This window comes from Myxacorys sp., from assembly GCF_059501405.1.
The window spans coordinates 1-57,671 of the sequence record NZ_JCACCM010000097.1; the positions used below are offsets into that span (position 1 = coordinate 1).

Consider the following 57,671-nt stretch of genomic DNA (forward strand, 5'->3'; position numbering starts at 1 on the left):
ATCCCTCATCCGGCATTCTGTCTAATTTCTAGCTTCGCTGTCACCCCTTGAGGTCAAATGCATAACGAAGTACAGCCCGTGCAGCTTCTTTGGCATAGCCGCGTCCCCAAAGTTGAGGGCTTGTACCAACAATGAGACTCGGCGGTAGCTCTGATGAATGCAGTAAACCGACAAATCCTGCGACGCGGTTCCTGCCGAGTTGTGAGTTGCGCCGATCGCGCTCAAAAAACAGCCAGAGTCCATAACCATGATGGGTAAAGCTGAGGGCGCTGGCTTCGATAAACGATCGCGCTTCCTCGTAGGAGATTTGACGATCGTCGAAAAGAAACCGCCTTACCTCAGCGTCCGTCTACAGCAGGTATACAGAATCAAGATCACTAAGCTGACAGGGGCATAGGTTTAGACGGATTGTATGCAGCAACGGCATTTTTTGATGCCTCGCTTTAGATGACTTAACGACACGTCTAACTTAGCACCGACCGGAGCAATCTTCTGTCAGCCTAGAAGGTACCACCTTAGAACCAAAGCAACTGGCTAGGGATTGAAGAGCAGAGCCGTGCTAATTGTTGCAAATGGCGATCGCATGTCAGGATCGACATGTCCACACGCCGATGAAGGTTGGAGACAACAATGCAGAAACTCACGCAGGAACAGTTAACCCAGATTGTTGCAGAGGCCCAGCGCATCTCCAATAAGCGGCAAGATGAACTGGACGCAGACGAAGTTCGACAAATTCTTCAAGAGTTGAACTTGCCACTAGAGTTGTTAGAGGAATCTCTGATGCAGGTACGGCGACAGCAATCATTGCAAGTAGAGCAGCGTCGAAATCGTTGGATAGTTGGAGGTGTTGTCGCTACCATCATTGTGGCGATCACGTCAATCCTCTATTTCTTGAATCACCAGCAACAGACCCTAAATCGAGTGTCTGTTGAGCGCGATCGCATTACCCTGCAAGTGGATGGTAGCGATGTGCAGACCGTTTCTCGCCAATCGAATCCTGATCTCTACTACCGTGTTGTGTTAAAAGACGCTCCGATCGGGCAGAAGCTATCGCTCTCTTGCGAGTGGATTGATCCCAATCAGCAGATCGTGAAACAAAACCGCTACGAAACGCAAGAGATTCGCACTGCCCTTTGGAATACTTACTGTCACTATCCAATCGGCACAACAGCAATTCCTGGAACCTGGACGGTGCGGATGCGACTTAACGATCGTCCGATTAGTGATGCCTCGTTTATGGTTCAGTAAGCAGAGACAGAATTAATGGCATCCTCGTTATGCAAATTCATCTATCTCTACAAAGAGCGCTTGGGGCACCCCTCGTAGTCTTTTGCTGTTAATCGTTTGAATTACGCAACCGAATGAGTTGACGGCGCATTTGAGGCGAAGCTTCGAGTTCAGAAATTTCTTCTGCGTTCACCCGTACCTGCATTGGCTCCATATATTCATCGCTGCCGCACGAAAAGGCATCAATGAGCATCTCTAAAAGCTGTTCACGATCCTGAAGGACTCCCTTCTCCTCAATAAGCCGAAACTTAAGATGGACCTCACACTCATAGACACTAACTTCGGCGGCTTTAGGCTGATACTCTAAGGAATCGTACTTCATCGACTTCAGCGGTTCCTTTACGCGGCAGGTGGATAGGCAGACTAGGTTCTATTAATAGAAATTCGCTAAAAAACTGCTCTTGACTAGTCATGTTCAAGGCTGATCAATCGGTAAATACCCCCCTATTGCTCGAAACTAACATTTTCTAGAAGTTGGCTAGATCAGCTATATTGCTGAATCAACTTCCGGAAGGCTAAGGTACTGAGCTTAGGATTAAAACCAGTATGAGATGGTTTTTAGTAATTACTTTATGACCGACTCAATGATAGTTATAGGTGAGCCGCTTTTGAATTAGTACCGTAATTACACTAGATTTAAATGGCTTAATAATGATGGAATCAAAGTAAGGAAATGGTGAAGTAGACAGGCAATTTGTTAGCTACAGCATATCCGTAGACTGAAATTCCTTGAAGTTTAGATGCACCTTAAACATTTCCCTAAGTCACTGAGATTTATCAACTAGAGGATGTCAAGAATTAGCTCGAAAAGTACCCGAAAAAATTCTTGTGTTTAATAGCACTCAATAAAAACGCATACTGATCCTGCGCTAAGCTTTGTAGCGAGATTGAATTTACTAAGTAAGTTATCCCAGCTTCAATTCGCTTTTCGAGAACAGTTAATATACAGTTCACACAGCGCTGTAGTGAAATCGATCTGCATCATGCGATAAGGTAGAAGAGCAGGATTTCAGCGGCTAGAAAGAGATATTTGAAACTCAGTAAGCGACTGCGCCATTAGTAATCTATTTAACATTTCAACTTAGAGTATATGATCGCATCAATGTGCTTTTTCTAGAGTGAAGTAACTGTGAAGATAAGATATAGCCAGCGATCGCACTGCAAGATTCCATTAGAGCAAGAAGACAACTGCCTCCATTTTCAAAAACTTACGCAGCCCTCATTCAGGACACTTAACAAGATAGCCCTAGTTCATCAATCCGTACTTGGTTAGTTGTCTTAGTCTCCGTACAGTACAACTACGGAAACGAAAGGTAAACTCCGCAAATCTTCTGATTCAACCTAAGCAGCCTACTCTTCAATACTTTGCAAAGTGAATGCTTTAGAGTTCGGTATAGCGTTAATGGACGGTAAGACAAAGGGGTTTAAAGCCGTTTCATACATAAAACACCTTTGCGTTAATAGCCTCCTATTTAGCTCCGTGAAAGAGCTGTTTCACAACTTAAATCCGTCGGTCAATTGCTGTTGCAGTCGAAAGACAGGCAATGTGAAGTGAAAACAGCTCCCTTGATTTGGCGTAGAATCTACCCAAATTTGCCCATAGTGTGATCGCACTATCCGTTGACACAGGGAAAGACCAATTCCATATCCGTCTTGCGCTTGGTCGCGCTGAAGCCGGAAATGATCTTCAAAAATGCGCTCTCGATTGTCTTCAGGAATGCCAGGTCCAGAGTCGCAAATGCTGACTTGCACCTTCTGGGTCGTGCGATGCAAAATGGAAACGTGAATTGCGCCATGAGTTGGCGTGTATTTGATCGCGTTGTCCAAAATGTTGACGAAGACTTGCCGAACGCGTTCGGGGTCGGCGTAAACGAACGGCAGATCATTCGGAATATCAGTATTCACTTTCAGATGCTTAGCTTGCGATCGATCGTGCAAGCTGTCTAACGCTTCCCGGCACATCGCGCCTAAATCAAGCTTCTGAGGCTGGATGTGTAGTTCTGCGCTAGAGCCTTTCGCCGCTTGCAGAATGTCCGTGATCATCCGATCGATTGTGCGAAGCTGCGATCGCGCATGGCTTAACAACTGGAGGATTAGGGCAGGCGTGAATCGTGAGGACTGGCGATCACCAGATTTGTGACCGATTTCGAGAGTTTCTACGGCGATCGAGGCAGCGGTGAGAGGATTGCGAAGATCGTGCGCCAACATCGCGATAATCTGGTCTTTAAACTGAAGCTGCAATTTCAACTCTTCACGCTCTTGATTCAGCCGGAAAACCTCATCTGATAGCTTTAACAACTCTGCCGATTGAATCACCGATTGAACGCCAGTCGTTTTAGACGCATCAGCTTTAGCTGATTTTGCTAGCGCATCTTCCTCCAACAAAAATTCTTCTGCCGCTCGTTGCCACCGCGACCACCACCGCTCTAGCTGAGCGACCAGATCGCTACCCGTCAAAACTTGTCGAGGCTCAGGATGAATTTTAATCAGAGCAGGGGTTGCCACTAATCGGAAATGCTCTGCCAAATACGGCTGCTCGCCAACATCGACAATCTGAAGCTCAAACCGATTGTCGGACTCTCGCTCCTTGAAAAACGACCGAATCTGCCGGATTTGTTCTTTAGAATTGGGACGCTGATCGACAAACAGGAGAATCTGTAAGGGCACTTCAGTATTTGTAAACTTATCAGAAGGTGCCAGCATCTTTCAGGAGTACGCTTAACTGATAGGGCAAATTAGCTCTGGGACAATTTGCTGTAGGACCAGGAAGAATTGAGATTCGATAATGTTCTGCCTCTAGGCTCAATGCAGAAGAAAGGTTAGACTCCTCGCGAGTAGGATAGGGTGCCGCCCTAAAAAACCTTTAAAGACTACAGAGACTTTGTAGCTCCTATGCAACCGTTTGCCCAAGCTGAAACAATTCACCTCGATTCAGTTCCTAACTTATAGAGTAGCGTATCCCTTACAACCTTCTAAAGAATTTCTAAAGTTTTCGTTTTGGCACACTCTGCTAAAGCAACTCGCTTGATTCTCTTGAATAAGGTATGACGGTATACTTCGCACCGCATGGCTCCTTCAAATTGCTGTACCGTATTCAACTAAGACTGGGGATAGTCCGGAGTCGAGGGAGCCTCCGTGTTTCCGTAAAGATAAGACAGTGATGAGGTGACGCTGTGGGTCAGGGCAAATGAAAGTGTTGGTCTTAACCTGGGAATTTCCACCCCGCATTGTGGGCGGGATTGCCCGTCATGTTGCGGAACTCTATCCAGAATTGGTCAGGTTGGGGCATGAGGTTCACCTGATGACAGTCGAGTTTGGGCAAGCTCCCCGCTACGAAATTGTGGATGGGATAAAGGTTCACCGATTACCCGTGGCACCAGCACGCGACTTCTTCCATTGGGTCGGCAACATGAATGAGAGCTTAGGCTCCCACGGCGGCAAACTCATTTTAGAAGAAGGGCCGTTTGATGTCATTCATGCTCACGATTGGCTGGTCGGAAGTAGCGCGATCGCGCTGAAATACCATTTCAAAGTTCCGCTGATCGCCACGATTCATGCCACTGAATACGGGCGGCACAATGGCATTCACACAGACACACAGCGCTACGTGCATCAGTGTGAGAAGCACCTCACTCACGAGGCGTGGCGGGTGATTGTTTGCACCGATTATATGCGCCGGGAAGTGGAGCGAACGCTCAACACGCCCTGGAACAAAATCGATGTGGTGTACAACGGCATTCGACGTGAAAAAAAACACATTAACCCAGCATTTGATTACAAAGCCTTTCGCCGACTGTTTGCGGCAGATGATGAAAAAATCGTTTATTACGTTGGTCGAATGAGCCATGAGAAAGGCGTTTCCACCCTGATTCAAGCGGCTCCTAAGATCCTTCAAGAATTGAATTATCACGTCAAGTTTGTGTTCATCGGGGGCGGACAGACCGCACATCTTCAACAGCAGGTGAGGGAGCGGGGGCTGTGGGAGAAGTGCTACTTCACTGGATTCATGCCCGATGAAGAATTAGATCGCTTTCAGACGATCGCGGATTGTGCTGTTTTTCCAAGCTTGTATGAACCCTTTGGAATTGTTGCATTAGAGAGTTTTGCGGCACGAGTTCCGGTTGTTGTCTCGAATACAGGTGGGTTCCCAGAAGTAGTGCGTCACGAACAAACGGGAATTGTGACGTGGGTGAATGACCCTGATTCGCTAGCGCGAGGCATTTTGGAGGTGCTGAAGCAGCCAGAGTATGCTCAATCCTTGGTTAACAATGCTTACAAAGACTTGGAACGCCGTTTTGACTGGTTTAAACTGGCTCAGCAAACGGAAGCGGTGTTTGGGCGAGTGTTGCATGAGCGATCGCAGGTCGATTGGTAATTCAATTTAGCCAGTTAATAATTTAGCCACTTAATACAGAAGACTCTAAATATGGTGGATTACGCTGAGCGAGTTGTGTGGCTGAAGCAAAACACAGCCTTGGGAACGCTACCGGATTCCGTGCTGGCTGCGATCGCAGCCGAGATTGAAGAAGAAGCCGTTGGAGAAAATCGCCGCCTGACGCTGGAGGACACCGTTCCGACAGCCCTCTATATTCTTTATAGTGGGCATATTGAGAGTTACCGCACGAGTAAAAACAGTGAAGCAAGGGCAACAGGGCTGCTTCCGGGAGCGGTGATGTATTTGAAAGAGCTACTGCTCGATGAATTGGCGGTAGAAACCACGATCACGCTGAATGACTGTGTGTTGTGGACGATTGAGCGATCGCGGTTTCTCGAACTGGCTCAGCAGTATACCGAAATTGGACAAACGGTTTCACGACAGCTTGCCACCAAATTAGAGCAAGTTTCGTCCGCTTTGGAGTATGAACGAGAACGGCAGACCGCCCTGCGTCCCTATCTTGTCCCGAAGGTGAGACGAGGAATTGTCGGGTCAAGCCGCTATGCAATGCGGCTGCGACAGGAAATGAAAAAAGCTTCTAAAGATCGCGGTTCAGTGCTGATCTTTGGCGAACCTGGGCTTGAAAAAGACAATGTGGCGGCGTTGATTCATTTTGGGTCGAGCGATCGCAAAGAACCCCTGATTAAGGTGAACTGCAACACCTTGCAAGCGAACGGGGCGGAATTGTTTGGTCGAGCAGGCGGGAAACCCGGACTTTTGGAGTGGCTTGGTCGTGGCACACTCCTGCTGAATAATTTGGAAGACGCTTCACCGGAGCTGGAAGCGAAACTGGTGCAAATGCTATCCACGGGAGAATTTACTCCGGTCAGTAGAGAGGGAGAACCGGCAGCATCGACGCGTCCGTTTGAAGCTCGGATCATGATGATTTCGGAACGAGTTTTGCCTCAGTTGGAGCGGTGCAAAAAAATTGATCACAGTATCAAAGTGCCGCCGTTGCGAGTGCGAAAAGCAGATGTCGCGGCGATGGTGGAATACTATCTCAGCTTGTTTTCGCGATCGCGGAGCATTCCAAAACCGAATGTGACGCCAGAAGCCCTGCGCCGCCTGCAAGGATATGATTTTCCAGGGAACTCCACGGAATTACAGAATCTGATTGAGCGGGCGTTGGTGCAGTCTGAAGGCGCGAGCGAACTCACAGAAGAAGTTTTTTGGTCGGCAAGTGCGAAAAGCCGCAGGTTCCGGGTCAATCTGCTCAACGCCTATCCAAAGCTACGGCAGTTTCTGCGGAGTCCGTGGTGGACAGATCGGATCAACTACGGGTTCGTATTGGGGAGTTTTGCGATCGTGGTGGCCGTGTTGATGCTGGGGCCGCAGAGCCGCGATCGCAACATTGCCCTGAATCTGTTTTGGGCGTGGTGGTGGATGCTGATTCTGATTGGCTTTCCCTTTGTGGGACGGCTTTGGTGTTCGATTTGCCCCTTCATGATCTACGGAGAATTAGCGCAAAAAGTTTCATTGTGGCTGTTTCCAAGGCAACTTTTACCGTGGCCCCGACAATCGGCTGAGAAATGGGGCGGTTGGTTTCTCTTTGGCATGTTTGCGCTGATTTTGCTCTGGGAAGAACTGTGGAATTTAGAGAACACGGCTTATTTATCGGGCTGTTTGCTCTTATTAATCACGGCTGGAGCCGTTACCTTTTCGTTGTTATTTGAGCGGCGATTCTGGTGTCGATATCTCTGTCCCATCGGCGGCATGAATGGAATGTTTGCCAAGCTATCCATGATTGAATTGCGGGCTCATCAAGGCATTTGTTCGGCAAGCTGTACGACCTATCAATGCTATAAAGGCGGACCTCAAAAAGGAGAAGGCATGGACACAGGCGGATGTCCAATCTATTCTCATCCGGCTCAGCTTCAAGATAATCGAGATTGCGTCTTGTGCATGACGTGCCTCAAGGCTTGTCCGCATCGATCCGTCGAACTCAACCTGCGTCCGCCCGGAATCGAACTTTGGACAACGCACAAACCGACCTATGCAGAACTTTGTTTGCTCTTTTTGCTATGGGGTGCGGTGTTTCTCCACCGCTTGCCAGAAATTGAGCAGCAGTTTGGACTGGATCTTCATTTAAATCACTTTGGAATTCATGCAGGCGTATCGGTATTGGCGTTGCTGCTTCCGGGCACGATCGCACTCCTCGCCAACGCCCTGCTGCAAGTCTTCAATCCCAAGTCCCGTCCCTTTTTAGAACTCGCTTACGGATATCTGCCGTTTGTATTAGGCTGTAGCCTCGCTCATTACCTGCGTCTCGGACTAACTGAAGCCGGGCAAGTACTGCCAGTGACAGTAGCAACGTTTAATTCAGAGGCGTCTTTAGCGACGCTGCCGGTTGCGATCGCCCATCCCGCTGTGATCACCTTTCTGCAAGCCGCAACGATCGTCGGCTCATTCTGGCTCAGTGTCTTCCTGACGCAGAAAATTGCCCGTCAAGCGATCGCACTGCTCCTACCTCAACATTTAGCAATGCTCGCGATCGGATCGCTCTTCTGGAAAATTACGATTGGCTGGTAAATCATCCTGAGCAGTTAAAAACGTGGTGTATTGGGAATGAGCATTAATATGTACGGCTCATTCTGTAGCGGTGGGTCTCTCTTTAGGTAGGTTTGCATTTCTATCAAATTCGGCAGAATAATCCAAAAGGAAAATTATTCAACGTAGAATCTACTGAAAACTAGCAAAACTGGTCAAAAAAGAATTATTCAATGTAGAATCTGACGCATCAATTACGCTGCACCCTTTAACACCGTCATGGGAAAACGAAACGACAATTCACGGGCTTTGGTTTCTAAGGCTACGCCCCGATTTTTAAATCGAGCGATCGTCACCACCCGCTTCACCTGTCGCCTTCTCCTATATCTAACCCAACGCCATCCCATCTTGTTTTGGACGGGTTCCTGGCTGGTGCTGATGCTAATTTCTGGGATTTCGCTAAAAGGGATTCTGCAAATCGATGTTTCGCCGCTTCAAACAGAGCAAGCGCAATCCGAAGTTGTAGTGCAAGCCCCAGCGCCAGTGCAATACTCAGCTCAAGAGTCTGCTTCATCATTTGGTTTGTTGGCGGCTGTCGTGGTATGTTGTGGCGGAGCCTCAATGCTATTGGCGCGTCAGCTTCGCCCCGTCAAAGCGACACCACGGTTCCAGGGGAAGCTTGCTTCGCGATCGCTAGTTAAGCGGAATGCCGCACCCATGCCCACTGCCCTGCACCCTCGTCCTCCAGCTCCTTCACCCCTAAGAACTGCTCCACAGAGTGCCAGAAGACCTGCGCCAAACGCTCCTAGAAGCAGTGCACAGCCTAGACCTGTTAGACCCGTTGCTGCTCGAAGCGCTGCTGTAGCTGAACCAAGACAGCCTAGAGTAAAGGTGGTGCCTCAGTACGAAGATCATCCTCTAGATTGGACTGAGCCAGGTTTAGCTGAAATGATGGACATTCGGAAGCGCGATTCGATCTCATCGTTTCTTTAAGGTTCTTTTGAAGGTTATTTTGCCGCTAGCAACGCTCTCCACTCTGCGATCGCGCTTTCCGTCCACAGCCAATTTTTAGCTAAAGCATTTGGCTCAAACTCAGTTGGCGTCTGCCTTAGAATTCGGTTACGCAGAATGATGGCTTGACGCTTTAAACTGGCTTGCCGTTTGGGCGGTTGCTGGTTTGCAGTCTTCATGTAGGCGAGGGCAATGCCAGCATAGGCCGTCATCTCATCTTGCAGAGCAGGATTTGCCTTGCCTGTTGCTGCGGTTGCGCCAAGTTTCTGCTGCTCGGCAGCCAATCTAGCTGAGGTCTTCCATGCCTCGCCAGCGCGCTTGAGGTTTCCCTCCGCATAGTAGGCAAATCCGAGGGCATTGTAATAGAGCGGCTCTGGTTTGCCGTCCACCGCCGTTTTCCAGTAACGACGCACATCTCCAATACTGAATGTCCGATTGCCGCTTTGCTGAAGCGATTGCCAAGCGACTCGACCGCGCAAAAAGCTGATGGCTGGATTCGTCTGTTTGTCGTTAGGAACGGCCTCGATCGCGCTTGTCGCTTGCACTAAATTGTTTTGATCGAGCAGAGCCTCTGTTGCTTCCTGTCCTTTGCGCAGATCGCCCTGACGAAAGCTCTGAGTGGCTGTAGCCGTGAGCATACCAGTCTGACTCGCTGGCGGATTGCTAGTAGGCAGAGTAGCCGGATCAGGCAAGACGTTGCTAGGCGATAGAGACGATCGCAAAGTAGAAATTCCCCAAATGGCTAAAACAGCCGCGACAGCAGTTCCGGCGATGCCAAACGTGAGCCAGGGACGACGGCGAGTCGAATGCTTTAAGTTTTTGGCAAACACCCGCGAGTGAGGCGGAGTTTCTGTTTTGACTAGCGATGCGCCACTCGATTCAGAAGATTGAGCTAAGTCCGACGGCTCCTGGCTAATGGCTCTGCCAGTAGAATCTGTTCCAAAGTTATGCGCAATTTTGAGGCGGCGAAGATTTTGCTCCGCTTCGACTAAATTGGGATTGAGTTGCAGTGCCATTTGGTACGCAATGATTGCTTCCGCAGGGCTGTCATACTCCTCTAAGGCAATACCCATTTTGCTGTAGGCGTCAGCATATCGGCTATCTAGCTGCAACGCTTCACTGTACGCCGCGATCGCGCCTGCTACATCGCCGTTCGCATAGAGGGCTTCTCCTGAAGCGACAAAATCTGCTGCTGTCCGAGGGCGATCGGAGGACTGAAGCCTGTCCTCACTCTCAAAATCCTCACTTTCAAAAAAAGTGTCGGGCGGCTCCTCATAAAAGGGATGGTCAGAGTCCTCTTGCAATTCCCGTAGCAGATTCAGGACTTCCTCGCGATCGCGATCGTCGGGGTTGTCCAACTCCAGCTCGTCCAACAGATCGTCTGGCATCACAAAAGGGACTGGGGTTGCCGTCGACACTGCTTCAGGAACCGATCGCGTCGGGGTCACAAGCTCTGGAGTCGGCAGTTCGCCCACAAGCGGCGGTTGCAAATAGCCGTCGAAGTCGGGGTGCAGATACAGAATGGGCAGTGACCAATACAACTGGTTTGAGCCATAAGACGAGAGCAACCCCTGACGGGCACGGCTCAAGCTCAAATCGATTGGATAGCGTTGCTTCAAGTTGCGATAGAACAGGCGGCTGAGCGTTAGCGCTACGTCATCGGGAATCCGCTCTGCCATCGCCAAAACTGCCGGAACTCCCCGCTTCAGTAAGGCTTCGGCAAGGTTACCTGATTCCGTCGCCTTGGTTGGGTCGGCGGTGGCGGTGTAAACTCCTCGGCAGGAGTTAAAGACTGCCATGCGAATGCCATTATTCACCAACAAGCCTGCTAGGTCATCGCCGCTTAACACTTCTGTTAACCCAGTGCGATCGTTGACCAAATACAAATCTCCGCCCGACATGCCCAAGTTGCTGTGTCCGGCATAGTGCAAGATGTGGAAGCGCCCTTGCTCTAGAGCTTGAGTCAGCCTTTCCCGCCCCGGTTGGTTTAGAATTGTAAGTTCAATTTCGCCCGCTGCACTGCCCTGATCGCGCATCAGTTCTTCACGCAGATGCGTCGCTTCGCGCTCTAGCTCTAACACTTCTTGATCGGTCGGAGCCGCCAGTACCATCAGAATTCGGAGCGCCTGACTCTGCTCGACCAATGACGAGCGGTGCGGCGTCAGCACGGTTGCCATCGGAGCAAAGGCGGCCTGATAGCGAGAGAACACGACATCAGTTCCAGTCGCTAACGGACGCACCCCCGCATGAAGGACTTCCCAGGGTAAGCGCGGTAGCAAATCTCCTTTTAGTCCTAAACGCAGCCGCAATCCTTCCCGCCGATTTTGAGCGATGCCTTGAGCGGTCATCCAACTATCGCGAATCGTCCCTTGAAACAGCGCGTTGTAGAGAGTCTGTCCAAATTCAACCAGGTTTGGCACAAGCACACCTGCGGCATCTTCGGGTGAGTGTCCAGTACGGGGACGAAAGAGATTGCCTCTGAGCAATCCCAATAACGGGTCGTGCATCAACTGACGAGCTTGCTCTAGCCACTCGTCTACCTGCCAAGTCACTAACTCTTCGGCTAACGGCACTCCCGGAGAGACGCCTTCTGTACGGACAAGATATTCGGTTGCTCGCACCGGAGTTACTGATAGAAAAAATTCTTGATCCACGACCACCCTCCAAGACCCTGTTGCTTGCCGACTCCCTCTCTTCTTATAACCACTTGCGATCGCGCCTAGTCAGGTAAAAACTTGACAACGACACGGTGATTGCGCTTGTGATTGCACTAGGAATGACTCATCCCTCTGCTCTAAAATATCTGCTCTAACTAAATAGCTGTCCGCCTAACTTAACTCTCTATCTAACCTAGATGCCTGTGCCGCCTCTCTCTTATAGATAAACAATTTGTTTAGAAGAATTGCTTATCTATGGGAACGCTATCAGCGCATATACGGATATATCGTTCGGTGAGATCTTGGCACATACTGAAGCGGTAGACGGTTCCCATGACTAAACGTTATCCCAGGTTAAACAAAACTTATTCTAATCTTCAAGAATGCCCGCTTGAGCTTCCAGAACGCGCTTTAAGCGGCAGAAAAGAGCAAGGGTAGATGTACCGTCAAAATTAGGGTTGATGAAAGAATGTCTGTACTTTCTTCATCCTCTTTGCGTTAGCGTTGCCGTGGGCGTCTCCTTCTAAACGCATCAATCTAAATCTGAGAGCCATCTGAGAGCCTGCAAATTTGAGAGCCTACAAATCAAGCCCGAGAGGGTTCGCAGAGCAGAACCTAGAGAAACGCTACCTCCAACAGATCTCACCCTAGATATATTTACTTTATCGTTCTAGACCCTACTCTGTAGCTATCGAGCCTTTCTGATCCAAAAAGGTAAATTGCCCTTGCGCTTCAGCACTAGGATGCGCTTGCCTTTACTCTTTGTGCGATAAGATCTCACTATTAAGTTATGTTTCTGCCGATCTTTCCGCAGTACGTAACGCTTCGATTAAAGACAGAGTTTGACTACGACTTAGACCTGTTATTTTTGCTTAAACGCTAACGAGAGGACTAGAACACATGGCATTTACACAAGATCCCCTGCCGTTTCCTAAAGATGCGCTTGAGTCACACGGGATGAAACAGGAAACGCTGGAGTTTCATTACGGCAAGCACCATGCAGGGTATTACACTAACCTCAATAAGCTGGTCGAAGGCACTGAGCTTGAGAATGCATCGCTAGAGGAAGTCATTCACAAGTCATTCGGTGATTCATCCAAAACGGGTATTTTTAATAACGCGGCTCAAGTTTGGAACCACACGTTCTTCTGGAACTGCCTCAGCCCCAACGGGGGAGGGTCGCCAACGGGCGAACTCGCAGCTAAGATCGACGCGGCCTTTGGTAGCCTCGATAAGTTCAAGGAAGAATTTAGCGCGGCGGCGGCAACCCAGTTTGGCAGTGGCTGGGCATGGCTTGTCGATGATGGTGGCACACTGAAAATCACCAAAACTCCTAATGCTGAAAATCCCCTAGTTCATGGTCAAAAGCCTCTGTTGACCTTAGACGTGTGGGAACACGCTTACTACCTTGATTATCAGAACGCCCGTCCTGCATTCATCAAGAACTTCTTAGACAACTTGGTGAACTGGGACTTTGTTGCTCAAAATCTGGCTTCCTAGTTTCAATCGAGATTAGAGTTCAAGTTGACAGATAGTAAAGATAGCCGCGATCGCGCCCTTGGTTCTCCTCGGCTTTGTGATGGCGGCTATCTTTCTGCGAAATTCCTTCCCTCACCCCTCTCAAACTCGTGCATTAACGCGAAAATAAAGGTGACCTCCCCACATGCTCTCCACCCATGAACAGCTATGACTTTGCCCGCTATCTAGAGCAGACTGGCAGCATGACCAAACCGTGGTTACTAGCTCAACTTCGATTACTCAAGTTAAACGAACAGCGATCGGAGTTATCTACTGCTGAGTACGAAGCGCGGTTGGCTGACATTCACCAAGACTTAATGAATCTAGGGGAATGGTGGGTTGGCATTGAAGACGAGGTATTCTAATGCGTCGGCGAAAAAAAAACACAGTGGACATTAATCTCACCGATCCTCAGTATTATTTCAATCGAGAGTTAAGCTGGCTAGAATTCAATAGCCGCGTTCTGCACGAGGCGTTTGATCCACGTACCCCTCTGTTAGAACGGCTGAAATTTCTAGGGATTTTTAGCTCTAACTTAGACGAATATTTTATGGTGCGGGTAGCAGCGCTGAAAGAGCAGGTCGAAGCGAATGTAACGAAGTTGCCGCCAGACGGCCGCACCCCCCAAGAACAGCTTGATCTGATCGACGAGCGTTTGCATCCCCTTGTGCAGAAGCAGCATTATCACTTTAATCAAGCTTTGCGTCCTCACTTAGCCACGCAAGGCGTCTTTCTACTGGACTACATCGACCTCAGCCAAGAACAGCGCACATATTTACAGAGCTATTTTCAAGAGCAAGTTTTTCCGGTGCTAACGCCGCTAGCGATCGATCCGAGCCATCCGTTTCCCTATATTTCAAACCTCAGTTTAAACTTAGCGGTTGTTATTAAAGACAGTGTGACGGAGGAAGAACTCTTTGCCAGAGTTAAGGTTCCTGGAATGCTGCCGCGCTTTATCTCACTACCGATCGAGACTCAAGTCACACCCACCTCACTCTCTAAAAGTCGAGCGACCGTGTGGGCAGGCGTGCCACTAGAGCAAGTGATTGCTCACAATTTGGAGCCACTCTTTCCGGGCATGAATATCCAGGAATATCATCCGTTCCGCATAACTCGCAACGCGGATTTAGATGTCGAGGAAGATGAAGCCGAGGATCTAATGTTAGCGATCGAGCAGGAACTCCGAAAACGTCGTTTCGGAGGGTCTGTCGTGCGAATGGAAATTAATTCCTCGATGCCGGATCACGTCCGCGAGATGCTGATGCAAGAGATGGACCTCGCTCCTACTGATGTATATGACGTTGAGGGAATTCTCTGTCTCAAAGATCTCATGTCGCTTCTTGATTTACCGTTGCCTGAGCTAAAAGATTCACCTTGGACAGCGATCAAGCCTGCTGTGTTACGGCGAGCCAATGACATTGACATTGAGAAGGCGGCGTTTGAGAACGACGACAACTTCTTTGGAACCATTCGCAAACAAGATATTCTAGTTCATCACCCTTATCATTCATTTTCACGAAGTGTACAGCGTTTTATCGAGGAAGCCGCCTACGATCCGGAGGTATTAGCCATCAAGATGACGCTGTATCGCACATCGGGCGATTCTCCGATTTTGCAAGCCCTGATTGCGGCAGCAGCCAATGGAAAGCAAGTTGCTGCCTTAGTAGAACTGAAAGCCCGCTTTGACGAAGAGAACAATATTACTTGGGCAAAAAAACTTGAAAGTGCTGGAGTCCATGTTGTGTATGGTTTGGTAGGGCTCAAGACCCACACCAAGCTAACGCTAGTGGTTCGACGGGAAGAGGGGCGAATTCGGCGATATGTTCACGTCGGCACGGGCAATTACAACCCTAAAACGGCCAGGATTTATACCGATTTGGGATTGTTTAGCTGTCGAGAAGATCTAGGGGCGGATGCCACGGATCTGTTTAACTTCTTGACCGGATATTCGCGGCAGAAATCCTATCGGAAACTGTTGGTGGCTCCAGTGAATTTGCGCGATCGCATGATTGAGTTTATTCATCGTGAAACTGATCATCAGCGCCAGGGTCGAGAGGGGCGAATCGTTGCCAAAATGAACGCCCTGGTTGACTCTCAGATTATTGTGGCGCTGTACGAGGCGTCTCAAGCCGGCGTGCAAATCGATCTGATCATTCGCGGTATCTGCTGCTTGCGTCCGGGCGTTAAGGACGTGAGTGAGAATATTCGCGTCATGAGCATTGTTGGACGGTTTCTAGAGCATTCTCGTGTATTTTACTTCCACAATGATGCTGATCCCGCTGTGTTGATCGGCAGTGCCGACTGGATGCCGCGCAACCTCGATCGGCGGGTCGAAGCGGTTGTTCCAGTTGAAGATCCAATCCTCGCTCAGGATTTGCAAGAAATGCTGGGTATTTTGTTGGCAGACAATCGTCAAGCATGGGACTTGCAACCAGATGGACGATACGTTCAGCGTTCTCCCGCTACCGACCAGCCCGAACAGAGTGCTCAGAAAATTTTGATGGAGATGACGCGAGCGAACAATTAGACGAGTGCAGTCATCTTCTAGATTAGGCGAACGTGGGGTTAGTGATTTAAGCTAGAGCGTATCTAGCCTGCGATCTCACCCCAAATCGTTTTGTCAAAATCTTGCTCATGTCTAACGATCGCAGGCTAGATGCCCGCACTACTTACACCTTGTCAATCGCACCGCAAGAACCAACTGCTGCATGGCTGATTCCAACACCTTCCTCCGAGACATCTGGTATTATGCGTTGCCAGGGCACCAACTCAAACCCGGTAAAATCATCTCCAAGATTTTGCTGGGCGAACCCATTCTGTTTGGGCGCACGTTAGCGGGTCAGGCATTTGCGTTGCGCGATATCTGCCCGCATCGCGCTATTCCGCTCAGCTACGGACGATTTGACGGGCATGAAGTAGAGTGCGCTTATCATGGTTGGCGGTTTGATGCGGCCGGGCGCTGTACCTTAATTCCAGCTTTGACCGAGGATCAGCACCTCAATTTAGATAAGTTTGGAGTGCGTGCGTACAGCGTGCAAGAAGTGCAGGGCAATGTCTGGATCTACATGCCTTCTGCACATCGGGGTGATAGTGATGCCATTGCGCTAGACGTTCCTCGCATTCCCGGATTTGGGCATGAAACTTACCAATCCGTTGAAGTGATGAATTTTCCGTGTTTTGTGGATCACGCGATCGTGGGGCTAATGGATCCAGCGCATGTGCCGTTTGTGCATCGATCGTGGTGGTGGCGAGCCGATGCCAATTTAGCCGAAGAGGTCAAAACCTTTGACCCATCGCCCTACGGATTCACGATGCGAAAGCATCAGCTAGAGCGGGAGACGGTTCTGTACCGCTTGATTGGTCGCAAACCTGCGGTCGAAATTTCCTTCCAACTTCCCGGAGTGCGGATCGAGCAAATCACCAGCGATCGTCACACGGTCTGCAATTTAACGACGATCACGCCAATTACAGAAACCTCAACCGAAGTTACAACGCTTTTCTACACGACGCTACCGTGGTTTAAGGTTCTGCTGCCGGTTCTTCGTCCACTCGTGCGACGGTTTTTAGATCAAGATCGGCAGATGGTGATCAAACAGCAGGACGGGCTGAAGTATAACCCCAGTTTGATGCTGATTAAAGACGCTGATACTCAAGCTCGTTGGTACTACCAACTGAAAGCGGAGTTTACACGTGCGATCGCTGAAGGTCGCTCGTTTGACAATCCGGTACGAGAACAGGTGTTGCGCTGGCGCAGCTAAGCAGGTTGATATGCACCAACTCAAAAAGGGCGAGAAGCCCCGCCCCTTCTAATGCATCCAATCGTGACGCTTAACTTGCTGCTTTGTCCGTTAGCTTCGTTAAGACCTGATTCGATCGCTCAACAAACGACTTCATGCCATCCGCGTCAAATCCCTTTTGTGCCATCAATGCCAGATCGTAAACATGGTGACAAATTAGGTTTGCAAGTTCCGCCGAGGGAGACTGACCATCCGGTGTTGCGATCGCTCCATGACTTAGATTAATCAAGTTTTGAATCATCGGATGCGAGGTGTTGACCAACAGAATGTGTTCCTCTGGAAATTGCACGGCCTGCTGTTGCATCAAGGCCGTCATTTCTTGCATTCGGCGCAATTGTTCGGGCAGCAGCACCATAGCAGGCGGCGTTGCGGCAGCGTCTTCTCCCTTGAGTGCCTCCGTCCGAATCGTCAGTTTCGGCTTGTTGAGTGCTTTTTGAAACAGCGTTTTAATCTGCTCACTACGAGTTTGATTCGTAGTTGGGTCGACGATTTCCTCAGTTTTGTCTTTGTCAATCAGCGTGTCATCTAGCTCAGAATCTACGCGGGAGAATTTGACGTGAGAGTACTCGCGCTCTAAGAAACTGGCGAAATGGCTGTCGATAAAGGAGTCCAGAAATAGGACTTCTAAGCCTTGACTGGTGTGAAGTTGAACATACGTTGCTTGAGAGACTTCATCGTTGCAGTAGAACACGCGATTCTCGTGGCGTTCTTTGTTGCGTTCAAGATAGTCTTGTAAAGTGGTGTAAGATTTGCCATCGACAGTGTTGCTCTGACCTTCTGATGAGTCCTGCCAAACATCTCCTTCCTGCGTTTGAACTTCCACTTTAGGAGCGTTGTCAGCCAGATTTGCGGTTGTACGATAAATGATGATCTCTTCAACTTGTTTCTTGAATTTATCATCGTTGAGCGACCCAAATTTGACAAAGGTTCCTAGATCTTGCCAGCAACGAATGTATTCTTCCCGGTTATCCCGATAGAGTTCTTTTAAGCGATCGCCCACCTTTTTCGCAATGTAGTCGGCAATTCTGCGAACCGTGCGATCGTTCTGCAAGAAGCTCCGCGAGACGTTGAGTGGAATATCTAAACTATCAATCACGCCCCGCAACGGCAGTAAGAACTGCGGGATTACTTCCTCACAGTTATCGCTGACAAACACCTGGTTGCAGAACAGTTTGATCTGTCCTTTCGACACATCAACATCAGGCTTAAGTTTCGGAAAATAGAGAATGCCGTTTACCACAAATGGATAATCCGTGTTGAGATGCACCCACAGCAACGGTTCTTCTTGGAACGGATACAGATACCGATAAAACTCAAGGTAATCTTCTCGACTGAGATTGTTTGGCGACTCCTTCCACGGCGCAATCTGACGGTTAATTTGTTCCGGCTCTGACGCGGCTTCATCTTCTTTTTCAATGACTTGAAGCTTGATCGGAAACGGCATGAAATCGCAGTATGTTTTCACTAACTGCCGAATACGGTACGGCTCAAGATATTCTAATTCTTCGTCTTGTAGAGTTAGTTTAACTGTTGTACCTTGCGTTGTACGCGACGATTCCGTTAGCTGAAACTCCGTTGATCCATCACATGTCCAATTAACAGGTTGCGCGCCTTCTTTATACGATAACGTATCAATCTCGACGTGTTTTGCCACCATAAACGACGAGTAGAAGCCAAGCCCAAAGTGACCAATAATTTGCTGATCGCCACTGGCTTGGTATTTCTGAACAAACTCCTCAGCGCTAGAGAATGCAACTTGGTTAATGTATTGCTTCACCTCATCTGCGGTCATGCCGATGCCGGTGTCTGAGAAGGAGAGCGTTTGTTTCGGTTTGTCGATCGTAATCACAATCTCGGGCTCACCCATTTCGCCTGAGAAGTCTCCAGAACGCGCCACCATCTTCATTTTCTGGATGGCATCGACTGCATTTGAGACTAGCTCACGCAAAAAGATTTCGTGGTCTGAGTAGAGCCACTTTTTGATAATCGGAAAGATATTCTCAGTATGAATCGAGATGTTGCCTTGTTCCAGAATGGTCGTCATCGGCTTATCCACAGTTCTCAAATAACCTCAGCACTATTTTGCACGAAGGTTAGGGCTTGCGTTCCCATTGTAATCAGTAGGGTTCACCGATAGAGCGGTTCGGATATCCTCACCTACAGGATTCAGCGTGAGTTTTATTGACCCTGTTTTGCTGACCCTGTAACTTTTGGCGCTCTAATTCCAAAGATAGAGGCCGGTAGCTTAGTTGATCCCTCTTAAGTTGATGTAATTCAGAGGTCTTCGCTCTAGGTTTGTAGGGCATCGAATGCTACAGCAAAATGTTACGACAAGAAGATCTAAAAATTTAGTTAAGGAAGGTTTCAATGTTCTTTCACAAAAAAGAAACTATTCATGCCGTCAATGTTGGTGAGCCAGATCCGCGTTTTGCTCAGCTACTTCTAGAGCAGTTTGGTGGAGCAACAGGAGAGCTATCTGCTGCTCTACAATATTGGGTGCAGTCTTTCCATGTTGAGAATGCGGGCATTCGAGATATGCTCCAAGACATTGCGATCGAGGAATTTGGACATTTAGAAATGGTCGGCAAACTGATTGAATCTCACACCAAAAATGTGGATCAAACCGAGGCTTACAAAAGCAGCTTGTTTGCTGTTCGGGGCATGGGTCCTCACTTTCTCGATAGTCAAGGCACTGCCTGGACAGCAACCTATCTGAACGAGGGAGGCGATGTTGTGCGCGACCTGAGAGCAAATATCGCAGCAGAAGCAGGAGCGCGCCAAACCTATGAATCGCTCATTAAGTTGGCAACCGATGAAGGCACGAAAAAAACGCTTGTTCATCTTCTGACGCGCGAGATTTCCCACACTCAAATGTTCATGAAAGCCTTGGACTCAATGGGCAAACTGACTGATCCGATGTTTGGCAATATTCAGCCTGATGACACCGTAGACCTTTACTACAATTTGTCTTCTAATGGTGAGAAAGATGAGCGTGGGGCTTGGAATTCAGAGCCAACATTCCGTTACATTGCTGATCCGGTCAATCAGAAGTAAGCCTAGCACTTGATACAACGCACCTGATACAACCCATAAGACTTTTTGCATAAATAGCAGAATGCAAGGCTAAAGCTATCAGGAATTCATTCAAAAAATAGATTTTCGCACAAGGGATCGATAGTCTCTGTATTCTCTTAGCCAAGAGTACAGGGACTTTATTTTTAGAAGATTTCTAAAAGCAATTGTGATTAGAGCTGTAATTAGAGCCTATAGATTGCGTCTAGCTCTAATAGGGTGTGAAGCAGCACATTTGCACCTTGGGCACATTGTTCGGGTGAGGTATATTCAGCTTCAGAGTGGCTCAGCCCCGATTGACTCGGCACAAAGATCATGCCCATGTCGGTAATGCGTCCAACCTCTAGAGAATCGTGCCCGGCGCGGCTTGGAAGCGAGCAATGGGTTAGTCCTAGCTGGTGACTAACAGATGCGATCGCGCTCTGTACCAATTCAGCCGCCGGGGTCGGCTCAACACACAGCAGCGGCATCATCTCAATTTCAGTGTTTGTCTCCGCTGCGATCGTCGCAACTTCAGTTTCTAATTGCTCAATCATGCGATCGAGCACCTCTTTCGACAAATCGCGCATATCGACGTTGAGTTCTACCGTTCCGGGAACGATATTAACGGCATTGGGCGAAACGGTAAGATAGCCCACCGTTGCGACTGGCTGACTGGGCAGCGCCAAAGCGATCGTTTGCACTGCCAGCACAAGTTTGGATGCGGCAATCAAGGCATCTTGACGCATATCCATTGGGGTTGTACCCGCGTGGTTTGCCTGTCCCGTGATCCTAAGCTTGTGACGCTCCATGCCAACTACACCTTGAACAACCCCGATTTGATGTCCCGTGCGTTCTAAAATAATCCCCTGTTCGACGTGGAGTTCGACAAAGGCACAGAGCGTGGTGCGATCGCGCCGTGCCGTTGCTAACAGATCCCAATCTCCACCGAGGCTCTCTAAGGCGGCTTGAATCGTCTGTCCCGTCGACAGATGGTAGCGTTCTATGTCGTCGTAGAGAACTGTTCCAGCGATCGCTTGAGAGCCAATCATTGTGCTTTCTTCATCGGTAAACACAATCACTTCGAGCGGATGATTCAAGCGCACATTATTTTTGTGCAGTGTCCGAACGACTTCAAGCCCTGCTAAAACGCCTAACGTTCCATCGTACTTGCCACCAGATGGGACGGTATCAATGTGAGAACCCGTTGCTATCGATGGTGCAGGATGTTTTCCGGCATACGTTCCAATTAAGTTTCCCGCCGCATCAATTCGCACATGCATATCGAGTTCAGCCATCCATCTCTGAATTAAAGCCCGAGCGTGCAGGGTTTCTGGCGTAAACGCAAGGCGACAAATACTTCCTGACGGCTGCTGACCAATTTTTGCGAGCCGCTCAATATTCGCAGTGAGGCGATCGCGATCAATTTCTAGTTTTGGGAGCGTGAGCATGAGGCTGTCCTATGCAAGTGAATGCAATGCTACTAAACATTTAGTGGCATTTACTGCACACTGGATACAAAGAAGGCGACCTCTCGCCACTCTTGCCTGTAACGTGAAGCAGACTGACCTTTAAATTTGAAGTTTTTCACTTTGAGTTTTTCACTTTGAATCGCAATGAAGATAAACGATCTAACTCACCGCTCAATCTGAAAAGAACTGTACGTCCTCATAAAGTAAGTTGATCGCGCCTTCCCAGGCAATGCTCTCTAGCGTCAGGATGTCATCCGTCGAATAAGGTGTGTAGAGCCACATCCGACCTTCACCGCGACGATAACATTCGACGCTGACTTTTTCGGAGTCTACAAGCACATATTCCTGCAACGTCGGCATACTGCGATAAGACTTGAACTTATCGCCTCGATCGTAGCCTTCTGTGCCAGGGGAAAGAACTTCGACAATAAGCTTAGGGTACTGGATCGATTTGCAGGCGTTGAGGTCACGAGGATCACAACTTACAACCAGATCTGGATAGTAATAAAGACCGGATGCATTGACTTGAACTTTGACATCTGCCATGTTGATCCGACAACCTTTAGCCCGAACCTGCGATCGCACGAGTGTCAAGAGATTAATTGCAATGTCATTGTGAGGGATGGTTCCACCTGTCATGGCAATGACTTCGCCGTACACATATTCATAACGTGTTTCTTGGCGAGGTTCCCAGTCCAGGTACTCCTCGATCGACATCTTCTGAGGTTGAGGTGTGGCAATCATTGTGAAGTCCTCTACTTGCTCTCATTATCGCGCTTAGAAGAGTTGATGGAGCGATACCCTGTGAAGCGCAGCTACCGACCTCTGAACTCGGAACTCCGACCTTTTTGCTTGGGACTCCGGCCTCTGAACTCGGAGCTTCGGCCTCTGAACTCGGAGCTTCACCCTCTGAACTCGGAACTTCGGCCTCTGAACTCGGAACTCCGCCCTCTGAACCTGGAACTCCGGCCTTTTTGCTCGACACTTCGCCCTCTGAACTCGGAACTTCAACCTTTTTGCTCGGAACTCCAACTTCTGAACCTGGACGAACCCTACGGGAAGCAGAGCTACCGTGCTTTCTGCTTGAAGCTCCGAGCTTTGAACTTGAAGCTCCGAGCTTTGAGGTGAAGTTGTTGAAAATGAGTTAAGAAAAGCGGCGTTGGCGAAAGCAAGCGTCATAGTTTGAACAGCATTATTTGTGTCCAAAGCACGCTCTGGGCTTGTTGACTAAAGCTGGTTTACCTCAATACAGGTTGCTTGGTGGTAGCTAATTGTTCGAGTAATGTTGCCGCGATCGCAGGTGCATTGTACTGTTGCATTTCGGTTTGAAACTGCTCGCTGCGAGTGCGATAGCTAGAATTGGCGAGTAACGTTTTGACCGCATTTTTAATCTGTTTGGGCGAGGGTGTGCGCGTTCTCAAATTAATTCCCACCTTTGCCCACTCCACCCGCGCAGCAACCTCCGGTTTCTCCTCCGTTTGCCCTGCAACCACCAAGGGAACTCCATTTGCCAGAGCCATTTGCACCCCGTTGTACCCTCCATTCGTGACCATCACATCTACATGGGGCAGCAAATGAGCGTGGGGAATGAATGGCTCAATTCTGGCGTTCGCTGGAATGTGAGTCAGTTTGAGGGTGTCAACGGGCGCTCCGCCTGTCGTTGCCACGACTAAAACATTTTCGTGTTCCAGTGCCTGCAACGTTGGCACTAGCAACTCTGCTGCATTTGTGGTCACCGTGCCCTGTGTGACATGAATGATGGGTGTGTCGCCTGCAAGTTCACCCCACCAGACAGGAGGCGTAAACTCAGCCGGAAGCGGAGACAGCAGCGCTCCAGTAAAGTGAACTTGAGAAGGTAAGTCGCGGCGCGGATACTCAAAGCCTGGAACACTGGGGGACAGATACAAGAAGGGGGAAATTTTTTCAAAGTAATGGACAGGGCAGGCGGGCAGGTTGAGTTGCGATCGCAAGTCGTTGGTGTAGGCTCTTAAATGCCGCAGCACCTTTTGTCCAAAGAACCACTTTAGCCCCTGATTCCGCAATCGTCTGAATGGATTATTGCTGGGCGGAAGACCCAGCCCAAAGGGAGCCGTGTTTCGGCTGTTCAGGGCTAAAGCAGATGAACCAAACTCTGCCCAGGGTAGCCCTTTTTGTTCTGCTATCCAGGAGATTCCCAGAAACATAGAATCGGCAATCAGGACGTCGGCTGGAAACTGATCCAGAATCTCTGAAAGATCTTTGGTTTGCCCTAATGCAGGATCGATAAAAAAATTCTTCAGATCAAATTTTAGCCGTTGCACTCCCTCAGCCGCTTCACGCTGATCCATCAAGGACGAAGGAACGTTCTTTACATCCGAGTAGTCGAGCCAACTGAGAATCGGGGCAAACCGCGCTCCAATCTTCTCAACAGTTGATTGAAACGCTTGCCCGGTGTACCAACACACCTCATGTCCGCGCTTGACTAGCTCACGAACGATCGGTACGGCAGGGCTAACATGTCCAATAACCGGGATAGTGCCAATCAGAAAACGAGCCATTAGGTTCTCCACTTTCTAAAGTTTGCGGTTTATCGTTTCGCTTCGCCGCTGGTGACGGCAGCCTCTAGCGAAATGCCGTTCGGCTCGAAGCAATAGAAGCTGAGACAGAAAAGGAATGATCAGATTCAAGGTCAAATTTAGAGCAATACCCAAAGCGGTTTGTGTCATGCAAGGATGAACCGCCAGTTACAAATCTTGTCTACCCCAGTAATTGACGTTTGCTTTGCGCCAATTATGCCGTTAGAAGCGAGACAACTGATTAGGGTTCTGTCCAAGCGCATTAATTATTAACTCGGCAAAAATCATTGGGATTGCTGCTACCCTTATCCCTTACTCCTTCTCCCACGAGAGAAGGGAGCCAAACTTTTATTTCCTCTCCTGTAGAAGAGGGTTAGAGTGAGGGCGGTTTGGATACTAAATTAAATATTGACAAATCAATAATTGATGGAGAACCGTATGACTCAGACAAGAGCAGCTAAACGCATTTTCATCTGTGGATCAGCGTTGCGCGGTCAACCAGACCACGGCAACTTAGGCAACGCTACGTTTATTGAAGCGACTCAAACAAAACCTTTGTATCGCCTCCATGCTGCTGAGAACGGTTGGCATCCAGCAATTTACCAAGTCGATGAAGGCGGTATCTCGATTCCGGGAGAAGTGTATGAACTCACTCACGAGCAGTTTGAGCATCTTGCTGCAAATGAGCCGCCTCATATGTATCCTGCTGATGTTGTTCTAGAAAATGGAGACGTTGCAACTGCGTTTCTTTACCCGCGTGAACTCGTGGAGAAATATAACTGGCTTGATGTGTCTGACTTTGGTGGGTGGATTGCTTATAAGTCTAGTGATTAACGCAGAGCGCAACTCCGAAGGCAACACGTCATTACACCCTAGACTTAGACAAGCGGCATCTTCTACCACCACTTGCCTGAGTCAATCCGCTTTTTTAGATTTGGGAAAGGCGTCGCAGACTTTGATCTGCCAGACTTTGAGCTATTAGAGGTTGGGCACTCCTGTAACTGATTCCAGGTGGCAACATTGACAATACCATCATTCTTTAACTGGCACTTTTGCTGAAAGCTCATGACAGCACGTTCGGTAGTGGCATCAAAGCAGCCGTCTTTTTGAACAGAATAACCGTGATTGTGCAGAAGTTCTTGAAGCCCACGTACATCTGCTCCGGTGTGTCCGAGTTTCAGCATTCGCGCTCCCGGTCGGATGTTTGCTTCTAAAGCTGTCCACGTTATTGTGCCAACAACTCCATCGACTTTTAACTCGTGTTGTTGCTGAAATGTTCTAATGGCAGTTTCTGTCAGACTTCCAAAATCTCCGTCAACCCGTAAAGAGTATCCACAAGCGTTTAGCAACACTTGCAGTTCCGATACTCTTGTGCCAGTTTCCCAAGGGTGAATAGAGTCTCCTGAGAACGTACAGTGGACTTTCACATCTGAGGTTTTGGAATTAAATGTCATAGCACATTTCGACACTAGGGCGACTAAACTTGTATTTCACCTTAAAGGGCTTAACTCAATCTGTCCATCGTTAACAATTACATCTCTAATGGCTAAGCTTTCATGGCAGCAGTGAAGGCTTCAACTATTCACAGCTTCGCGAGGTCTGCTTAATCCTCTTCTATCAATAGTCCGAACAGCGTTAAGCGGCTATGACGCCGTAGGAGCGCAGGTTTTCATAGTTAGCATGGGATTTAATCAAAGTTGGGTTCAACTCTAACCGGCAAATAAATTGCTCGAGCAGATGGTCATCGCAGCGACGAGAGCAGACAAAAAGGAGTGAAACTAAACGATTCACTCCACTGATATTGAAATTGTTGCCGTCATTCTATCAAACCTGTTTGCGATCTCAACTGTCCGAGACTGAATTTGTGATGCTGGAAATCTTGGTCGAACTGGTGCAGAAAGAGCGGCGAGTCACAATTGAACGCTTAGCAACACTGGTTTCCTCAACCGATTCTATTTGAGAGTCGCAAACGGAATCTACAACGGTTCCTAAGCCTGCGACAACTGGCCCCCGAAGCGGTGTGGTTTCCAATCGCCAAGCAATGGATCAAGCGCCATGTTCCACGCGAGCAAACGCTACAAATCGAATAACGGAAGCCTGAATCGAGAAATGCCTACGCCAAATCGAGAAACGCGTATCTGAAATTAAATAACGCCTACCTCGAATCAAACAACGCCTACCTTCAATCAAATACCGGAAACCTGAATCAAATAGCGCCAGCTTGAATCAAAAAATGCTTCTCGTTCTCTCCCTATCCCGAGCGCTCTTTGCTATGATTCAGACCAAGCCAAGGAGAAGAACATGGAACTAGCGACGACGCTAATCGGTCAGACTGTCCGCAATGCCGTGCGAGAAGTGGGAATTAACCCAAACTACTGGTATGCCGTAGCTTGGGCAAAAGACCTCAAGCCCCAAGAGATTTTGCCGATCACGATCTGGGAGCAACCGATCGCGCTCTTTCGAGATAGCAAAAACCAAGTGCAAGCCGTTGAGAATGTTTGCCCCCACAAAGGCGTCGCGATGGATAAAGGCAAAGTGCAGGGAGACGCGATCGCATGTGGCTACCACGGCTGGGAGTTCAACGGCAACGGCGAGTGCATCAGCATCCCCTACTGGAATTCAGACCAAAAGCTACCTTGCGCTCGGATGAGAAGCTATCCGGTGCAAGAGAAATACGGCATTCTGTGGATTTTTCCAGGCGATCCAGCCTTAGCAGAACGTGAATCCATTCCTGAAATGCCTGAATACGATAATCCCGATTGGCTCATGGTTCCGATCACGGCTAGGTTCGAGGCGCATTTCTCCATCTGCAACGAAAACACAATGGACGTGTTTCACGGCTATTTGCATCAAAACCTCCAAGGCTGGTTTGATCCGGTCTTGCTAAAGCTTCAAGAAACCGAGAATTCTGTCACGGCTGCCTACAACGTCTCTTATAAAGGAGCGATCACCAAGTTTTTGGGCTTGAGCGAAGATGGCGGCCTGACTACTAAAACCATTTCTATTAGTTATCGTTATCCCAACTACGCCAGCGCCCTCGAAGGTGTCTCATCGCTATATTTAATGCGCCTACCCATTGGTAAAACAAAAAGCCGCTCCTTTGCATTGTTTTTTCTAAAAGTTCGCGTTCCAAAATGGTTGCTCAATTCATTACGCCCTCTGTTACAGCCTGCAATTCTCCATCTATTATTTATGAGGTTCTTAAATCAAGATATTGAGATGATTGAGAGCGAACAGAAACACTATCTCAAAAACCCTGAACGACGGTACGTAGAAGTGAATCCTGCGATCATAGCGGTACAGCGCTTGATTGTGCGTCAGTATGAACAATACCTTCGACAGCAAAGCGAGAGCGTAAAGCCGCTTCAGGAAGCAACTCGACAGTAGACTGGACTAGAGAGTACGAATTCTTTTTTACAAACTGTATTTCTTCTAAGACGCAGTTTATTTGGAGTTGCGCGAAGCACGAAGCGCATTACAGTACAGAAGATATTCTTGTGAAAATCATTCCTTAGCCAGTGGCTGTGGTAAGAAAATTTGATGTACACCAGATAGTCGTCTATATTCAATCAACCGTTCTCCCAAGTAAACGCTATGAGAAACTCAGTACCGATGTTTAAACACTGGCAGCGCAGTCTCCTTGGGCTTTTATTGACCGTTGTTCTCCTGATTACAGGCTGTCAGCAGGCACAAGCTCCCGATCGCTTTGCTCAGGCTCAACAGGACAGCAGCAAGCCCGGCGTCACTGCCGTTGCTAAAGATGCCACTCAAGGCAGTCAATTCAACAAGTACTTCCCGAAACCAGGAGCAGGCTACGAGCGAGTTTACACCCAAGAGAAAAAAGGCTTTAGTGAAGCGGCTCTTAAAAAAGATGGCAAAGAGGTAGCAAAACTGTCGATCTCTGACACCAGCAGCCTGCCTGCTGCCGCCGCTAAGTATGAAAACAGCACCCAAACGATCGCAGGCTACCCAGCCATCACAATGGGCAAAACCCAAACGAGTGTGCTGGTTGGCAAATATCAAGTAAAAGTCCTCGCGCGCGATCCTAACTTCAGTCAAGCCGAGCGTGAGCAATGGATTTCTAAATTTGACCTCAAAGGATTATCCAAACTGAAAACCTAAACCGGATTTCAAGCAGTCTGATTGATACGTCAACGGATCAACTTTCCTCACGATCTGTCGTGAAACCATGCACAGGAGCTTTTCATGAGCAAAACTATTTACGAATTGGTGGACGAACTTCCCACAGACGGGATGACGGTCAAAGCCCTCAACGCCCTCGATTTCGTCGTGCCAGGACAATGGCAAAACTTGACGGGCTTTACAAACACAATTAGTGCCGTCACAGGTGAAACCGACGACGCGATGATTCAAGCGATCGGGGAGCGTGCCGTTTACCTCTACAACGACAGTTCTCAAGGCTATCAGCGAGCGATGTGGCTCTACAACACCGTTGACTCGGCGGCAGGAGCGCTCGGTGCGGCGGCATTGGCAAACAAAATTGGGCAAGACATCTCATTTCTAGGCTTTTTGGGCAATCTCACTCCCAAGCCAGAAAAAGCGCAAAGTCTCGACCTCGCCGTTAAACTCGTGGTCGAACTTGTCGCCTTCTGCCAAATTAACGGCATTCCTGGAGACAGCATCGGTGACTTTCTAGCCGCACTGGGCGACTACGGTGGCGAATCGCTGATGCGAATGGCAGCCCTCGTCTGCTATGACGGGCTGATTCCACTCGGCGGCGGCTTTATCGAAAAAGGCATGGCGAGCATCACTCAGACCTCACCGGATGAACTCCAAAAAAATCAGACCTTTAAAGGCGTCAGCGATCTGATTCCGGGCGGCAATCCTGCCGGACAGTTGGGCTTTATTACCCAAAGCTTCGACTCCGTAAAAGGCTGGATGGGCGACTTTGTTAGCTCTCGTAACCTCACTCAGCAGAGCGTTCTCAGTCATCTCAGCCAAGTCATTCAGGTTTCTGCCGACAAACTGGACTATGTAGGTGCATTCCTCGACGTTTCCGTGAAATACTATACCCATACGGGAACGCAAACTCTAGCGCGGCGTCTCATAGAACGAGCCGTTGCCGAACTTTAAACGAATGACCGATTAAAGTTTACGATCAGCGATAGGCAAGACTGAATTTGGTCAGCCTGTCGCTTTTGCACTTTAAAATTGCCTATTCGCTATCCCCCATCTGCCATCCCCCTGATAAGCTGTTATTCATCCCAAACCATTTATCCCTATCCACTATGAATCAGCGTCTTTATGCAACATGGCGAAATTTTGTATTAGCCAAATATACTGGTGACTCAGATGCGTAAAGCGCAGCTTCCTACGGAATTGCGATCGTCAAACAGGTGAGAGGAACAAACTGTGCAAGTTGTTAAGGAGTACGTGCGGCGTTGGTATGATAGCGGGCTAGAGCCTGATGAATATATTTGCCATGCCCGTCAAGGAAATATTGTCGAGATCGAAGACGCAGAAACGGGAAAACGGCACACCGTTCTCACCTTTTGCACCAATGATGTGTTGGGGCTAACGCAAAACGAATCGGTCAAGCAAGCGGCGATCGACGCTATCTTGCAATACGGCACTTCAACCAGTTCAACCTCGGTGTTAAGCGGTCGAGTTGACCTACACCGTCAATTGGAAGAAGAAGTATCGCGGTTCAAGCATTTGCCCCACACTCAGCTTTTTCTCAATGCGTGGATGGCAATGCAAGCACTCATGGATGCGTTTTGCCATCTTGCGATTCCAGTTCCGGGGTTTGAACATACCCGCGAAACGCTGATCATGACCGATGTGCTCAATCACGGCTGTATTGTGTCGGCCCTGGCAAATGCCGGAACGCGATCGGGCAAGCTGTTTGGTTACAGCCCTCGAGTCCGGGTGAAAGCCTACCGTCACTGTGATGTCGAAGATTTGGCGCGAAAGCTAAAGCGCTACGTCAAAGAGGGTGACCGAATTATGGTCGTCTCTGATGCGGTCTTCTCAATGGACGGCGATCTTGCGCCCCTACCGGAGATGATCGATGTGATGTCGCACTATCCCGACAGCGTTCTGCTGATGGATGAAGCTCACGCCAGCGGCGCGATCGGGGCATCAGGGCGGGGCATCTATGAGCATTACGGGTTGACGCCTCAAGATGCGATCGACAAAGGCGTAGTGCCCCTCATTATGACGACTTTTTCTAAATTTGGCGCGTCTGTGGGGGCCGCCATCAGTTCTCCAGTGGCAGAATTGAAGCCGCTATTAAACTGCTCTCCCACGTCGATTGGAACATGTTCTCTGGCTCCTCCTCTGGCGGCGGCTGCCCTGCAAAGTATTCGGATGGTGCAAGAGCATCCTGAACTCGTGACCCGCTTGCAGGAGAACACAAAGTACCTGCGATCGCGTCTCGTGGCTCAAGGGTTTGAGGCCATTGGCGAAACTAACGTCGTTCCCGTGATTTTGCCAACCGAACTTAATCCGAAAGAATTTGCCCAGGAACTACTGACAGCGTATGGACTCTGGGTCTCTCCCATCTGGTTCATTGCAAAACCTAGAATCCGAATGACCGTCAACGCGCTGCACACGCGCGAGGAGATGGATAAATTAGTTAACGCTATGGTGAGCGCGCGGGATTCAATATACAAGGCAACGATTAGCGCTTAGCCTAAAAAGGGTGATTGCCCTTCAAAAAGGCGATCACCCTCTCTCTAAACTTCACAGAATTCTAGGCTACTTGCAAAAGTCCTTTGCCTGCTGACTACTTTGCACCGACAACTCGCAGGCGTTGAGTCACCATCGTCATTCCACCATGGCGCACAAGAACTGCCGAAATCCATTGAGAACTGGGTGTATTTGGCGCACGACCTACTTTGAAGACGCCTCCAGAGGACAGTAGCTCTAGGTCAACCGTTGAAGGTTTGACATAGCTTTTTGCCGTCACAGGTTCCTCAAGCACAGATCCCAAGAGCAAATCATTTTCTAGCGGCTCCTGCACGATCGCGTCAAAACTAAATTCTTGTCCGGGCTTGACTTGATTGGGCAGATTGATTTTGACTGAGGGTGGATTCTCGCCGGATGTAATTTGGTTATTCTCTGCCAACACATCCTGTCTGACAATCTGATTATTCTCAATCTTATGACGCGCTTCGAGTGCCGCATTCAGCTTCATTTGCTGACCGTTCACCATCTGGCTTCCGGTAATATAGGTCACTGTTTCTGCTTGGACACCAGACGCGATCGGTTGCCAAGATTTTAATTCTGTTCGATAGGTCAGTTGAGGATACTGCTTCCACAATGCCGTCAAGGATTGCTCTAGGGTTTGACGAGTCAGCCCGTCAGAGTGGGTAAAGGCAGGGCTGTAAAACTGAAGAACACCTTGTAAATTCTTGTTAGTGGCGGCGGCATCGATTTGGGCCAGCACTTGTTTGAGAGGAGCGGGGGCAGTTTGTGGAGTTGCGGCAGTCGCTCGACTGGGGGACAACTGGTTCAGGGCGATCGCAACTCCAAGCGTCAGGAAAAACAGAGCTTTCCAGGACGTTAATCCTGACTTTGCAACGAGCATTAAGCGAATGGGGGCGGCTGGCAAAGTCAAGTGGCGCATAGGGCAACTGTCTGAAACAGGTAGACTTCCAGTCAACTATACACTGAATGGCGCGGAGGAACCGGATTTTTTGAGCAGAAGCGATGACACCACCACAATGATGCTATAGACGCAACCAACGGTATTTGAAACGGTATTTGAGAGGGGTAAGAGCGCTGAGCCGATAGAAACCCGTTCTATTTGAGTCTTAGCATCCGTGAAAAACCTATGGAGAGTGTATGATTGCTCTATCATTTTTGACGCTCGATTTTTGTTTTAGCTGTGCAATCTTCAACTGTTGAGCCATTCCCTATGCGTCCTACCCCTCCGCCTCGTTTGCTAATTGCTGCAAGTGGCACGGGGGGGCATTTATTTCCTGCGATCTCAACTGCTGAGCAGCTTTCCGATTACCAAATCGAATGGCTCGGCGTGCCAGATCGCTTAGAGACAAAACTGGTAGGCGATCGCTACCCGTTGCACACAATCAAAGTGGCAGGCTTTCAGCAAAAGCTGGGACTGGGGACGCTAAAAGTCTTATTCGGCTTGCTGGGGTCTGTGTTCAAGGTGAGAAAGTTACTGCGGGACGGTCACTTCAGTGGCGTCTTTACAACCGGAGGTTACATTTCTGGACCTGCCCTATTTGCCGCACGATCGCTGGGGTTGCCTGTCATTCTGCACGAGTCCAACGCACTTCCAGGAAAGGTAACTCGCCTATTCGCCCCGTGGTGTACGGCTGTTGCCCTCGGTTTTGAAGCGGCAGCAAAGTATTTGAAGAACGCAAAGACGATTTGTGTTGGAACGCCTGTGCGATCGCAGTTTCGCTCAGCCCTCGAATCTGCTTCGCTTGATCTATCAATTCCAGATCAGGTTCCGCTCATTGTAGTAGTTGGCGGCAGTCAGGGAGCCGTTGCACTCAACAAGCTTGTGCGCCAGTCTGCTCCAGCTTGGTTTGAGGCGGGAGCGTGGGTAGTCCATATCACGGGCGACAATGATCCAGACCTAGACACGCTGCACCATTCACAGTATCTAGCCCTGCCGTTCTATAACAACATGGCAGCGCTGTTTCATCGGGCAAACCTAGCGATCAGTCGAGCAGGAGCAGGAACGCTAACTGAGCTAGCCGTGACGCACACCCCTTCGATTCTGATTCCGTTTCCGTTCGCCGCAGAAGATCACCAGACCTACAATGCCACTGTTTTTGCGAACGCAGGAGCAGCTATTTTGTTTCGTCAATCGGAACTAACGCCAGAAATGCTTCAGAACTCCGTTTTGACGCTTCTGAAAGAGCGCAATCCAACGGACTTCGCGCAGCGAACCCCTACAGAGCTTGGCAAAGCCAATCGCTTAGAGCAAATGGCAGATCGCGCCGCCTCGCTTGCTGTGGTTGACAGCGCTGAGCGAACGGCACAACTCGTGCGAGACTGCCTAGCGAGACGATGAGCGGCGACGAGCAAACCACGTTTGAAGCTGTTCGCGACAAGCCGATTCTAAAATTCCACTCAGCACCGGAACGCGATGATTTGACGCGGGGCAATCCGGCAGATTTAGCACTGTCCGAATGGCTCCCGCCTTTAGGTCGTCGGCTCCGTAGACTAAGCGCCCCAGCCGCGATAGAACAACCGCACCGGCGCACATCGGGCACGGTTCCAACGTGACGTAAAGCGTACAGTCGTTCAGATGCCAGCTTTGAAGAACTTGTCCGGCAGCTCTGAGCGCTAAAATTTCAGCGTGAGCCGTGGGGTCGCGATCTCGCTCTCGACGATTTTGCGCCTCGGCAATTAACGTTCCTTGGGCATCCACCACGATCGCGCCGACTGGCACATCTCCTTGTTCTCCTGCCCGTTCTGCTAGTTCTAAGGCGCGTTGCATCCAGTCCCGATGCTTGAGATACTCAGGATGATCGATCGGCGGCGGTGGAATGTGGTACGGCATAGCTCAGCAATACTGCGCTTATTGTAAGCCGTTTCAACGTTAGCTTAATCACGGTCTAAACCTATGTCTTCGTTAAATCTTCTGGCTCAATATTTAGCCGGTGAATTTGAGAATCGAGATCAAGCGATCGCTGATCCGGCTTGGTTTGTCCATCTCCGCCTGTGGCATCGTCCTGTCTCTCTGTTTAGCCAAGACAGTATTACTCTATTTGCCGAACAAGCCAATGTGATTAACCTCAACAATCCTTATCGCCAGCGTTTAATGCGGTTGCAGGCTCACGGTTCTGATCTCAAGGTTCAATACTATGCCTTTAAAGATCCCTCCACAGTTAAAACAGGAGGGCAGCATCCTGAATTGCTGCAAAGCCTCACCGAAGAACAAATTGAACTTCTGCCTGGATGCGTTCTTCACGTAACGCACCACGATAATTGCTTCGTTGGTTCCCCTCCAACCGATGCCCGATGCTGTTTCGCCTACCAAGGCAAAACAATTCAAGTTTCTCTAGGATTTGAAGCGCGTTCAGATCAATTTCTGAGTTATGACAAAGGCATTGAGCCAGACACCGAAAAATCTCTCTGGGGAGCATTAATGGGAGCTTATACGTATACCAAGCAAATCCAACTTTAGAACCCCCACCACAAAAACGGCAGACGAGAGATTCTATTCCATAACGCCGTGAAGAATCTCTCGTCTGCCTAAAATACTGCTTCTCAATAAACCTAACTTGCTAGACTTCTCGATATGCCTTCTAAGGCTTCTTCTTCCGTCTCAAAAACTTCAAATACCGAATCCATCATCGTTACTTCAAACACTAGCTTTGCTTCAGGATGCACATCGCAAATGCGAAAACTGCCTCTAAATTTATCTGCATCGCGCATTCCTGCAACTAAAGAAGTGAGTCCAGAGCTATCAATAAAATTGACCTGCCCCAAGTTCACGACAATATGATTACTCTCTTTGGCAATACAATCTTGTAGCTTGAGGCGAAATTGCCACGCTGTCGTGATGTCTAAGCGACCCGATGGCTGAAGAATGACAACGGTCGTGCCATCGTGAGTTGTGTGCGTTCTCTGCTCCATCTGAAGTGCCCTCTGTTCCATGTAAACCATTAATTTTTCCTTAGCGCGACCCTTTGGACTTTGCTTTGTAAACCCCTACAGAGCTTGGCTTAGCGATCGCCGCGATCATGAGCAACTAAGCTAGTTAGCCCAGAAGCCGCAGAGGGCTAACGTAGTCTGAAGCATCTTGTATTTTTTGCAAGAAGGAATAGTTTCGGGTGGAGTGGAGAAACCTGATGACCTAATCTTCTCAATGCTCTTCGAGCAATGAAAGCAGCGTCCCTATTCTAGTACAGCTCATATTTCATTAACTGACAGGGTAGCGTTCCATTGTAGACCGCAATTCGCTGGGATGATTTTAGCCTGATCGACTGCGAGAGTTCCTTATTGCCACTCAGCACAAAAGCTGTCCAGCCTTTGAAGCGCTGCTTCAGAATGTCGCCCAGCAGTTTGTAAAATGCTCCTAGGTCGCTGTCTCGCCCCAGCCGCTCACCGTAGGGCGGATTGCAAAACAGAACGCCGCTGTCTGCGGGTGCTACTACATCAGAGAGATCCATCGAGGAAAACCAGATGTGATCTAGTACACCGCAGCGTTGGGCATTGGCGATCGCTTGCTGGATCACTTCCTCGCTGCGATCGCTGCCCCAAATCGGTGCTGGCAGAAGATCTCGCTTACTGGCTTCTGCTTCTTGAATCAACTGCTCTAGAAGAGCTGAGTCAAAGTCGAGCCAAGTTTCAAACCCAAAGCGATCGCGGAACAGTCCGGGCGCAATGTTGAGTGCCTTAAGGCTGGCTTCTAAGGGCAGTGTGCCAGAACCACAGAGCGGGTCATAAAACATTTGCTCTGGTTGCCAGCCCGATAGCTGAATCAGCGCTGCCGCCAGAGATTCCTTTAAAGGCGCAGATCCCACAGCAGGACGGTAGCCTCGGCGGTGCAAGCTGTCTCCAGAACTGTCGAGGCTAACCGTGCAATGATCCCGATCAACATGAACGTTGATTCGCACATCTGGCGCTTGCGTTTCTACGTTCGAGCGATCTCCAAACGCTTCTTGCTGCTGGTCAACGATCGCATTCTTGACCTGAAGCGCAGTGAAGTGGGTGTGGTTGAGCTGTTCATGTTTTCCAGTGACATTCACTGCCAGCGTTTGGTCAGGCGTGAGATACTGCGACCAATCGATTGTTTGAATGCCGCGATAGAGATCTTCTGCATCATGGCAAGGAAATTCGTGCAGCTTCACTAAGATGCGGAACGGCAGTCTTGCCCAAAGGTTAACGCGGTAGAGCAGGGCGCGATCGCCCTCAAAGGCAACTCCACAGAAACCTGACTCGACGGAATTTGCGCCCAGCTGCTCTAGTTCTTGAGTTGCCAGCGCTTCTAGTCCCCGCGCAACTGTTGCAAAGCACTGATTCATACAGGCTAAATTCCTATGCCTCTAATGATAAAAATTCGATTCAAGGTTTGTGGTATTTGCAGCGTTTTGCGCTTAATCAAAAAGCCACTCGGCAGAACGAGAAGGTCTCATTATAGGACAATAGGACAAAAAGTACAGACTCTACCTTGCTAGGGGTGAGGATAGCGAAGTGCATCTTTGCTACCTTTACGCTTTGATCGCACTAGTTGAATTTGCGAGCCTTGAAGACTGTGCGAGTAAGGCTTAACTTTTGTTGTTCTACTCGTCGGCTTGGGAGTGTTAGCTCTTAGAGTCCTGCTGCTTGCTTGAATCAGCAGGTGTTGTAGCAACTCCCGCAACGTTAACGTCAAGGTGAGTCGCTTGAACATCCTCATCACCAGGAGAGGTATCCAATTCGTCTTGAGGAAGCTGTTCGACTCCTAAGGACTCATCATCGTGCTGGTTAGGGTGCTCGTTAGACATCGTTCTACTCCAAAAACTGCGAATTTAATACCCTCAGGTCTCTCAGGTATGGCACTTAAATATTTCAAGAGCTACATCCAACTTAAAGCGGTAAATGGTTGATTACATTGCTCTTTAGCAAGATTCAAATGCATTCAATTATCAACTCTTTAAGTGATAGAAATTACATTGCCAATATGTGAAAAATAATCTCTATAGAATCAAAGAAGCGATCGCAATCTAAATACTTTTTGCAAGATGAAGACTATTAGATGGATGGATATACCTTTTTAATGAGAAAACTCGTACTTAAAGCTCGGTTTTTATCCTAACGCTACTTCGCACAAATTAAGATTTGTAAGTTCTTGATGCATCTAGGGTGCATTCGCCTACATTGATCCTGTTATTTGACGATCGAGCAATTTAGTAGAAGAAATCGCTACTAAATATAGAAAACTACGATGCCCAATCTTATGCAACTTTCACTCATTCACCCGGTCATGGGTCTGATGCCAACCCTATTAGCTCAATTGAGCGATTCTGCTGATTCCGCTGCTAGCGCAGGTGTCTCCGCCGGAACGCTCGTGTTTTATGCGTTCGTATATGTCTTTTTCTCATTTTGCACCTGGAAAATCTTCCAGAAATGCGGGACTGAGAATGCTTGGTATGCCTGGATTCCGGTTTTAAGTACCTACGTCCTATTTAAAACAGTGGGAGATGAAAGAGCCGTTTTGTGGACGGTTCTCAGCATTATTCCCTGCGTAGGAATCGTGTCTGCTGTGATGTCGATCGTGGCATGGGTCAAGGTGTTTCAAAAGCTAGACAAATCTCCTTGGCTGCTATTGCTCTGCTTGACTGGAATTGGTGCATTTTTCGTGTTTGGCTATGCTGCGTTTGCCTAATGCCGTGATGAAACTTAAATCTAGAAAAGTCATCTTCTCGTTGCTGCTTGCCCTGTTTGCAGGCGGCTCGTTGGCAACTTATTCTGCATCTGACGCAAATTTCCTGTTCAAAACCGTTGAGCTATTAGTGATTCAGCAGATTGGAGCCGGCATCATTTATTTGGTTTGTTTTGCGCCAGATTTACTGCGATCGTCTGGCTCACGAAAGGAATCTCACTGAGTTAAAGCCGCTAAGTTTGTGCATCCTACGTGATCACACAATTCCGCAGAAAGGTATGGATTGCATTTCTGCGGAATTTGATTCAGGATGAATTTCCCCGTTATGCAAAATCTCCGCTTCCTTGAAGAAATCGGAGATCCCATAGGTGGTTTCTGTGTTCACGTTTTAATGGTGAATGATCGGCGAATTAGCAGTATGCCGTTATCTCAACAGGCTCGGATGAAACGATATTTCTATTGCGCGATCGCACTCACCCCAATTATTGGTAGTTTTACATTGCAACCGGGAATTTCATTTCTAAGCTGTCCACTAAAATACTGGGTTGGCATTCCTTGCCCCGCTTGGGGATTAACCAGAGGATTTATCGCGATCGGGCACGGACATTTTAATCAAGCTACCGCTTATCATTTATTTTCACCAGTGTTATTTATAGCATTTCTAATTGCAACAATTCATCTGTTGTTAGAACTAATTCTAAATCAGCCGGTTCAGATGTTTTATGTAAAGCTTCTAGCTCAATCTAAAATTCAAGTTTTTCTGTTGCTGATGTTGCTTGGCTATCACGGTTCACGAGTTTACGAACTTGTAACGTTAGGAACACTCCAGAGCGATATCCTTGCTTCACCATTTGGGCAAACCCTTTTTCGCTAAGAGCCCTTTTTCGCTAGGAGTGAGATTTGCCAAGCTCTTGAAAAATGGCCTGCACTAATTGATTGGGATCAATGGGTTTGGCAAGGTGTTGCTGAAAGCCTGCCTTGAGGGCTTGCTGCTGGTCGTACTCTGCTGCATACGCTGTTAGTGCGATCGCGGGAATGGTCTTTCCTCGTGGCATTGCTCGCAGCAGTTGCATCAGTCGGTAGCCATTCATCTCCGGCATTCCAATATCGCTAATAATGAGATCGGGAGTTGATTGCTCAATCGTGTAGAGCGCTTCGGCGGCAGAAGATACAGCCGTGACGATCGCTTGCTCTTGCTCCAACATAAACGTGAGGATGTCTCGCGAATCCGCTTCATCTTCTACCACTAAAATTTGAACGTCCCTTAAGTTAGCGCTCGGTTCAGATGCAGATGCGGGAGCCACTTCAACTTGATGTGTAGCCAGCGGAACTTTGACGGTAAAGGTGGCTCCCTGTCCTTCACCGAGGCTGTCTACTCCTACCACGCCACCGTGCAGTTCAGTAATTTGTCGGACGATCGCAAGTCCCAACCCTAAACCGCCAAACTTGCGAGTCGTTGCCCCATCTTCTTGGCGAAAATGCTCAAACACGTGGGGCAAAAACTGGTGACTGATCCCTTTTCCGGTGTCGGTTACTTGAATTTGAGCGTGAGATTTGCCAGAAGAAAGGTCAATGGTAATCTGCCCGCCTTGGGGCGTGAATTTGACGGCATTGGAAAGGAGGTTCCACACGACTTGCTGTAAGCGTCCTGCATCTCCATTCACCATCACGCCCTGCTTAGCACCCGTTGTTTGAATCAGTAAAGACTTCGCTTCAGCAGCTAATCGAACCGTTTCGATCGCGCTAGAAATGACCATACCTAGATCAACAGGCGCGATCTCAAGGCTCATTTTGCCGCGTAAAATTCGAGAAATGTCGAGCAGATCATCAATCAGCTGCACCTGAAGTTTGGCGTTGCGTTCGATCGTGGCGATCGCGTCCATCGCTCGTTCGCCTTTCAGTTTGCCCTGTTGCAGCAATCGCGACCAACCGAGAATCGGATTCATCGGCGTCCGGAGTTCGTGAGACACCACAGCGAGGAATTCATCTTTAATTCGATTGGCTTGCTCAGCAGCTTCGCGGGCGGCTTGTTCCTGTTGCAGCACCAGCGATCGCTCTTGTTCCACCTGCTTTTGTTGCTCAATGTCAGTACAGGTTCCAAACCATCGCGTGATTTGACCCTGTTCATTCTTTAAAGGAGTTCCTTGCCCTAAAAACCAACGGTAGACACCGTCTGCTCGTCGAAACCGATACTCAATTTCGTAGAATGCGCCTTCGTTGACTGATTTTAGCCACCGCTCACGAGTTCGTTCTGCATCATCGGGATGAATAATGTCGAGCCAATCTAAGCCCAGCATTTGTTCCATATTCAGCCCTGTATAGTTGCAAAATTGCTGATTTACATACTCATTCTGTCCTTCAACATTTGTGATCCAAACAAGTTGCGGAATCGATTCAGCTAAAATTCGGTAACGCTCTTCGCTCTCGCGCAATGCCGCTTCGGCTTGCTTGCGATCGCTAATCTCAGCACATAAAATTGAAATTCCATTTGGCGTTGGATAGACACGATTTTCAAACCAGCGATTCCAAGCCATGTAGTGATACTCGAACTGTACGGGCGTTTGTTCGCGCATCACGTGATGCAGGTGATCGTAGAACTCAGTGCCAACGAAATCGGGAAAGAAATCCCAAATGTTTTTGCCAATGACCGCTTCGCGCTGCATTCCAATAATTTCGAGTTGACGATCATTAACGTAAAGATAGCGCCAGTTATGATCCAACACAAAAAAACCGTCGCGTAGCGTAGACAACACCTCTTGCAGATTTGCTTCTGCGGTTTTGGCTTCCGTTCGCAGGGCGTGCTCTCGCGAGCGAGAGCGTTGCCGTTGTTGAGCAAGTTTGAGACTCGATTCTACCCGGGCAACCAGTTCTCTGCCTGAAAAGGGCTTGATCAGATAATCATCGGCTCCCGCTGCAAGTCCTTCGAGGCGCGATTCTTCTCCGGCTCGTGCTGAGAGCAAGATGATCGGAATATTTTGCGTTTTCGGATCAGATCTGAGCGATCGCAGGAGTTCAAACCCGTCGAGTCCGGGCATCATCACATCGGTTAGGACGAGATCAGGAAGATGCGATTCTCCTAGCGATCGCACCGCATTGAGCGCTGAAGTGCCATCTGCCACGGTTTGAACGTCATACTTCCGGCCCAATAGCCGCTTGATATACTCGCGCATATCAGCATTGTCATCTGCGAGCAGAATCCGAGCCCCAGGCTCAGCCGCCTTGACCTCCTGGATCTCCTCGGCTTCATGGTCAGTCAGCAGCCAGCTTAGCGCTTCTGCCAAGAAGGGACTCGTTCTCACAGTTCCGTCTGTGTTGCGCTCTGCGCTAATCGCGACGTTATGACCGATTTCTCGTTGATGAATCGGTACATGCGTCGTTCCAGTCGGAATCGAAACGGTAAAGCAACTGCCTTGACCGAGAACGCTAGTCACGTCGATTGTGCCAGCATGGAGTTGCACGAGTTCTTGCACCAGCGATAAGCCAATCCCAGAGCCTTCAAAACTGCGTCCTTCTGCACCTCTAACACGGTGAAAGCGCTCAAATAGATGCGGTAATTCTTCGCTAGGAATGCCAATACCCGTATCGGCAACAGCTAGTTCAACCCGATCGTCTAGCCATCTCAATCGAACAGTAATCCAGCCATGAAACGTAAACTTAAACGCATTAGACAATAGATTGAAGATGATTTTCTCCCACATCTCGCGATCGACGTAAATCGCTTCAGGTAAGGGAGGGCAATCGACTACAAGCTGCAATCCGGCACGCTCGATCGTAGAGCGAAATACACTGGCAAGCTCAGTTGTATACATCGCCAGATCCGTTGGTTCATAGGTCGCTTGCGTGCGTCCTGATTCGAGGCGAGAGACATCAAGCAGCGTATTGACAAGCTTGAGCAACCGTTGACCATTGCGCTGCATCACTTCAAGGCGATCGCGCTGCCGGGGAGAAAGCGGTTCCTCAGCATCTGCTAACGCTTCCTCTGCTTCACCCAGCACCAAGGTTAGAGGCGTGCGAAGCTCATGGCTAATGTTGCTGAAAAAAGTGGTCTTCGCCCGATCAAGCTCTGCTCGCGCCTGCTCATTTAACTTGTCTTGAGTGATGTCGCGAACTTCAATAATGGTGCCAACAACACCATTGCCTTCTCGAATCGGACTAGCTGTGTAAGCAACCGGATAAAAGCTTCCATCTTTGTGAACGAAAACTTCTTCTCCTTGCTCCTGATTGTTCTGCGGAAATGCTTGATCAATTGGACAGTCTTCTAACGCATAGGGACGCCCATCTGGATGAGTATGATGAATGACATTGTGGAGCGCCTGCCCCTTTACTTCAGCCAGCCGAAACCCCGTCAGTTGCTCTGCCGCCGCATTCATGTAAATGCACTGCTGCTGCTCATCCATGATAAAGAGAGCAAGGGTAGCATTGTTACAAACCGCTTCGAGTTGGCGTTTGTAATACTCAGCGTTGAGCGGCTCCTCTACACTCAGAGGAGGTTGATTACTGGGTAAATCTTGCTCTGCTGTTGTATCTTGTCGTGTCATAGCTCAAAGCAAACCTGCTGTTTCAGGGCGGTTTTGGGTCGAGTCAGTTGGATAAGCCAGCCAATTATTAACTGATCCTGTTACTAACTGAGCCTATTGGCTTCATTAAAAGCGCGATCGCTTCTATCAGTGTATCGGGATCGATTGGCTTTGCGATATGGCGCTGAAAGCCCGCCGCGATCGCGCGTTGCTGATCGAGTTCCCCAGCATAGGCGGTGAGGGCGATCGCCGGAATGGTTCCGCCATGATTGGGGGGCAGGCTGCGAATCTGACGAATCAGGGTATACCCGTCCATGTCTGGCATACCGATGTCACTTAGAAGGATATCGGGAACAGGCTGAGAACCAGTTGCGGGTTCTTCTGAGTGAAAGGTGCGAATTGCGGCGGCTCCTGATGTAACGGCGATTACCGTTGCGCCTTCTTGCATCAAGGCAAATTGCACCAATTCACGAGAGTCGGAATCATCATCCACGACGAGAACGCGAGTGCCTGTCAAATTCGCGGAAACCGTTTCTTTCGAGACATCAGCGGGAATGGCATTGACCCCTAGTGGAATCTTGACGGTAAAGGTTGCGCCCTGATCTTCGCCCGGACTACTGACCGCGATCGCGCCGCCGTGGAGTTCAACGAGTTGACGCGCGATTGCCAGTCCCAATCCCAGTCCACCAAATTTTCGAGTCGTAGTGCCATCTTCTTGCTGGAATCGCTCAAACACATAGGGCAAAAAATCAGCACTGATGCCTTTACCCGTGTCGGTTACTTGAATCTGGGCGTGAGTTCCTACTTTGTCTAAATCAATTGTTACCTGCCCACCGCTCGGCGTAAACTTCACCGCGTTGGACAACAAATTCCAGACAATTTGCTGCAATCGGCTCGAATCGCCCATTACCGTTATTGTCTCTGTTGGCAGGTTGGTTTCAACAGCGATCGCTTTGGCTTCTGCTGCTAGTTTGCTGGTGTCGATCGCGGCTGTAATGACGGTGCGAAGATCAACCGCCTTGATGTCCAGGCTTAACTTGCCTCTAAGAATTCGGGACACGTCAAGCAAATCGTCGATGAGCTGCACTTGAAGCGTGGCGTTGCGCTCGATCGTCTTGAGGGCTTCTTGAGTTTTGTCCAAGTTGAGCCTACCGCTTTGCAACAGTTTTGACCAGCCTAGAATTGGATTGAGCGGTGTGCGGAGTTCGTGCGATAGAATTGCCAAGAATTCATCTTTGATGCGGTTGGCAGTTTCTGCGTCGGCTCGTGCCGATTGTTCTCGCTCTAATAACTGTTCGCGTTCTTGTTCTGCCAGTTTGCGTTCTACTTCACGCTGCTTTGCAACGGTAATGTCTTCCGCAACTCCTGCTAGTCGATCGGGTTGTCCGTTTTCACCGCGCACCACAAAGCCGCGATCGCGCACCCATCGAATCGATCCGTCAGGACGAATCACGCGGTATTCTTCATCCATACTGCCCCTAGCGAGGCATCTTGTGGGAGCCGTCTTGACGCGATCGCGATCATCGGGATAAATGGTCTCAATCCAGGAGCTAAAGTCGCTCAGTACACTCGCCCTAGAGCGCCCCCAAACCTTTTCGTAGGCAGGACTCACGTAAAGCAACTGGTGAGCGTGCGGATCAAACAGCCAAAAGACGCTGTGAATTGTCTCTGCCATTTGGCGAAAGCGCATTTCGCTCTCACTCAGCGCCGCTTGCTGCTCTTCTAAACTGGTCACAAGGTAGCGCAACGACTGGGATAGTTTAGCTAATTCATCCTGACCTTTGACGATGGGAATTTCGACATGCGATCCTTGCCGACGCTGATCGGCGATCGCGGTAATCTTGAGCAAAGGATTCACAATTTGGCTGGCGCTAAGCCAGCTTAAAAGCGCAAATCCAATCCCAAATAAACTTCCTAAGCCAAGAATTTGGCGTTGTAGCGATCGCGCGGGGGCAAGCGCAACATCTGCATCTTGACGCACTAGCACGCGCCAACCTAAGCCCGGATAGCTGCGATAGCCTCGGCTTTCTGCCACTCCGGTAATAAATTCTCCATCTGGCCACGCTTCGATCGCATAATTCTGATTGTGCTGTGCCGTTTGTACACTGGGCAACGTTAGTCTCTTCCCTTGTTGAGAAGGATCTCCTAGCAGCACAGTACCTTGAGGATCGAGAATCAAGATTTCAACTTGTCGCTTGTGTCCTATAGGTTCGAGCAGGGACTTCTGAATCTCTTCTGCCCACTCCCAGTTGAGGTGGGCGGCAATGACCCCTTGCAAGTTCCCTTGTTCATCCTTAAGAGGAGCCGCTAAATCTAAAAATCGAAGTGGTTCTTGATTCGGACGCTGTAAGATTGGCTCTAGCAACTTGGCGCGATGCACATCTCCCACAAACGGACGGACTTGTGCTTTGCGAAACCAGTCTTTAGACGATGCATCAACCCCCTCTAAAATGCCCTGCGTACTGGCAGTAACGATTCCTCGCTTGTTTGTGATGCCGATCCAAGCATAGTCTGGATAGGTCTGCTGGGTCTGATTCAGCAGCGATCGCTGTTCTGCAACTAGAGCGTTAGGGTTCCGAATCGACGGCAAGGCAGCGAGAATTTGAATTTCGCGATACCGCTCAAACATGCCCCGATCAAGCTTGTCTGCCATCTGAGAGGCGAGTTCTGCCAAAGCTTCTCCCTGTGTGGCTTGGAGCCGCTCTTGAGTTGTGTTGCCCACGCTCCAACTTAGCAGCAAACACAGCAAAATCACAATGCCACCCGTTGCTACTCCCAAGCGAGCTTTGAGGCTGCGGTTTGGGTTAAGAGACATCACGCGATCGCGGAAAGGCAAATTAACCATACAAGCAGTAGCGAGAACTGGGATGGATGGGAGACGACAGAATATCCTCTTTTTCAAAAATAGAAACTCGATTCCGCCGATCAGCTTCCAATCAGACCTCAGTAGACTACGCCAATCGAAGGGTAGCAAGGCTCTATCTTAAGAGGGAAGCTAATTTTAGAATAAATTACTAGCAGTTGATGGTGCTTTAGTTTAAATGGGGTGTTGGAACGCCTTGGTGACTTGAAGCAACACCCTCGGTTGAAAGCATTTCCTGTGCTTCAGCCAGCATCGCATCCTCGACCGATCGCGGCAACTGAATGTCGGCTCCATTTGTGACAGCTCCAAGCAGCCGTAAATTATCCGATTCATTCAGTTGATCGATTGCCGTTTCGAGCAAGCTTTGCTGCGTCACGCCCGGACGGGTCACGAGAATCATGCCGTCTGTCAAGGGTTCGAGCAGGAGCGCGTCATTGCACTTACTGAGCGCTGGAGAATCGAGAATCACCAGGTCGAAGCGTCCCCGTGCGTCTTCAAGTAATCGTCGCATTTCGCTCGATTCTACAATCGACGCAGATTGCTGCTGCGGACCTGGACTCGGCACAACATAAAGGTTCTCCACATCGGGCGCAAGACGAATACAGTTGCTAATTTGTCCTAAGAATCGAAGCGGCTCAACTTGACTATCGGGATCAGGCGATAGATGGACGTAGTGAGATGCTGACCCCGATCGCAGGTCGGCTTCAACCAGTAAGGTGCGTTTACCCGCGCGAGCAGATGCGATCGCCAGATTATACGCCGTGACGGTCTTCCCTTCTCCATCGACCGTACTGATAACCATCACGACTCGCGGCGCTTTCACATCGCTCAACCGCAGATTACTCCGAAACCGCTCATAGTATTCAAAGTACGGCGAATTGGGCTGAGCCAAGACTGGGGAACTGCCGGGAATAAATGATTTCACGCGGGGCAGAACGCCCAAAATGGGCACATCTTGCTGTCGAATGGCCTCGCGCAAGTCTTCTTCCGTGTAGAACGTGCCTTCTAGAGTATCGAGTAAGAAGACAAGACCCGCCCCAACAACCAACCCGACAACACCGCCGATGCCCAGCGTGATGGGGATACTTTTTGGAGCCTTGAGACTGGCAGGAGCTACGGATGGATTTTTCGCTAAGCTCAAGCTACTGACGGTCTCGGCCTCTGCCGCTCTGGCATCGACAAGCTTTTGCTGCATCTGATCATACAAGCTCTTTTTGAGCCTCACCTGATCTTCAAGGCGAACCCGCTCCATCTGCTTGTTAGGAATGCTAGAGAATTCCTGTCGAAGCTCTTGCTGCGATCGCGCCGTTGAAATTAGCTGTTGCTGAAGCGTTTCTTGTTGAGTTTTGAGGTTAACTAGCGTGTTAGCTAACTGCTGTCTAGCTGGATCAAGGCTACTATCTTGACGCACATTGCCGATCAGTGGCGCGGCAGAACCGTTACCCCCTATCACTTCAGCAGCTCGTCTCCTCAGTTCTTCGTTAAACGCTTCTTGCTGTTTTCGCAGCGTCACCATTTGAGGATGCTCAGAGCGCAAATCCTTGCCTAAAACCGCCATTTGCGACTCAACTTGCTGAATTTGGGCACGCAGAGCCGCAATGATCGGGTCGGCACTTAAGGCAGACGAGACGTACGCTTGGTTGGGGTCGAGTCCCAGTTTGGTCTGTAAGCTGCGAATCTGCGTATTCACGCCGTCTAACTGGAGTTGCAAATCTCTCGCCTGCTGCTGGCTCCCTGTGATGGATTTGATGATGCTGCCATCCTGCGCGGCCAGAATTTGAGGTCCTTGCGATCGATCAAAATTCTCCAAAGCGTTCTCAGTTGTCGTCAGCTCGCTTTTCACCGTTGGCAACCGTTGCTGGATCGAGTCAATCACCGATCGCAATCGCGCCGAATTATTCGACCGACTCTGCTCGACAATTCGCTGCGTCACTTGCCCAATGACGCTAACGGCGCGTTGCTGATCTCTGTCTTTGTACGTCACATCGATCTGTGCCTTCCCACCGCCGTCCTTTGCTTTGTCACCGCCTGCGCCAATTTTGACCGCAATATTGCTGTTCAGTTCTTTGGGCTGAAGTCCGACCTCTTTTGCGATCGCTTCGATCAACTCTCTCGGCAACAGCGTTTCTGCTGTAAACGTCTCGACAGGTTGCCGCACTTCTGTACCAATGGTCGAAAACGCGATCGGCGGCGCATTGGAGACAAGCGAGGCTTCGGCAAGATAGCTAGGCGGCGCTTCAGGCTGAATGGCGATTACCCCGGCTGCCCCCAGTCCCACTGCAACCCCGGCAGGAATGACCCATTTATAACGGTTAACAGCGAGAAAGTAGCGCTTGATGATGGGAGGAGACATAGGTAGAAGCCCGTCGAGTTAGAGAAGACTATCAATCGTTATCGTTATCACTGTTATTCGGACCAAACAGATTCGCCGCACCGCTTCGCAATTCCCGGAAGAACAGCAGGAATCCCAGCACGTCTCGAAAGGGTTGAGTGAAGGTATTGAGCGCGTATGTGATCTTGCCGACCAAGTTGCGACCAATCACAATCACATCATTATCTTCTAAGACAACATTCTGCGTCAGGTCGCCCATAAGAACATTTTTTGCATTAATGTCACGAGACACAGCCTTTTTCTTCACCGGATCAAAGCGGATCAGGGCAACTCTGCGAAAATCGATGCGATCGGGGTTGGGGCGCGCCGCAGATAGCGCGTCTAGAAACGTGCTGCCATTGGGAAGCGTCACATTTCCTAAACCGCTACTGGCATAACTCAGAACCCTGACTGTAATTTGAGGTTTTACTAAGGTCGAGCGAGCGACCAAGTCGCGATCGTACTCCTGAGCCGCACTCTGCTCAATCTTTGGAATCACGACAACATCCCCATCTTGCAGCCGCAAATCGGGCAACGCAGACCCATCTTTCAAGGGGGTGATCAAATCAAGTTTTTCTTCCAGGGTCGAACCATCCTGCAAACTGCGTTTGACTCGAACGGCTCGCAAGTCGGCGGTTGAGGTTGCACCTCCTGCAAGCAACAATGCCGAACTGATGCGCGGCAGTTGAAGCGGGTATAGCCCCGGACGAGTGACTTCGCCAGTCAGGGTGACTAAGACCGGGCGAGGATTACTCAGCGCCAGATACACGATCGGATCGATCACATAGCGATCGAGTCCTTGCCGGACTCTCTCCTGGGCTTGTTCGATCGTCAATCCCTGCAGCGACAGACGCCCGAGCAGCGGAGCGGTGATATTTCCTTCCTGATCGATCGTGGCTTGGAAATTCAAATCGGAGAATCGTTGAACCACGACTGAAATGGTGTCACCTCCGCCCAAGCGGTATGGCTCAAAGGCTTGAGTCGGGAGCGCATTGGTGGGTGGAACAGGCGTAACGACAGCAGGCATGGTCGGTACAGGTACAGTCGGTGCAGGTACAACAGGGACAGGCGGTACAGGTACAGACGGTGTAGGCGGCACAACTACACGGCTTGGTGTGCTTGGAGTTGGCATCGGCGCTGGAAGTTCACCCCGCTCCCGGAGTCGTTGCCGGGCTTGCTCAACGAGATCTAAAGACGTCGGACGCTGAGGAAGCACGGTTGGGTCGGTGTTGCGCTCTGGCACAATTGGATCCGCCGGGTTGAGCACAGGAGGCATCGGAGTCTGACTCATTAAAGTTTGACTGGATGCAGAATCAGCCCATGCTGAGTTGGTAAGCCAAGCCAGCATCCCAAGTGGCAACGTCGCTGCGACAGAATGAGTACCGATTAAACAGAAAGCAGTCAGTCGAGAAGCTAAAGACATAACGAGAAGACGGGCGGGCTAATATCACGATGGATCTCACCGATACTCAGTAAATACCCATTTAAGCAAGATTATTCACACTGACCCCATTGGTTTCAGGGATCTCAGTATCAAAATTTGTGTTGTTTTTGATGAAGTCTGCCCTTCATTCTACGGGTGGATCACAAATTCGCTCACCCAGCGTTCTCTTTTAAAGCACCTTCCATCAAGGTAATTTGCACAGTCTGAGCTAATGACTCCAGTTTCGACCAAGATTTCTCAATGTCGTCTAAGGGTTCGATGGGCATTAACAGGCTCACCGCCACCCAAGGCACGCGACGATCGCTCCATTGCGCCATACGATCCGCCACAAACCAATGGCTCGGCATGGGATGCCCTCCCCCTGACCAGGCATACCATTGCAGCACTGCATAGGTTTGTCTGTCAGTCCACGCTCGAAAAAAGCGGGCGGTGACTTGAGCAGGCGATTTGGAGGTGATAAATTCTGCGGTTCGGGTAGAATCAGTTTTCCAGCCTTGGACGCCATCGAGATCAGTCCATTCTACGGCAGGCTGATCTAACGGCCCATTCTGCGGAAACAGAAATATGGTTGCTTTTGTTGGAGAGCTATTTGTTGGAGAACTGTTTGTTTGAGAGCTATCAATCGCTCTGTCTGGGTTGCGCTTCTCGCTAATCGTTTGTTGCAGCCAGCGATGCTCCCCAATAATTGCAACGCGCTGATCATCAGTTTGCCACTCCGTCAACGTCAGCCCATCTTGTCTAAGCTGCTTGAGTTGCTTGAGAACTGTGACTCTTGGCGGCGATGTCCAACGCCAGTTGCCGCCCGATAAGTAGCCTGGAATTGCCCCCCAGCAGACGAGGACAACCAGCAACAGGAGAAGACTTAACTTGGTGAGGGAAAGCTGCTTGAGCTTGGGCAAAGACAGGTGCATGAGGCAAACTCAGATAGGGGCAAAATTTAAGGCAAGTCTTGAGTTACGGCTGGCGCGAAGAACGCTTCGAGGTGACGAATCACCACCACTAGTAAACCCAGCATGATCGCCGAGTAGCCATCGCCGCCCCAGCCATCGTGTAACCAATGAAAAGCAGCGGCTTGGCTCGTGCCATGAAAGTACGCTAGCAGGGTATTTCGGACGATATTTGCGAGAATGCTAATTGCGATCGTGGCGGTCAAAAAAGAAATAACAATGGGGCGCACCCGCAAGTTATCTGTCCAATACAACAACATCAACGCCACATATAAACTGGTAAACAGCATCTTCAGTCCAGCACAATAAGGCGCTACCTCTACGAGCTTGCCTCCAACTAATAGATAGATGTTTTGCACGGTCACATCCATTCCCAGTTGAGCCAGAACGAATCCTGCGCTTCCCGCAATGAAGGCTTGTAGCGGCAGGGTATAAGGTGTAATCAGATAAGGAATTTCGTTTGGTGTTGCCAAAAAGACGAGTAGCAGTGGAAACGATTGCAGCTTCAGACCGGGTATGCCTTTGAGCCATAAGCACAGTCCAGTAAGCAGCACAGGAAATGAGATATTGACCGGATCAGGTAATCCACTGAGATATAAAACTCCAGCCATCAGTAGAAATACTGCGCCTGACAGGGTTGCCCCTGCAAATTCTTGGCGCTGCTTTGGGCGGGCTGTCATTCGATGTAGAACGTCTTGAGGCGAATCGAGCCGTTGCCATCGTCGGCGGTGTGTCCAGGCGATGTATGCAGCAAACGGCAGCCCAATCAACCCATGGCTAAAGTACTCGTGTTCAATGCTGATAGATTTTCGCAGCCAACCGTCATACCAGTGAACCAGTAGGGGAGCATACATTAGCGTTAGCAAGCCGAGTAGAGCAACATCACTCCAATAGCGTTCGATAAGAGAGAGCCGGGCAGTTCGCATGGCGTTAGGCCGAGAGTTGGATTGCAGATGGTGTGGCGAGAGCTTCCTCAATCGCGCCCATCACTTGTATCACATGTTCCTCAGTAAGACCCGGATACATGGGTAAAGAAATAATTTCTTGACAAAGGGCTTCTGCGATCGGGAAGTCTCCGACGCGGTAGCCCAAGTTCTTAAAGGCAGGCTGGAGATGGCAGGGCAACGGATAGTGAATTCCGGTTTGAATTCCTTGGGTGTCTAGATGAGCTTGCAGCGCGTCTCGATTAATCTGGCAGGGGGTCTCACCCAGCAGTGTATTCTGAAACGCTCGAAGCACATAGAGATGATAGACATGACCTTTGCCGCTCTGGTTTTGAATCGGCAACAATCCTTTGGAGTGGAGCGGTTTCAGAAGTGCGTTGTATTGCTCGGCGATTTGGCGGCGATCGCGGTTCCACTCATTTAGGTACGGCAGTTTGACACCCAGAACAGCCGCTTGCATCGAATCCAATCGACTGTTTGTGCCGTAATCGGTGTGAAAATATTTGCGGGGTGCGCCATAATTTCGCAGAGACCGGAGTTTTGTGGCGATCGCCTCGTCTTGAGTGACGACCATGCCACCATCACCCAACGCCCCCAAATTCTTACTCGGATAAAAACTAAAGGCGGCGGCCATGCCGACTGAACCTGCTTTGTATCCTTCTCGCTGAGCTAAATGTGCCTGCGCTGCATCTTCAAAAATTAGCAAACCGTACGTATTTGCTAAATCTCGTAACAAGGTCGGCGATACCATTTGACCGTAGAGATGCACAGGCACGATTGCGCGAGTTCTGGGTGTGATTACGTTTTCTGCCGCCACTAAATCGAGCAATGCGGTCTTCGGATCGCAATCGACTAATATAGGAATTGCGCCTGTTCTTAAAACGCCAATTAAAGTGGCAACAAATGTATTCGCCGGTAGAATAACTTCATCACCATTGCCAATTCCGCAAGCTTGCAAACCGAGCGCGATCGCATCCGTTCCACAAGCGACTCCTACTCCAAATGAGGCTCCGCAGGCGGCGGCGAAGGCCTGCTCAAATTCCACAACCGCTTGTCCTAAAACATAATCGCCTCGCTCCATGACCGTGCGAATAGCGCGATCGATCTGCGCTTGAATGGGTTGGTGTTGCGGCGTCAAATCGACAAATGGAATGGCGGTAGGAATGCTCTGCATAAGTCATGCCAGTAAGGAAGCTAGTCAGGGTTAGAGTACCCACAGAAGGGGTATCAATTCAGATTTGCATGATTTCTAAGGCGCGTTGACAGACGCACTTAAAATCGCCCTGTTCTTCGTTGACATTAATTCAATGACATTAAATTAATATCATTGAGCGCCAACTGAGGGATCGCAACTTGAGCACTATCGCCTGCTCTTTTCCTTTACTCTGGCTTCTCCACTTCTGGAGCTTCAAAAACTCGACTGTACTCCAAGGCGGTAAGTCAGTCCAGGTTGATAGATTCGATTTGATTTTTCATACGTGCGATCGGCAAGGTTCTCAAGCAGCAGCGTGAATCCTAACTGGTTTGTAATCGGAATCCGGACTCCAAAATCTAAGTTAATCCAGCCCGGAGAGAACTCGCGACTATCGTCTCCTGGGTTTAGAAAAATTGCTCGCCGTGCCCCGCTAAAGTAGCTGGCATATAAATTCACTTCCCATCCATTCGAGGCATAGCCAACGCCTAGCTGGGCACCAGAGTAAGGGATTGAGCTTAACTGCAATCCTTTTTCAGCACCACTTCCAATCTTGGCATCGGTGTAGGTGTAGTTCACAAACGTTGACCACTGCGGCGAGACTTGCCAGCGTACGGCCGCTTCCAATCCGTTTGTATTCACGAGTCCAATATTCGCCCAACGTCCCGATTGGATGCCTAAGCGATCGCTTAATCGACTGCCAAAATAGGTTAATTGCCCGGTTAACCGCGAGGAAAGTTGAACATCGACTCCGGCTGACCAAGATGCACCCGTTTCAGGGTCTAAGTCTGGATTGGGCAACCAATTATGCACGGTGTCAAACAGGTAAAGTTGATCGAGCCCTGGATTGCGATGCACCGATACGACACTGCCACGCACCGCAACATTCGGAGAAATCGCCCATCGTGCGCCCACACTGGGGTTAAGATAACTTCCGAAATCACTGGTGAAGTTTTGCCGCAGTCCAACTTCAGCCTGTAAATTGTTGGTGATTTGCCAAGTATTGAGCGCAAATAGAGACGCTTGGAAGCGATCGCGCTCAATCTCACCATTCAATCTCGAAAATTGAGGCACAGTACTAGACAGTTCTCCTGTGAGAAACGCATTCTGTAGATCAATCCCCCACCGAAGATTGTTGGTTCTACTGGTTTGCCAATTATGTTCAACTCTGGCGTTCAAGGCACGAGAATCGAGGTCTCCAGTGCGAAAGAATCGTCCTTGGGCAGGACCTGACGTATTAAATTTGTCTTGATTAAACGATAACGTTGTCGTTAAGGTTGAATCGTTGCTGCTCCCTAGCTGAGATCGCCAGGTTAAGCCAGCATTTAGCTTGTCGTGATTCAAGCGATCGCGCTGAAGCGGAAATCCAAAATAAAGCAGTCCTCTTCGACTGGTAATTGCCGAAACATCCAAGCTCAACGTGTTACGCGAGTTGAGGTCTAAGCCAAAGCTGCCATAGTAATTCTCAAGCTTTGTGTCGCCGTTAAACAGCCGTCCATCTGCCCCGCGATTGGCTGCCCCAACAGGCACTCGATAGTCGTTGTCTGCCTGAAATCGTTCGTAGCTAAGAATGTAGTTTACCTTGCCTGACGAGCCTGTAAAATTGCCTCGATAGTTGGATAAGCCATAGGAGCCGAATTGTGCAAGTCCATTCAATTTCGGCGTGCCGCTCCCTTTTTTGGTGATAATGTTGACCACACCGCCTACCGCTTCTGAACCGTAGAGCGTGGCGCTGGTTCCGCTCGACAGTTCGACTTGCTCGATCGCACCTGCAGGAATGCCGTTTAGATCGGTTGCACCGTGATAGGTATTGACGTTCGTCCCGATCGGTCTGCCATTGAGCAAGAACACGGACTGATTGATCGATGCGCCCCGGTAGAACGTTCCAGTATGAATATCTGCGCCATAGCCGACATCATTGATCGCAAATCCTGGTAGACCGCGTAAAATTTCTGCGGCGCTGTCTGCTCCCTGCTTGCGAATCTCATCTGACTGGATTCTATACACTGGGCTAGACGTTGGCTTTTGACGTTTTCCTTCAACGACAACCTCTTCTTCAGGTGCTGATTCTTCTTCAGGCAGTGATTCATCAGAAATTGCTTGAGTCACGATTGAAGGAGTTGAAACCTGAGCTAACTTCGCTTGAGATACGTTAACCCCCGTTTCAATCAGTAATTTAGCCTCAGTTTTTGGCTCAAGATTGCGGATTCGCAGTACTGGTGTTGAGTTCTGCTCAATGCTGAACTCATTGGGTAGGGCATTAATAATAGAATTTAAGCTACGATTCGCTTTTCTAAGTTCTAAAGTGTTGCGCTTAGCATTGCTCCAATCGTTAACAGTAACGGCGACATCTTCTACTTCAGTTGCTTTAACAGAAAGAACTTCAGCGAATACTGGATTAATGCCCAGGAACGCAGTACTTGCGGCCCCTAACGTTAGTTTGAGATTAAGATTTTGTTTCAGCACAGTGTCTACTTCAATTTAGAATTGCCTGCCAGGTCAAGGGTTAGGCAATCTTGGTGACACGAATATCATTTGTGCAAAAGGATTCTGCCGTCAAAAGACAGTTCGTCGTACATGCGGCGGTACATCGCTTAAATCGCTAGGACAATTTGCTCTAAGCACTTAAAGCGGCTCAAAAGTATCCCTTCCCTATTGTTGCTATTTAGCTTGGTTCCGAACCTGCCGCGCTATATCCAACAGGGCTGACCAGCGTTTCTGAAGTTGCTTTGCCGTCAGCCTTAGTGTTTGCATGATCTCTTGATCATCGGCTTTGGCTTGCTTGAGTTGCAGAAGCTGTTGCTGATCGACCGAAAGAGTTCCTAAGAAGAGGTCCCACTGCTGAGTGGAGAGTCCAAAGTTTTGGTCTAAATCAGCTCCAAGCCATTCGTGAACGACTTTCCAATTGCCAGAGGTCGTGAACTTTTCAACGTGATATTTAAAACGCTGTTGCAGATAATCGCGTTGCCGGGGTGTCAAATTTAGGATGTCATCGATCTCCGGCACAGACAGATCTTTGAGCTTGAGCGTGAGATAGTCTACACAGTCTTGCTGCCCTTGAGATCCGAGATATTGCATTAGTTCGGCAATGACGCGATCGCGCAATCCCGATTCCGACGAATCATCTTTATCGGCGACCATCTGCTCTCGAATCATTTGCAGCACTGGAGACCGTCCATAGGTATCAGCTTCGTCACCTTTGGCGGTTTCCATTGCCGTTTCAATATCGACTGCAATTTCTTGAGGCTGACGACTAGCAAAGCGCTGCGCCCGTAGAATCACAAGCTGTTGGCTGTGCTGAGTGGGCAGGGTAATGCGACGCTTGCCGTATTGCTCAGTGAAGGCCATATATTCTGCCAGTTCTAGCCGAGTCCGAGGCTGATAGGTTTCGGCTAACTGATTTTCCCGGCGAAACGCTCGCAGCGATTCGGTGTAAAAGCCTTGGAGGAAGTCTTCGATCAAGCTGTACCGCGCTTGAAAGCTCAGTTGCAAGTGAGCGGGCGCGATCGGCCGGTACACCATCGTACTGAGACTGCTGTGAAGCTCAACCCGACCCTGACGCGACCCTAATCGATAGTAGTGAACGCACTTTTGCAGCCGATACCGCGCTAGCGTTAACCGCCACGATCCAACCTCGCCCGAATGCTGAATGCGATCGCTCTTTGCACAAATTCGCTCTACTTCTGTTGCAATCCGGTCGGCAACGGCATGCACTGCCTTGCCCGCCACGGTCAGTTCAGATTCCAGTTCGGCTGCTAGCAGGTTGACCAAGCGCTCAGTAGAATTGAGTTCTACAGAGTGGGCCGTTACACCAACGTGACTAGGATCCCAATTATCATTTTCTAAGGGAGTAACGGTTAGCCGCTTAGAATCTTTAATAGATTTCGCGTTCATAGGTTCGACCTGGACTTGGTAGTGCACATGAGTGTCTACATGTCATTGCCGTATAGCTTCGGGAAAGGTTAGCTGGGCATATGTCAGTTTTTGAGGTGGTTGGAAAAGTTCCCAACCGAAGGAGATCGTTTCAACTGAGGGCAGACGGTTAAAACCGTTTTGTCGTTAGCTAGGGTAAGGAATGTAGACCTAGCGATCGCCTAACTAAGTAATAAATAATACCTTCAATTACATTTCATTAAGTGGACAGTTATTCAGGTGGCAGCTCAAGGTGTTCAGGCAACGCTTGCCCACTCGGAAGCTGCTTGCCATCCTAGACCTTTCCGCACCATCGCTGGCTCGTCGCCCGTCAGATCAAGAATTGTGGATACTGTATAGGACGGTTCTTCTCCGGTATCTACAATAACGTCTACCAAGCGATTCATACTGTCAAATAATTCGGCTAACGACAGGTTTTCTGGATCGCGTACTTTCACTGGAATGGTCTCATCGTCTACTGGAACGTGGGCAGACGTTGAAATCAAAGGATTTCCCATTGCCGATAGCAAGGCCTGACACACAGCACTATCGGGAACGCGAATACCAGTCGTCTTGCGCTTCGGATTCATGACCAGCTTCGGAACTAATTTCGTTGCTGGCAGCAAAAAAGTATAGGGACCCGGAATCAAGCTCCGCATTATACGATAGGCCTGATCAGTCACCACGGCATACTGAGCGATGTCTGAAAGTGAGGGACAGAGGAACGTTAGGGGCTTGTCATTAGACATCTGTTTGAGCTTTCGCACCCGCTCCACGCCAGACTTTGAGTTGAGATCGCAGCCGATCGCATAGACCGTATCGGTCGGATAAAGTACGGTCGCTCCACTCCGCAAGGCATCGACAATTTGATCAACGCTACGAGCTTGTGGAGTGTCAGGATGAATCTTGTAGGTAGTCGCCATAGCTGATTGTTGAAATAGGATATAGGGTGAAACCGGAAGGGCTCCAATTTTTCTAGCCTGTGTCAGTTTTTCTAGCCTGTGCCAGTTCTTCTAGCTTGTAATGGTGTCACAACGATGAGTAAAGTCGCTTACCTTGAGTGTCCGACGGGAATTGCAGGCGATATGTGCCTGGGTGCATTAATTGATGTTGGCGTTCCATTAGACTACCTGACTCAGCACCTTGATCCTTTGGGCATTGCGGGTGAATACAAGCTGTGGACAGAAAGCGTGCAGCGCAATGGACAACGGGCAACCAAGCTACATGTGGACTTGAGTGACGATTCCCCTCACCATTCTGCCTCACAGAGCGCTCACCTATCAAACGCCCCGCATCATTCTCATTCTAAGCAGCGACACTTGCCCGACATTGAACAGATGATTCGCGCAGCCCAGTTACCTACGAGAGCGGAGAAGTGGAGTCTAGCGATTTTTCGCCAACTCGCCGCAGCGGAAGGAGCCGTGCATGGGATTGCACCCAAGCAAGTGCATTTTCATGAAGTGGGAGCAGTAGATGCGATCGTGGATGTAGTCGGCACCTGTTTGGGGTTGGATTGGCTCGACCTTGAAACCTTCTACTGTTCGGCCTTGCCCACGGGAGGCGGCACAATTCGCGCGGCTCACGGGCGTTTACCCGTTCCCGTTCCAGCCGTGCTGAAGCTGTGGGAACTGCGCCAAGTGCCTGTTTACAGCAACGGCATTGAGCGAGAACTCGTGACTCCAACCGGAGCCGCGATCGCAACCACGCTCGCCACACAATTCGGCGCACCTCCCAACATGACCTTACAGAAAGTCGGTCTCGGTGCAGGCTCTCTCGATCTTCCCCTACCAAACATCCTCCGCCTCTGGATCGGAGAGTCCTCTCCCTCAGAAACCCAAACGCCCATTGCTCGATTCTCCCCCTCATCCCTCCTCGCGAAGCGGGTCGAAGACCCCCCTC

Annotated in this window: 47 protein-coding genes (1 of these 47 running past the window's edge); 23 read left to right on the plus strand and 24 right to left on the minus strand. The window is 49.5% G+C overall.

The annotated features are described in order from the left end of the window. Positions 1 to 40: 40 nt before the first annotated feature. On the minus strand, positions 41 to 307 hold the full coding sequence (locus tag AC5I6P_RS11455) for a GNAT family N-acetyltransferase (RefSeq protein WP_495694024.1): 267 nt from the start codon (positions 305 to 307) through the stop codon (positions 41 to 43). Here AC5I6P_RS11455 and AC5I6P_RS11460 point away from each other — a divergent pair. Beyond that, complete coding sequence (locus tag AC5I6P_RS11460) at positions 248 to 397, plus strand: hypothetical protein (RefSeq protein WP_495693885.1); 150 nt, start codon at positions 248 to 250, stop codon at positions 395 to 397. The two genes, AC5I6P_RS11455 and AC5I6P_RS11460, sit on opposite strands and share 60 nt — an antisense overlap. 233 nt (positions 398 to 630) lie before the next feature. Further along, positions 631 to 1,248, plus strand: a complete 618-nt coding sequence (locus tag AC5I6P_RS11465; protein WP_495693886.1) for a DUF3859 domain-containing protein — start codon at positions 631 to 633, stop codon at positions 1,246 to 1,248. 88 nt (positions 1,249 to 1,336) lie between these two features. Here AC5I6P_RS11465 and AC5I6P_RS11470 read toward each other — a convergent pair whose 3' ends face one another. Together AC5I6P_RS11470 and AC5I6P_RS11475 are read right to left on the minus strand one after the other, a co-directional pair. Beyond that, positions 1,337 to 1,609 carry an Npun_R1517 family heterocyst differentiation transcriptional regulator gene (locus AC5I6P_RS11470; protein ID WP_495693887.1) on the minus strand — a complete coding sequence of 91 codons (273 nt, stop codon included), beginning with the start codon at positions 1,607 to 1,609 and terminating at the stop codon, positions 1,337 to 1,339. Positions 1,610 to 2,781: 1,172 nt separating this feature from the next. Next, positions 2,782 to 3,990, minus strand: a complete 1,209-nt coding sequence (locus AC5I6P_RS11475) for a histidine kinase (protein ID WP_495693888.1) — start codon at positions 3,988 to 3,990, stop codon at positions 2,782 to 2,784. A 484-nt stretch (positions 3,991 to 4,474) separates the two neighbouring features. On the opposite strand from AC5I6P_RS11475, the gene AC5I6P_RS11480 reads away from it, so the two are divergent. The 3 genes from AC5I6P_RS11480 to AC5I6P_RS11490 all read left to right on the plus strand — a co-directional run bounded on the left by AC5I6P_RS11480 (position 4,475) and on the right by AC5I6P_RS11490 (position 9,202). Further along, complete coding sequence (locus tag AC5I6P_RS11480) at positions 4,475 to 5,662, plus strand: glycosyltransferase family 4 protein (protein ID WP_495693889.1); 1,188 nt, start codon at positions 4,475 to 4,477, stop codon at positions 5,660 to 5,662. Positions 5,663 to 5,713: 51 nt separating this feature from the next. Further along, the gene (locus tag AC5I6P_RS11485) at positions 5,714 to 8,251 is read left to right on the plus strand and encodes a sigma 54-interacting transcriptional regulator (RefSeq protein ID WP_495693890.1); all 2,538 of its coding nucleotides are present in this window, start codon (positions 5,714 to 5,716) and stop codon (positions 8,249 to 8,251) included. A 237-nt stretch (positions 8,252 to 8,488) separates the two neighbouring features. After that, complete coding sequence (locus AC5I6P_RS11490; RefSeq protein WP_495693891.1) at positions 8,489 to 9,202, plus strand: hypothetical protein; 714 nt, start codon at positions 8,489 to 8,491, stop codon at positions 9,200 to 9,202. 14 nt (positions 9,203 to 9,216) lie between these two features. Here the strand turns inward: AC5I6P_RS11490 and AC5I6P_RS11495 are convergent, their stop codons facing one another. Continuing rightward, positions 9,217 to 11,874, minus strand: coding sequence for a CHAT domain-containing protein (locus tag AC5I6P_RS11495; protein WP_495693892.1), 2,658 nt, complete (start codon positions 11,872 to 11,874; stop codon positions 9,217 to 9,219). Between the two features lie 903 nt (positions 11,875 to 12,777). Between AC5I6P_RS11495 and sodB the strand changes: the two genes are divergently transcribed. The 4 genes from sodB to AC5I6P_RS11515 all read left to right on the plus strand — a co-directional run bounded on the left by sodB (position 12,778) and on the right by AC5I6P_RS11515 (position 17,153). Then, on the plus strand, positions 12,778 to 13,377 hold the full coding sequence (sodB, locus tag AC5I6P_RS11500) for a superoxide dismutase [Fe] (RefSeq protein WP_495693893.1): 600 nt from the start codon (positions 12,778 to 12,780) through the stop codon (positions 13,375 to 13,377). Between the two features lie 176 nt (positions 13,378 to 13,553). Next, positions 13,554 to 13,760 (plus strand): hypothetical protein, encoded by a 207-nt coding sequence (locus AC5I6P_RS11505; protein WP_495693894.1) that lies wholly within the window; start codon positions 13,554 to 13,556, stop codon positions 13,758 to 13,760. Further along, positions 13,760 to 15,922, plus strand: a complete 2,163-nt coding sequence (gene ppk1 / locus AC5I6P_RS11510; RefSeq protein ID WP_495693895.1) for a polyphosphate kinase 1 — start codon at positions 13,760 to 13,762, stop codon at positions 15,920 to 15,922. The genes AC5I6P_RS11505 and ppk1 overlap by 1 nt, the downstream gene beginning before the upstream one ends. A gap of 181 nt (positions 15,923 to 16,103) precedes the next feature. Continuing rightward, positions 16,104 to 17,153: a Rieske 2Fe-2S domain-containing protein gene (locus tag AC5I6P_RS11515; protein ID WP_495693896.1), complete on the plus strand. Its 1,050-nt coding sequence runs from the start codon at positions 16,104 to 16,106 to the stop codon at positions 17,151 to 17,153. A gap of 70 nt (positions 17,154 to 17,223) precedes the next feature. Here the strand turns inward: AC5I6P_RS11515 and htpG are convergent, their stop codons facing one another. Further along, a complete protein-coding gene (gene htpG / locus AC5I6P_RS11520) occupies positions 17,224 to 19,236 on the minus strand; it encodes a molecular chaperone HtpG (protein WP_495693897.1) in 2,013 nt (670 codons plus the stop codon). A gap of 323 nt (positions 19,237 to 19,559) precedes the next feature. Here htpG and AC5I6P_RS11525 point away from each other — a divergent pair, with 323 nt between their 5' ends. Beyond that, on the plus strand, positions 19,560 to 20,246 hold the full coding sequence (locus AC5I6P_RS11525) for a manganese catalase family protein (RefSeq protein ID WP_495693898.1): 687 nt from the start codon (positions 19,560 to 19,562) through the stop codon (positions 20,244 to 20,246). Between the two features lie 203 nt (positions 20,247 to 20,449). Here the strand turns inward: AC5I6P_RS11525 and AC5I6P_RS11530 are convergent, their stop codons facing one another. Next, on the minus strand, positions 20,450 to 21,694 hold the full coding sequence (locus AC5I6P_RS11530; RefSeq protein ID WP_495693899.1) for a Zn-dependent hydrolase: 1,245 nt from the start codon (positions 21,692 to 21,694) through the stop codon (positions 20,450 to 20,452). Between the two features lie 192 nt (positions 21,695 to 21,886). Then, positions 21,887 to 22,459 carry a Uma2 family endonuclease gene (locus AC5I6P_RS11535; RefSeq protein ID WP_495693900.1) on the minus strand — a complete coding sequence of 191 codons (573 nt, stop codon included), beginning with the start codon at positions 22,457 to 22,459 and terminating at the stop codon, positions 21,887 to 21,889. Positions 22,460 to 22,563: 104 nt separating this feature from the next. Between AC5I6P_RS11535 and AC5I6P_RS11540 the strand changes: the two genes are divergently transcribed. Continuing rightward, the gene (locus tag AC5I6P_RS11540) at positions 22,564 to 22,863 is read left to right on the plus strand and encodes a hypothetical protein (RefSeq protein WP_495693901.1); all 300 of its coding nucleotides are present in this window, start codon (positions 22,564 to 22,566) and stop codon (positions 22,861 to 22,863) included. A gap of 90 nt (positions 22,864 to 22,953) precedes the next feature. Here the strand turns inward: AC5I6P_RS11540 and AC5I6P_RS11545 are convergent, their stop codons facing one another. Then, the gene (locus tag AC5I6P_RS11545) at positions 22,954 to 24,252 is read right to left on the minus strand and encodes a glycosyltransferase (RefSeq protein ID WP_495693902.1); all 1,299 of its coding nucleotides are present in this window, start codon (positions 24,250 to 24,252) and stop codon (positions 22,954 to 22,956) included. Between the two features lie 456 nt (positions 24,253 to 24,708). Here AC5I6P_RS11545 and AC5I6P_RS11550 point away from each other — a divergent pair, with 456 nt between their 5' ends. Continuing rightward, positions 24,709 to 25,104 (plus strand): allophanate hydrolase-related protein, encoded by a 396-nt coding sequence (locus AC5I6P_RS11550; RefSeq protein ID WP_495693903.1) that lies wholly within the window; start codon positions 24,709 to 24,711, stop codon positions 25,102 to 25,104. A 62-nt stretch (positions 25,105 to 25,166) separates the two neighbouring features. Here the strand turns inward: AC5I6P_RS11550 and AC5I6P_RS11555 are convergent, their stop codons facing one another. Continuing rightward, positions 25,167 to 25,724: a peptidoglycan-binding domain-containing protein gene (locus tag AC5I6P_RS11555; protein WP_495693904.1), complete on the minus strand. Its 558-nt coding sequence runs from the start codon at positions 25,722 to 25,724 to the stop codon at positions 25,167 to 25,169. A 380-nt stretch (positions 25,725 to 26,104) separates the two neighbouring features. Between AC5I6P_RS11555 and AC5I6P_RS11560 the strand changes: the two genes are divergently transcribed. From AC5I6P_RS11560 to AC5I6P_RS11580, 5 genes are all read left to right on the plus strand, one after another. After that, positions 26,105 to 26,230 carry a hypothetical protein gene (locus AC5I6P_RS11560; RefSeq protein WP_495693905.1) on the plus strand — a complete coding sequence of 42 codons (126 nt, stop codon included), beginning with the start codon at positions 26,105 to 26,107 and terminating at the stop codon, positions 26,228 to 26,230. 341 nt (positions 26,231 to 26,571) lie between these two features. Continuing rightward, the gene (locus AC5I6P_RS11565; RefSeq protein WP_495693906.1) at positions 26,572 to 27,657 is read left to right on the plus strand and encodes an aromatic ring-hydroxylating dioxygenase subunit alpha; all 1,086 of its coding nucleotides are present in this window, start codon (positions 26,572 to 26,574) and stop codon (positions 27,655 to 27,657) included. A 207-nt stretch (positions 27,658 to 27,864) separates the two neighbouring features. Continuing rightward, on the plus strand, positions 27,865 to 28,392 hold the full coding sequence (locus tag AC5I6P_RS11570; RefSeq protein ID WP_495693907.1) for a hypothetical protein: 528 nt from the start codon (positions 27,865 to 27,867) through the stop codon (positions 28,390 to 28,392). A gap of 84 nt (positions 28,393 to 28,476) precedes the next feature. Next, entirely contained in the window at positions 28,477 to 29,364 is an 888-nt protein-coding gene (locus AC5I6P_RS11575) for a hypothetical protein (RefSeq protein WP_495693908.1), read from the plus strand. 279 nt (positions 29,365 to 29,643) lie between these two features. After that, the gene (locus tag AC5I6P_RS11580; RefSeq protein ID WP_495693909.1) at positions 29,644 to 30,924 is read left to right on the plus strand and encodes an aminotransferase class I/II-fold pyridoxal phosphate-dependent enzyme; all 1,281 of its coding nucleotides are present in this window, start codon (positions 29,644 to 29,646) and stop codon (positions 30,922 to 30,924) included. A 94-nt stretch (positions 30,925 to 31,018) separates the two neighbouring features. Here the strand turns inward: AC5I6P_RS11580 and AC5I6P_RS11585 are convergent, their stop codons facing one another. After that, positions 31,019 to 31,861, minus strand: coding sequence for a DUF8623 domain-containing protein (locus AC5I6P_RS11585; protein WP_495693910.1), 843 nt, complete (start codon positions 31,859 to 31,861; stop codon positions 31,019 to 31,021). Positions 31,862 to 32,152: 291 nt separating this feature from the next. Here AC5I6P_RS11585 and murG point away from each other — a divergent pair, with 291 nt between their 5' ends. Then, on the plus strand, positions 32,153 to 33,280 hold the full coding sequence (murG, locus tag AC5I6P_RS11590; RefSeq protein WP_495693911.1) for an undecaprenyldiphospho-muramoylpentapeptide beta-N-acetylglucosaminyltransferase: 1,128 nt from the start codon (positions 32,153 to 32,155) through the stop codon (positions 33,278 to 33,280). On the opposite strand, the gene tadA is transcribed toward murG, so the two are convergent. Then, positions 33,266 to 33,772 (minus strand): tRNA adenosine(34) deaminase TadA, encoded by a 507-nt coding sequence (gene tadA / locus AC5I6P_RS11595; protein WP_495693912.1) that lies wholly within the window; start codon positions 33,770 to 33,772, stop codon positions 33,266 to 33,268. The two genes, murG and tadA, sit on opposite strands and share 15 nt — an antisense overlap. A 63-nt stretch (positions 33,773 to 33,835) precedes the next feature. Between tadA and AC5I6P_RS11600 the strand changes: the two genes are divergently transcribed. Beyond that, positions 33,836 to 34,399 (plus strand): chromophore lyase CpcT/CpeT, encoded by a 564-nt coding sequence (locus tag AC5I6P_RS11600; RefSeq protein WP_495693913.1) that lies wholly within the window; start codon positions 33,836 to 33,838, stop codon positions 34,397 to 34,399. 92 nt (positions 34,400 to 34,491) lie between these two features. Here the strand turns inward: AC5I6P_RS11600 and AC5I6P_RS11605 are convergent, their stop codons facing one another. The 3 genes from AC5I6P_RS11605 to AC5I6P_RS11615 all read right to left on the minus strand — a co-directional run bounded on the left by AC5I6P_RS11605 (position 34,492) and on the right by AC5I6P_RS11615 (position 36,704). Beyond that, positions 34,492 to 34,881: an STAS domain-containing protein gene (locus AC5I6P_RS11605; RefSeq protein ID WP_495693914.1), complete on the minus strand. Its 390-nt coding sequence runs from the start codon at positions 34,879 to 34,881 to the stop codon at positions 34,492 to 34,494. Between the two features lie 236 nt (positions 34,882 to 35,117). Further along, complete coding sequence (locus AC5I6P_RS11610) at positions 35,118 to 36,242, minus strand: THUMP domain-containing class I SAM-dependent RNA methyltransferase (RefSeq protein ID WP_495693915.1); 1,125 nt, start codon at positions 36,240 to 36,242, stop codon at positions 35,118 to 35,120. Between the two features lie 279 nt (positions 36,243 to 36,521). Next, on the minus strand, positions 36,522 to 36,704 hold the full coding sequence (locus AC5I6P_RS11615) for a hypothetical protein (RefSeq protein ID WP_495693916.1): 183 nt from the start codon (positions 36,702 to 36,704) through the stop codon (positions 36,522 to 36,524). Between the two features lie 452 nt (positions 36,705 to 37,156). Between AC5I6P_RS11615 and AC5I6P_RS11620 the strand changes: the two genes are divergently transcribed. The 3 genes from AC5I6P_RS11620 (at position 37,157) to AC5I6P_RS11630 (ending at position 38,456) form a co-directional block, all read left to right on the plus strand. Next, positions 37,157 to 37,585, plus strand: coding sequence for a DUF5684 domain-containing protein (locus tag AC5I6P_RS11620; protein WP_495693917.1), 429 nt, complete (start codon positions 37,157 to 37,159; stop codon positions 37,583 to 37,585). Then, positions 37,569 to 37,805: a hypothetical protein gene (locus tag AC5I6P_RS11625; protein ID WP_495693918.1), complete on the plus strand. Its 237-nt coding sequence runs from the start codon at positions 37,569 to 37,571 to the stop codon at positions 37,803 to 37,805. Before AC5I6P_RS11620 ends, AC5I6P_RS11625 begins: the two co-directional genes overlap by 17 nt. A 195-nt stretch (positions 37,806 to 38,000) precedes the next feature. Then, complete coding sequence (locus AC5I6P_RS11630) at positions 38,001 to 38,456, plus strand: DUF2752 domain-containing protein (protein ID WP_495693919.1); 456 nt, start codon at positions 38,001 to 38,003, stop codon at positions 38,454 to 38,456. Positions 38,457 to 38,469: 13 nt separating this feature from the next. On the opposite strand, the gene AC5I6P_RS11635 is transcribed toward AC5I6P_RS11630, so the two are convergent. The 10 genes from AC5I6P_RS11635 to AC5I6P_RS11680 form a co-directional block, all read right to left on the minus strand. Further along, the gene (locus tag AC5I6P_RS11635; protein ID WP_495693920.1) at positions 38,470 to 42,120 is read right to left on the minus strand and encodes an ATP-binding protein; all 3,651 of its coding nucleotides are present in this window, start codon (positions 42,118 to 42,120) and stop codon (positions 38,470 to 38,472) included. A 67-nt stretch (positions 42,121 to 42,187) separates the two neighbouring features. Then, the gene (locus tag AC5I6P_RS11640) at positions 42,188 to 44,944 is read right to left on the minus strand and encodes a hybrid sensor histidine kinase/response regulator (RefSeq protein WP_495693921.1); all 2,757 of its coding nucleotides are present in this window, start codon (positions 44,942 to 44,944) and stop codon (positions 42,188 to 42,190) included. Positions 44,945 to 45,131: 187 nt separating this feature from the next. Further along, positions 45,132 to 47,315: a GumC family protein gene (locus tag AC5I6P_RS11645; RefSeq protein WP_495693922.1), complete on the minus strand. Its 2,184-nt coding sequence runs from the start codon at positions 47,313 to 47,315 to the stop codon at positions 45,132 to 45,134. 31 nt (positions 47,316 to 47,346) lie between these two features. Then, entirely contained in the window at positions 47,347 to 48,756 is a 1,410-nt protein-coding gene (locus tag AC5I6P_RS11650; protein ID WP_495693923.1) for a polysaccharide biosynthesis/export family protein, read from the minus strand. Between the two features lie 173 nt (positions 48,757 to 48,929). After that, on the minus strand, positions 48,930 to 49,688 hold the full coding sequence (locus AC5I6P_RS11655; protein ID WP_495693924.1) for a cyanoexosortase B system-associated protein: 759 nt from the start codon (positions 49,686 to 49,688) through the stop codon (positions 48,930 to 48,932). 26 nt (positions 49,689 to 49,714) lie between these two features. After that, entirely contained in the window at positions 49,715 to 50,650 is a 936-nt protein-coding gene (gene crtB, locus AC5I6P_RS11660; protein ID WP_495693925.1) for a cyanoexosortase B, read from the minus strand. A gap of 4 nt (positions 50,651 to 50,654) precedes the next feature. After that, positions 50,655 to 51,842: a DegT/DnrJ/EryC1/StrS family aminotransferase gene (locus AC5I6P_RS11665; RefSeq protein WP_495693926.1), complete on the minus strand. Its 1,188-nt coding sequence runs from the start codon at positions 51,840 to 51,842 to the stop codon at positions 50,655 to 50,657. Between the two features lie 234 nt (positions 51,843 to 52,076). Continuing rightward, positions 52,077 to 54,326, minus strand: a complete 2,250-nt coding sequence (locus tag AC5I6P_RS11670; RefSeq protein WP_495693927.1) for a TonB-dependent receptor plug domain-containing protein — start codon at positions 54,324 to 54,326, stop codon at positions 52,077 to 52,079. A 195-nt stretch (positions 54,327 to 54,521) separates the two neighbouring features. Next, on the minus strand, positions 54,522 to 55,754 hold the full coding sequence (locus AC5I6P_RS11675) for a hypothetical protein (RefSeq protein ID WP_495693928.1): 1,233 nt from the start codon (positions 55,752 to 55,754) through the stop codon (positions 54,522 to 54,524). Between the two features lie 275 nt (positions 55,755 to 56,029). Next, positions 56,030 to 56,695 (minus strand): L-threonylcarbamoyladenylate synthase, encoded by a 666-nt coding sequence (locus AC5I6P_RS11680; RefSeq protein ID WP_495693929.1) that lies wholly within the window; start codon positions 56,693 to 56,695, stop codon positions 56,030 to 56,032. 78 nt (positions 56,696 to 56,773) lie between these two features. On the opposite strand from AC5I6P_RS11680, the gene larC reads away from it, so the two are divergent. After that, positions 56,774 to 57,671, plus strand: the 5' portion of a protein-coding gene (gene larC / locus AC5I6P_RS11685) for a nickel pincer cofactor biosynthesis protein LarC (RefSeq protein ID WP_495693930.1). Its footprint extends 458 nt past the window's final position; only the first 898 of its 1,356 coding nucleotides appear in the window; it begins with the start codon at positions 56,774 to 56,776; the stop codon falls past the right edge of the window.

What these genes read in the sequence shown, in the direction of transcription:
- AC5I6P_RS11460 (WP_495693885.1), top strand. Translation starts at nt 248, where the DNA reads ATGATGGGTAAAGCTGAGGGCGCTGGCTTCGATAAACGATCGCGCTTC.
- AC5I6P_RS11465 (WP_495693886.1), top strand. Translation starts at nt 631, where the DNA reads ATGCAGAAACTCACGCAGGAACAGTTAACCCAGATTGTTGCAGAGGCC.
- AC5I6P_RS11470 (WP_495693887.1), bottom strand. Translation starts at nt 1,609, where the DNA reads ATGAAGTACGATTCCTTAGAGTATCAGCCTAAAGCCGCCGAAGTTAGT.
- AC5I6P_RS11475 (WP_495693888.1), bottom strand. Translation starts at nt 3,990, where the DNA reads ATGCTGGCACCTTCTGATAAGTTTACAAATACTGAAGTGCCCTTACAG.
- AC5I6P_RS11480 (WP_495693889.1), top strand. Translation starts at nt 4,475, where the DNA reads ATGAAAGTGTTGGTCTTAACCTGGGAATTTCCACCCCGCATTGTGGGC.
- AC5I6P_RS11485 (WP_495693890.1), top strand. Translation starts at nt 5,714, where the DNA reads ATGGTGGATTACGCTGAGCGAGTTGTGTGGCTGAAGCAAAACACAGCC.
- AC5I6P_RS11490 (WP_495693891.1), top strand. Translation starts at nt 8,489, where the DNA reads ATGGGAAAACGAAACGACAATTCACGGGCTTTGGTTTCTAAGGCTACG.
- sodB (WP_495693893.1), top strand. Translation starts at nt 12,778, where the DNA reads ATGGCATTTACACAAGATCCCCTGCCGTTTCCTAAAGATGCGCTTGAG.
- AC5I6P_RS11505 (WP_495693894.1), top strand. Translation starts at nt 13,554, where the DNA reads ATGAACAGCTATGACTTTGCCCGCTATCTAGAGCAGACTGGCAGCATG.
- ppk1 (WP_495693895.1), top strand. Translation starts at nt 13,760, where the DNA reads ATGCGTCGGCGAAAAAAAAACACAGTGGACATTAATCTCACCGATCCT.
- AC5I6P_RS11515 (WP_495693896.1), top strand. Translation starts at nt 16,104, where the DNA reads ATGGCTGATTCCAACACCTTCCTCCGAGACATCTGGTATTATGCGTTG.
- htpG (WP_495693897.1), bottom strand. Translation starts at nt 19,236, where the DNA reads ATGACGACCATTCTGGAACAAGGCAACATCTCGATTCATACTGAGAAT.
- AC5I6P_RS11525 (WP_495693898.1), top strand. Translation starts at nt 19,560, where the DNA reads ATGTTCTTTCACAAAAAAGAAACTATTCATGCCGTCAATGTTGGTGAG.
- AC5I6P_RS11530 (WP_495693899.1), bottom strand. Translation starts at nt 21,694, where the DNA reads ATGCTCACGCTCCCAAAACTAGAAATTGATCGCGATCGCCTCACTGCG.
- AC5I6P_RS11535 (WP_495693900.1), bottom strand. Translation starts at nt 22,459, where the DNA reads ATGATTGCCACACCTCAACCTCAGAAGATGTCGATCGAGGAGTACCTG.
- AC5I6P_RS11545 (WP_495693902.1), bottom strand. Translation starts at nt 24,252, where the DNA reads ATGGCTCGTTTTCTGATTGGCACTATCCCGGTTATTGGACATGTTAGC.
- AC5I6P_RS11550 (WP_495693903.1), top strand. Translation starts at nt 24,709, where the DNA reads ATGACTCAGACAAGAGCAGCTAAACGCATTTTCATCTGTGGATCAGCG.
- AC5I6P_RS11555 (WP_495693904.1), bottom strand. Translation starts at nt 25,724, where the DNA reads ATGACATTTAATTCCAAAACCTCAGATGTGAAAGTCCACTGTACGTTC.
- AC5I6P_RS11565 (WP_495693906.1), top strand. Translation starts at nt 26,572, where the DNA reads ATGGAACTAGCGACGACGCTAATCGGTCAGACTGTCCGCAATGCCGTG.
- AC5I6P_RS11570 (WP_495693907.1), top strand. Translation starts at nt 27,865, where the DNA reads ATGAGAAACTCAGTACCGATGTTTAAACACTGGCAGCGCAGTCTCCTT.
- AC5I6P_RS11575 (WP_495693908.1), top strand. Translation starts at nt 28,477, where the DNA reads ATGAGCAAAACTATTTACGAATTGGTGGACGAACTTCCCACAGACGGG.
- AC5I6P_RS11585 (WP_495693910.1), bottom strand. Translation starts at nt 31,861, where the DNA reads ATGCGCCACTTGACTTTGCCAGCCGCCCCCATTCGCTTAATGCTCGTT.
- murG (WP_495693911.1), top strand. Translation starts at nt 32,153, where the DNA reads ATGCGTCCTACCCCTCCGCCTCGTTTGCTAATTGCTGCAAGTGGCACG.
- tadA (WP_495693912.1), bottom strand. Translation starts at nt 33,772, where the DNA reads ATGCCGTACCACATTCCACCGCCGCCGATCGATCATCCTGAGTATCTC.
- AC5I6P_RS11600 (WP_495693913.1), top strand. Translation starts at nt 33,836, where the DNA reads ATGTCTTCGTTAAATCTTCTGGCTCAATATTTAGCCGGTGAATTTGAG.
- AC5I6P_RS11605 (WP_495693914.1), bottom strand. Translation starts at nt 34,881, where the DNA reads ATGGTTTACATGGAACAGAGGGCACTTCAGATGGAGCAGAGAACGCAC.
- AC5I6P_RS11610 (WP_495693915.1), bottom strand. Translation starts at nt 36,242, where the DNA reads ATGAATCAGTGCTTTGCAACAGTTGCGCGGGGACTAGAAGCGCTGGCA.
- AC5I6P_RS11615 (WP_495693916.1), bottom strand. Translation starts at nt 36,704, where the DNA reads ATGTCTAACGAGCACCCTAACCAGCACGATGATGAGTCCTTAGGAGTC.
- AC5I6P_RS11620 (WP_495693917.1), top strand. Translation starts at nt 37,157, where the DNA reads ATGCAACTTTCACTCATTCACCCGGTCATGGGTCTGATGCCAACCCTA.
- AC5I6P_RS11625 (WP_495693918.1), top strand. Translation starts at nt 37,569, where the DNA reads ATGCTGCGTTTGCCTAATGCCGTGATGAAACTTAAATCTAGAAAAGTC.
- AC5I6P_RS11630 (WP_495693919.1), top strand. Translation starts at nt 38,001, where the DNA reads ATGCCGTTATCTCAACAGGCTCGGATGAAACGATATTTCTATTGCGCG.
- AC5I6P_RS11635 (WP_495693920.1), bottom strand. Translation starts at nt 42,120, where the DNA reads ATGACACGACAAGATACAACAGCAGAGCAAGATTTACCCAGTAATCAA.
- AC5I6P_RS11640 (WP_495693921.1), bottom strand. Translation starts at nt 44,944, where the DNA reads ATGGTTAATTTGCCTTTCCGCGATCGCGTGATGTCTCTTAACCCAAAC.
- AC5I6P_RS11645 (WP_495693922.1), bottom strand. Translation starts at nt 47,315, where the DNA reads ATGTCTCCTCCCATCATCAAGCGCTACTTTCTCGCTGTTAACCGTTAT.
- AC5I6P_RS11650 (WP_495693923.1), bottom strand. Translation starts at nt 48,756, where the DNA reads ATGTCTTTAGCTTCTCGACTGACTGCTTTCTGTTTAATCGGTACTCAT.
- AC5I6P_RS11655 (WP_495693924.1), bottom strand. Translation starts at nt 49,688, where the DNA reads ATGCACCTGTCTTTGCCCAAGCTCAAGCAGCTTTCCCTCACCAAGTTA.
- crtB (WP_495693925.1), bottom strand. Translation starts at nt 50,650, where the DNA reads ATGCGAACTGCCCGGCTCTCTCTTATCGAACGCTATTGGAGTGATGTT.
- AC5I6P_RS11665 (WP_495693926.1), bottom strand. Translation starts at nt 51,842, where the DNA reads ATGCAGAGCATTCCTACCGCCATTCCATTTGTCGATTTGACGCCGCAA.
- AC5I6P_RS11675 (WP_495693928.1), bottom strand. Translation starts at nt 55,754, where the DNA reads ATGAACGCGAAATCTATTAAAGATTCTAAGCGGCTAACCGTTACTCCC.
- AC5I6P_RS11680 (WP_495693929.1), bottom strand. Translation starts at nt 56,695, where the DNA reads ATGGCGACTACCTACAAGATTCATCCTGACACTCCACAAGCTCGTAGC.